We start from the raw sequence: 56,338 nt of genomic DNA on the forward strand, positions 1-56,338 counted from the left end.
TTGCATCCTCCTCTTTACTCACGGCTCCAGCAGGAATGAATCCATACTGCTTGAACATCTTGGTCGCCGCTGGCCGGTCAATCTCTTCGAACGTTCCCCGTCCTGGTTTGGTCGGCATCCGAAGCATCTTCACGTTCTTCTGACCAACCTTTTTCTGGAAGGTTGCCAAAGCAGCAATTTCCTTGGTTGTCAAAGCGCCGCCGAGAACTGCGACACCCTTCTCAACAATCTCGGGGAGTGCCGTGATGTGTTTCAGGACTGCACCTTGGAACGCCAGTAGCAGTTGGCGCTGACGCTCTGTGCGCACAAAATCGCCTTCGGCTTTCGGATCACCCTCTCCGCCTTTAGGATACAGCGCGCTCTTTGGGGTGGTCTTTCGGTAGCGAACGTAGCACATGGCATCGTAACCGTCTAGGAGTTTTCTGCCGGGCCTAAAATCAACGAAGAGCCCACCGGCCTTATCCACATAGTCCATTCGGTACTTGATCATTACCTCGACTCCGCCAACTGAATCGATCAGTTCTTGGAACGCGGTGTAGTCGATTTGAACCGTGCGGTCTACTTTGACGCCAGTGAGAGTTTCAACGGCTTTCTGCTGAAACTCGTTCGCCTTCTCCCGTTTGGCAAGGTTGTGATACGCGTTTACCTTGTGATCTGGACCTCCTTTAAGGCGGACCCGAGTATCGCGAGGAACAGATATGCCCGTAATCGTTTGGTTCTTGAAGTCAAGTCTCGCCAGTAGGATCATGTCGGCGCGACCGGCAGACTTTAGGACTTGTTGGCCGCCTGGAGCCAGATCTTCATCGCATCCGAGGAGGAGAAGATTTACGGCGTCTTGCCGGAACGTTTCTTTGGGGTCCGCAGTCAAGCCTTGGATACTGTCGACCATGACCTTACTTCGGCCAAGCCAGCCGGCAACTGTCCCACCGAAAAGGAAAAGTGCTATCCATAGCACCCAAAGGATGTTGCCCCAGATCGGTTTGCGCTTGCGCAAAGAAGCCCGTTGGCGCACGGGTACTCGTGCGTTGTTTGTTTCACTTGGTTCGATGATCGGTTTCAACGACTAATGCCCTTCCCTAGTTCCCTTCCGCCGCAACTGGGCAGTGAGGAAAACGAACTCTAAAGGTGCTTCCGTGCCCCGGTTCGCTTTCTATTTCTACTTTACCGTCATGGCTATTTGCTAGTTCCAAGACGATTTTGGTCCCCCAGCCACTACCGCCCGCCTTTGACCACTGGCTACGCGCATTTCCGCTCAGGATTCTTCGTGCCACTTCGGGCGGCATACCTGGACCTGAATCCACGACTTCGAACCAGTGCTCGGTCTCCTTGAACGTGTATCGAACCGTCACTGAGCCCAAAAACTCTTCTTCTTCCGCAGCCGCCAGAGTTTCCTCTTCGATCGTTTCGAAAACCGCCTTGATCGAATTCCCGACCAGGTTTTGGACGATCCGAAAAACGTAAAGGTCGTCGTATGCGGACTCGGGGGCGTTGTTCTCAATGTCGTAAATCATCTTAACATGCTTCGACCTGGCTTCGGATTCCAGGTAGGAGGCACCGTTTTCGATGGTTCGCGCCATGCTGCTGACCTGAAAGTTTGGTCGTAGCGACCGACCGGCCGACATGTCGCTGATGAGCCGAGAGTAGCCGACGATTCGATCAACGGATTGCCGAAGATCCCCGACAAGAGGATCCAGTGATTCCAAATTTTCTTGCGCCTCTTCGGGAACGCTAGCTGGTTCGAGCGTACGCTTCAGCTCGCCAATTGCCATTTCGCCAAAGCTCAGCGAAGCGTAGAGCGAAGCAGCCAGGTTTCCGATGTCATGAGACACCTTGCCCATTCCCAGCAAAGTCGATGCTCGCGTCGACTCTTCTTGAAGTCGAAAGTTGAGATACGCCATTGTTGCGACGGAAGCAATTGTATCAAGCACCGCGCCATCCGTATCGTTGAACGCCTCGTCCTGTTTGTTGAGGAGTTGAACGACTCCAATTGGTTGCTCGTCCTCCATCATGAGAGGCGTCGCGACCATGCTTCGAACGACAATTCCGGTCGCCCTCTCAAACGGATTGAGCTCGCTCTCAGGCTTCTCCGGAATCTCTTTGAGAAGCGTTTTCTGGCTCTGAAAAGCTGCCCCGGCCATGCCGAAGTCGTCGGCGATATCCTTCATCGGCAGCAGAGGCTCTACTTCGGCGGGAAGCACGTGTTGGAAAACGAGGCGGTTCGTCGCCGGATCATGGAGGTAAATCGTTCCGCCTTGTGCCCCTACCGCTTCGACGCAGATTTTCAAGACGTCCCGCAGAAGTGTATCGAACTCGCCGTGAGAGGACAGCTTATGCGTCGCCGACTGTACCGCTCGTATCAGCCGACCATTGACATCCATTCCGTCTAGTTTACTTGACAGCCCCAGCTGGAAGAATTTGGAACTTGAACACAGCCGGACTCGAAGGTGAGCTCATCAAGGTATTCCTCTGCTTGAAAATCTTTATCGCAGTGGCAAGGGGCTCCATGCCACCTAGATTCCTTGCCGCAGCTGGAAAATTCTCGCTCTTCAGCCTAAATGCCAATCGGTGTCCCTTTTTGACTAGATGAGCTGCGTCCCACATCATTAACTTTGCGCGATATGTCTTCCCTGCCAATAGAGCTCTCGGCTGATCCATGCCGTTGACATACGCCGCTCGAAGTTTTCCTCCTCGGAAAGCCGGGTATGCCTTATTGTTGGCGTCCATATCCCAGACCTCGGCAAAGAAGTCGGTGTCCTTCGCGTCGCTCTTGAAATCGAACTCGACGGACATCGGACCGGTGATAGTAGTGTCTTCTTTCATCGGCTCTGACTCGAGGTAGATCGGAGCCAAAGCCAGAGTCTTTTTCGATGCAAACATCGAGCCCGCTTGCGATCCGATATCAAGCGTATCGATCTCGAACTTCGTTGTCGAGGGATCATAGATGTACGTCTTACTCGAAGGTTTGGAAACCTTGCTGACCATCTTCCCAGACGCAAAGTCAAATTGGAGAGATTGGGTGGTACTGCCCGACATTGGCCAATCGCTGGTTTCGATCCACTGGTTCTTGCCGGTGACGAAGAACTTCGCCTTGGGCACTTTTTCGATTCCAACTTGCTTCTCCTTGAGCCAGGTGTCGAACCAGCGGAGGTAGAGCGAGTCGAGTTCCAGGATCGCGTGATCACCAAAGTTAACGTCTTGGAGTGACGAGGTCGTGTTGAAGAAGTGATTCCAGGGTCCATAGATGAGCCACTGATTCTTTTTCCCGGCCGACCTACCGAACATCCAGTTACGCTGTGTGCCAATCTCGTCCCCATCGAACCAGCCACTAATATGCAAGACCGGAATCTCGACTTTCCCGATCAAGTTCTCGAAGTCGACAGTCGGCCAGCTCTTGGAGCCTTCCTTTGTCAGCCAGCGGTCGTAAATCTTGCTGTTGAAGCCCAGCAGTTTGTCGTCAATTTTATTGAGCGGCAAGATGTTCAAGGCCCGCAGGTTCTTCATCGTGTCCATGGCTCCTAGAGCGCCGTTGCCGTTTGGATTGTCAACGATTCGCATCCACCACAGATCGCTCATCAGAAGCAGGGTTCCTGCGTCGTAAGGCAAGTTCCACATGGCGCTCCCCGGAGGCGATACTTGCGGAACCATGCATTTGAGCGATGGGTGATTTTCTACTGCGGCGGCCCATTGGACGAACCCACCATAAGATGCACCAATCATTCCGACTCGACCGTTGCACCAAACTTGGTTGTCAATCCAGTCGATGGTGTCATACCCATCCGCTCGCTCTGACTCCATCGGCAGGAACACACCTTTGGAGTCGCCCGTTCCTCGGACGTCTTGGGAGACGAACACATAGCCACGGCTCGCAAAGAAGTTTGCGGTTGGCGACTGCTTGCGACCGTAAGGGGTGCGAGTGAGAATTACCGGATAACGACCCTCGGCCTTCGGCCGGTAGACAGTCGCCTTTGTCGTAACTCCGTCGCGCATCGGGATGTCGACTTCGGCTGTCGTCGTTTCCATCGATGCCTGGCTCAGTTCTGGGTACTTCGCGATCGGATCAACGAACAGCCCACCTGTTCCTTTCAGTTCGAAGCCAATCTTTTGCGAAGGAATGTTCCACCCAAGAAACTCGCCACTTTTATCGAATGCTGCAGAACCTTGAACGGTGACTACCTTCATCGGATATACGCTTGCCTCCATCGATTTCCCGTCACGGGTGATTTGGCGGGAAAGCGGGGAATCAAAGGTGAAACCTGCTTTGCTTAGGCTTTCGAGCATAAACATCTTCTTCAGGGTTAGCTTTGAGATGCCGGACAAATCCAGTTTCTTCAATAGTCCAGGGTGGAAATTGGCAAAAATGGGTAGGGTTGGTTCGATCGGCGCGACCGTCGGGGTGCCACCTCTCTTGGTCGTGAATGTTGCTTTGCCATCCTCGAACCGGATCGACGAAACCTGCACCTCTTTCGTTCCGGCAAGCATCTTCTCATCAAACTCAAACTGGGTGACTTTGTCATCCGAGCTTTGGATGGAGAGCTTCGACGACACATGATAGCCGGCCAAGTCAATCTCAGTGAGCGACTCAGCTTTGCCATTGCCGAACTCTCTGTAAACGCTTGAACCCGACTCTTTTCCGTCGTATCGGAAAATGAACTCCTTGGTCGAAACTTGAACTGAAAGTGCGAAGAGAAGAGGCGACATCTTGCCTCAATGTTACGCGATCTGCCCAATTCAAGTTTCGATGATGATCTAAATAAATCGGATTGGAACTCGTTTTTGCTTCTCGTCCTCTTGGAGCTCTTTTGGCTTGAAGATCATCGGCCGGCTCAATTCGTCTTCCGGAATAACTTCGCCGTTCAAACGCCTCAACATAAAGGCGAGCGGAGTGTCGCCGGGAAAATGCTCTAGTCCCTCAAGCACGATTCTCCGCTCCTCATCTTTCTTGCCCAGTTCTCGAAGAGTCACAGCAAGCCGACGGTAGTTCGTCTGACTAGCCTCGATTTCATCTTCCGACAAATGGCCCCAGTTCTCGTGGGCGATGACGCTTGCCCTTTGCAAGAACGGGAGTGCTTGGGCGAAGTCTCGCTTACCTTCAAACTCTTTGAGATGGCAGAAGGCGATCTGAGAGAGTATATCGATACTCTTCGGGTTGTGCTGGAGTCCTTCGTTAAGATAAACCAGCGCCTTTCGGAATCCCTCTCGGTCCTTTTCCCACAGCATAATGTTTGCCCCGGTCGTCCAGCCAGAGACGAACTGCGGATCCAAGAAAGTCATCAACCGAAACAGAGGGAGCGAGTCCTTGGGAGTGTTATGACTGTGGCCAGTCATGTCCTTGTAGCTTGTGGTTGCTCGTTCAATGTCGCCAAAGATGCCTCGGAAGTCGATCTTCTCTGAGGGGATGACCGTGACGATCTTTGAGTCGTCATGAATCTTTTCCTCTTTTGAGTCGCCGCCAACTCCCTTGCGACCGTTTTTGATTTCCGCATCCGTGAGCGGTCGCATTTCAACTCCGTTATGGAGATACAAATCTGCGTGGAGAAACAGCCAAGACGATGCACTGGTACGGAATTGACCGAGCAAGGACGCCGCAGCGTGAGAATCCTGGGCTTCGAGCCCAACTGGCTTGATCGCAGGGTTGACGCTCTCCTTGATCGAGCTCGTGTTGGCTCCTACAAGAGCGGCGACAAGCACGGAGCATCCAACAACTACAGAGGCGACTTTCACGAGTTAAACCGCCTGCCTTCGGAACTTGGCCCAGCTTAGAGCAAGCGTTGCGCCGGAGTAGGCAAAACCATAGGCGAACAGGAATCCCATGACCCAGAGAGGGACCATTGTCCAACCAATGTAAACGGCTCGCCCGCCAAGGTCGAACAGACCGGTCTGCGGAAGAAGGCTATTGATCACCGCACAAACCGGCTTGACAGCTGGATTCTCGGCGGAAGCCATCACCAGCCCCCGTGCGATCATTGGCGAGCCGAAAGCGAAGATGAACGACATCGTTGCTGCGGCGCTCGGCGTCATATACGTGCTAAGCATCATGGCAAAGGAGCAGACAACAACCAAGCCGAGCATCTTAGCAACCAGGTACTGAACCATGATCAACTCAAACTTAACATGAAAGATCATCAGCGCAAGGGCAGTGAGGGCGGCAAGCAGCAGGAACGAAATCCAAGTTACGATCACTGCACCAATCAGTTTTCCAACCAATAGGTCGAGTCGAGAAATTGGTCTGGCGAGGAGCGGATAAAGCGTTCGGTTTTTGATCTCATCCGGGATCAGTCGCGACGAGGTAAGGACGGCGATGATCGTTGAGAACATTCCGAGTACGGTGACCGCCATGTCCTTTGCAAAGATCTCAAGGCCACTAAATCCGAAGAACCCAAGGGTGCTACTCGCGAGCAGGATCACAAAGCCAAGGATGGCGACTACCCAAAGATCTTTTCGCCGAAGCGACTCCAAAACAACACAGCGCGCCAGAGCGCGATAGGCGGAAAAGTTCATGCTGCTGCCTCCACGGTATCGATGAAATAGTCTTCCAGGGAGCCTTCTTGGCTCACGACGTCGAGAATCTGGCCGCCCTTGTCTTGCAATCGAGTGATTGCTTGAACCAGGCAGTCTTTGGCTTCAAAACGAGCGGTTTTGCTGCCGTCGGTGTTTTCGTTCCAAGCTTCCGTTAGCCCAAGCATGGACACATCACCTCGATAGGTGACATAGAAATTGCGTAGTGTCGCCTTGAGTTCGCTCATATCACGCTCTTCGACAAACTTGCCTTTGTGGATCAGCAGGATTCGGTCGCAGAGCATGTCGACTTCGGCGAGTTCATGACTGCTAAAGAAGAGGGTCGTTCCCTGCTCTTGTCGGCTCTTCAGAAGATTTCGCAGCTCTTTTCTGCCGACCGGGTCGAGGCCACTGGTGACTTCATCGAGTACAAGCAATTCGGGGTTGCCGAGGAGAGACTGTGCGATACCGACTCGCTGCAGCATCCCTTTACTCATGCTTCGATTCAGTTTGTTCTTGGCTTGTGCGATGCCGACGACCTCGAGTAAGTCTTCGATTTCGTTTCTCAGGAGTTTGCCCTTCATTCCCTGGAGCTCGCCGTACATCGTCAGCGTTTCCATCGGAGTCAGGAACGGATAGTACATTGCAACTTCGGGAAGGTAGCCGATTCTTTTTCGGGCTGCTGGAGTGCCAGCGGTTTCGCCGAATACTCTCGCTTGACCGGATTTGGCTTCAACAAATCCCATTAAGGATTTGAGTGTGGAGGACTTGCCAGCACCATTCGGCCCCAAGAAACCGACAATCTCGCCTTGTTTGACTTCAAAAGTCAGACCCTGGACGGCGTCCAGCTTCTCACCTTTTTTCGTCTTATATTGAACGTAAAGGTCGTTCACCTCGATCGCAAAACTCATAGCTCAATTCCTATCTCGGCTTGTCAGCTTTTTTCGACAGGTTTTCATGCAGCGTTTTTGCTGAAAGTCGTCTCAATGGAACTGTTTTGCTATATCCTTACGTTTTGTAATACGCCATGAATCGTCTTAGCTTTGTCCCCGCAACGTTACTCGTCCTTGGTCTCGCTTCGGTGGGCCTCGGCCAAACCCCCCAAATGTCCAAAACCGCACCGAACGAGATTATCGTTCGCACACGTGGCGGCCAGGCTCCCTCGATTCTAAAAATTGCTTTAGGCGCAACCGAGACGATCATTGACCGGCGACTCGGTCTGTCAAAGCTCACAATCTCCAAGTCGAGTGTTCGAGACGGAATTTCGCTGCTCGCTCGTTCGCGCGACGTGGTGTACGCGGAACCACGATACATCCCGGAACTCGACCACGTGCCGAACGACCCTCAGTATCCAAATCAATACGGACACAAGATGGTCAAGTCGGAGCAAGCTTGGGATCTCTTCAAAGGTCGCTCAACGATGGTTGTGGCTGTGCTAGATACTGGACTGCGAACCACCCACGAAGACATCGTTGGCAGGATTGCACCAGGTGGATTTGATTTCGGTGATAACGACGCCGACGTGACCGATACCGACGGACACGGAAGCCACTGTATTGGAATTGTCGGAGCGAATACGAATAACGGAAAAGGCGTTGCAAGCGTTGCATACAACACTCGAATTCTTCCGATGAAGGTATTCGGCAGTAACCCTAGCGGCGACCCAGTTGTGCAAGGCATCATGGCGGCGGCAGATCGAGGCGCAAAGATCATCTCCATGTCGTTTGGCACCTACACCTTCCCGCAGGCTTGGCAGGATGCTGTGAACTACGCTTGGGGCAAAGGTTGCCTTCTGTTTGCAACCGCTGGTAACGACAACATCAATATGAAGCGCTATCCGGGCGCATGCGACAATGTCATCACGATGGGTTCGACTGATCAGAATGATCAGAAGTCTGGCTTCTCCAACTGGGGAGACTGGGTCAAACTTGCTGCACCCGGAACTCAAATTCGGTCGTTCGGCATTGCCTCGGACACAAGCTATGTTGACCTCAGTGGAACCTCAATGGCCTGCCCGTTCGCCGCAAGTGTTGGGGCATTGGTTTGGGGTCGGAATCCTTTCCTCACCAACTCACAAGTTCGTGACATTCTGCTGACCACCGCCGACCCCGTCGGATCGTGGCTCAAAGGTGGACGAGTAAATGCGCTCAAGGCTGTAAACGCGGCGGCTCCGCTCGTTGATTTCAGCTCAACGACGCTGCTGAACCAAGTCGGCGTTGTCGGAACCGTAACTGAGGGAACGATTGTCAATGGCTTCGGTTCGATCAGTGCCGCTGCAGCTTCGACGAATGTCACGGACGCTGGTCGATTCATTCTGCGGTCGCGAGACTCCAACTCGCTCGGCTCAGTTGCCAGTATCGAATCCATTGTGAGAGTGTCTGCTCCGCTGTCTGCGATTCGTTCGGCAAAGGTGGAAATCGTGAGCAATGCGCCACTCCCGGTGACTTCTTTCACCTACGTATATAACTACTCAACCGGCAAATTCGAACTGATTGGATCGACAGGCAACGCTGGTATCGAGAAAGGTCAAAGCCTATCGCTGGACATGACGCGCCTTGGACAGTTCGTGAACAGCTCAGGACACGTCCGCCTCCTCGTTCGCTCCGTCAGCCCTCAGCGGGCTGGAACAGGCTCATGGAACATCGAGTTCAATCGAATTTCAGTGACGGGTGGCTTCGATCCTAACATGGTTCCCTAGCCAATTGTCGTGTCCATAGTTGGGGACCATGCCTGACTATGGACACGATTTCACTTATCGCTCAACGGTGGTCGCGGCAAACGAATTATGTTGTATAGTTCAACTTGATGAAGTTCAAAGTTGCAGTCGCAGCAAGTCTAGCAGGATTCCTGTGTGCAAGTTCATTTGCACAGACTTACGCGCCAGATCGGATCATCGTCCGGACACGTAATGGCGTCATTCCACCCTTGGCCAGAATGGCTCTGAAGGCGACAGAGACCAGGTTTATGCCTGACATGGGGATCTCGATCCTTACGATCGGTGCCGGAACCGTCGAAGACGGAATCGCGATTCTTCGACGCTCGCAGAATGTCATCTACGCGGAAAAGGATCTCAAAGCGGAACTCTTCCACGTTCCAAACGATCCGCTCTACAGCCAACAGTACGGTCACAAGCAAGTCAGAGATGAAGCCGCCTGGGATATCTTTAAAGGTAACCCGAAGATGGTGGTAGCTGTCTTGGACACTGGTCTGATTATGAACCACGAGGACATCGTGGGACGAATCGCTCCGGGCGGATACGATTACTCTGACAACGACTCAGACCCTAGCGACTCCGATGGTCACGGATCACACTGCGGCGGCATCGTTGCCGCAAACACGAACAACGGAATTGGTGTTGCGAGTTCGGCATACAACGCCCGACTTCTGCCACTCAAAGTGTTCCCGAACTCCTTTGCGACGACAGTAGCAGCGGGCATTCGAGGCGCAGCTGATAAAGGAGCCAAGATTCTCTCGCTCTCCCTAGGATTTCCTTCCGAAAGCCAGGTGATGCAAGACGCCATCAACTATGCGTGGGGCAAGGGATGCCTAGTCATTGCTGCAGCTGGAAACGCTGGCAACACGGTGAAAAACTATCCAGCCGCTGCACAGAATGTAATCGCAGTCGCGGCAACTAATCCTTCCGACACCAGGGCAAGTTTCTCCACATACGGAGACTGGGTGCACGTGGCCGCGCCTGGAGAGGACGTTATGTCTTTCGGCATCAGCTCCAATTCGTCTTATGTTAAGAACAGTGGAACCTCGATGGCGTGTCCATTTGTCGCAAGCGTAGCTGCACTTGTCTGGGGTCGAAACCCTGCACTGACCAACGCTCAGGTGAGGGACATCATCTTTAGTACCTGCGATAACGTCGGACCGTTTGTCATCAAGGGTCGCGTCAATGCTCACAAAGCTGTGCTGAAAGCTGTGCCGCTCACCGACTACTCGTCGACTTCACTGCTATCGAGAGTCGGCGTCGTGGGAGGCGTGACTGAAGGAACTAACGTTAACCAATTCAGCTCCGACTTTGCAGCCGCAGCTTCAACGAATGCGACGGACGCAGGACGATTCATCATCCGGTCGACGTTCCTAAGTCGGTTGGGTGGAGTCGCTTCACTCGATACGATTGTTAGAGTAACCACACCTCTTGCGGCGATCAAGAGCGCACGCGTCGAGCTCGTGAGCAACGCGCCGGCTCCAGCGAGCACCTTTGTGTTTGCATACAATTACGCAACCGCTGCATTCGATCAAGTCGGGATTATCGGGAACTCCGGTACGGAGCGAACATCCACGATAGCGCTTGATGTAAACACCCTTGGTCGCTACTTGAACAGCTCGGGGCACGTCCGATTGCTCGTCCGATCGGTAAGCCCAGTGAGGGCGGGTCAGAATCCTTGGAACATTGAGTTCAACAGGGTCTCGGTAACAGGTGGGTACGACTCCACACTGATCCCTTAATCCGACCGGATCACTGGAACGACACAAAGGGCACTCCGTTATGGAGTGCCCTTTGTTTTTCCCGGTAAACTTGCGGTTCAAATGAAGCTCCACGAGTATCAATCGAAGGACTTGTTGGCAAAGTACGGGGTTCCCGTTGCCGCCGGAGATGTCACCTCCGATCCCGCCGAAGTGAAGGCCATCGCCGAAAAGCTCGGCGGAAACGTCGTTGTCAAGGCGCAGGTTTTGATGGGCGGCCGCGGGAAGGCAGGAGGCGTCAAGCTTTTCACGAACGCCAACGAAGCTTCGGTATTCGCCAAGGAACTGATCGGCAAGCGATTGATCAGCATCCAAAACCCAGACGGGATGGTTGTCGAGAAGGTCCTCGTCACGGAGACCATCGATATTGCTCAGGAGTACTACCTCTCCGTTCTTCTTGACCGTTCGCTACAGCGTAACGTGGTGATGATCTCCAAAGAAGGCGGGATGGAGATTGAAGAAGTTGCCGAGCACAATCCAGATGCCATCGTGAAGCTCGTGGTCGATCCTGCTTGGGGACTGTCAGACTTCGAAGTTCGAGCCGCAGTCAAGAAGGCAAACATCCCGAAAGAAGCCGCTGGACAGATGGTTCAGATGATCAAGAAGCTCGTCAAAGTTTACGAAGAGAACGATGCGGATATGATCGAGATCAATCCGTGCGCGCTAGACGCTAACGGCAAGCTGATCGCGGCAGATGCCAAGGTTTCCATCGACGACAACGCCCTGTTCCGACACCCTGGTTACAACGAAACCTCTTCGGATTCCGCCGATCACCCTATCGAAGCCGAAGCAATGCGACGCGGGATCGCCTATGTCAATCTTGGCGGAGAGATCGGAATCATGGCAAACGGCGCTGGACTGACGATGCAGTCCCTCGATGAAATCAATGCCGCTGGCGGTCGACCGGCTAACTTCCTCGACGTCGGAGGCGGAGCAAACGCCGAGCGCGTTAAGACCTGCGTCGAACTCATCATGATGGATCCAAACGTCAAAGGGCTCTTGATCAATATATTCGGCGGAATCACAAAGGTTGACGAAGTCGCAAAGGGCGTTCTCACTGCGTTCGGTGAGATGAACGTATCAATTCCGGTTGTTGCTCGTATCGAAGGCACCAATGTCGAAGAGGGGCGAAAGATTCTTGAAGGTTCACAAGTCATCCCAGCGGCTACTGTGCAAGAAGCCGCGAAGATGATCGTCGAACTTGCTCACGCTTAAACTAACCCGAACACAAAAAAGCCCCGACCAATATTAGTCGGGGCTTTTCTTTGTGTTTGTGCTTCTACTTTGCCGTGACTCGAACGTCGATTCGCCGGTTCTTCTCGCGCCCTGCTTCGGTGGCGTTATCAGCAACCGGATGAGCCTTTCCATAGCCTTCATAGGCTAGGCGATCCGCCGCAACTCCCATCGTCGTCAGCTTTTCGTACGTTGTCTTCGCTCGCTCCGTTGACAACTTCATGTTGAAGTCATCTGCTCCCTGGTTGTCGGTGTAGCCGCCAATCTTAAGCTTGACATTGGGAAACGCTTTCATGACTTCGACAATGTTCTGGAGTTGCTTCTGCGATTCGGGCTTGAGCGAAGCTTTGGCCGTATCAAAATAGAGCCGATCAAAGCTGAACCAGGTTTCTTTATCGACAGGTTTATCCGACTTGATAAACTCCACGAGCTTGTATTCAATTCCGTTGGCCGCTGCGTCAAGCTGAACTCCGCCGTCCAACTCGACTTTAATGTCGCCCGTCTTTGAAGCTTCATCAGTGGGAGCCGGTGGCATGGCAGGTTCCTCGATTTTCGGCTCCGAAACCTTCACCTCTGGGGTGGCAGCACCCGAGTGAGTTTCCTCCGTGACAGGGGGTACTCCGGCGGGTACGGCATCACAGCCCTTCATGAGTAGAACAGTTCCGATGAGGCCAAAGCCGAGGATCGCAGCCACGCCGAACATGCTTCCTTTCGCCGCAGGAGAAGTAACGACCGGGACTTGCCCAGTCACGGCTGCGATTTTATGGTCTTCTTCTGGAGTGATTTCCGCCACCGGGGCAGGAGGAGCAGGAGTTACGCTCGGTGTAGCGGCAACCGAAGCGACAACCGCTTCCTTCACTTGATCGGTATCACCGACTGTTATCCGCTTTGGCGTCTTCTTGACTTGAGGAGCTGGGGCCTCGCCGTCCTGAGTTCCCGCTGCGGCCACCGCCGACGCGCCTGCTAGACCCGCAAGAGCCGCAATTCCAGCCTTAACATCGAAAGGTAGGCCCAACGATCCCGCCTTGTCGGCGATGGAATCTTTACTCGCCTCCAGTAGGCCAGCGAGTCCGGCTGTCGTGACTCCTCCACCCAGGGAGGAAGCCAAAGTTCCCAACAGGGCCGGTGCAGTAAGGTTGAGGGCCTTTCGTGCCTCATGATCTGTCGTCCCCGCCGCCTTGGCTACCGCCGCAACCGACTCCTTCGCTCGGTCACCAAACAAGGTGCTAACAATCGGATGACCCTGTTCAACCAGGCTTACTAACCCACCCGCTGGGTTCCAAATCTTCCCAAAGTCAAACCCATCTCCTACAAATGTCTTGATCAGATCCAGAATATCGCCATCCCCGGCTCTCTGGGTGACTGCGCCAAGCAGTGCGGGGATAACCGCATCTGCAATCTTGTTCGCTTTTTCCCCGTCAACTCCCAGGAAAGGTCCCAGTCGCTCAACCAAATCGTCGGTGAAATGCCCTTTGACCAAATCAATTAAACTCGCCATGACGCGCTAAGCATATCACCCTCCTAGCAAAGTTAACAGCAGCAGACTACAGCCACTCGTCGCGTTTAACCAATAGGAAAGTGAAGGCACTCCCTTCCAGGAGGCTTGCGACCAAAACTCCGGTTGCAAGCGCAGGGTGGTAGACAACTCGGATCAGCTGGTAGCTTAGGAGCCCAACAACGTCGAACACAAGCCCAAAGCTTGCGAACCAAACGATATTGTCTCGAATGAACTGGTTTCGAGTTGTCATGAAGTAGGCAAACGCTACCCAACCAATACCAAGGGTAAGTGTTCCCCAGCTAGGCGAGTTTCCGAGTCCAGTGCCAACCACGATTCGGATTACTCCCATGATCATCACCACTGCCGAACAGGCAAGGAAGATCTTCTCGTTGGCATTCATCGGCTTACCGTCATCAGAAACCGCCTGCGGAAGCCGCACGGTTGGATCCAGGAGCGCCTGGCAGAACTGACACCGCACTGCCGATGCGAAGACAACTTGGTTGCACTTTGGGCACTGCCGAGTTGGCGGAACGTCCGTCTTCACTTTCGGTCCGTTTCGCCAATCAGGTAGATCATCATTGCGTTGGTAATCAGATCGAAGAGGACTCCGATGAATCCCATGAAGCCCCAGAACCCGGTGGCAGTGAGTGCCAAAGCTGGCAATAGATTCATCAAACCAAATATGATCCGTACTCCGCAGACGTAGGTCGTCAAATCTCTAACCCATTGAGCCTTGGTGAGAAGTGCAATTCCGAAAAGCACCTGGAGGGAGTAGATTCCTACTCCAATCCAAGTCAATGCGCCGGCGATGTCACCTTCCTTGATCTTGCTGACGGCAACCAAGACTTGGATGATGTTGATCAACCCCATGACGATGAAGTATATGCAGACGACGTTATATGCCGGGTCAACCCACTTGGGTTTGCCAAAGTAAGTTTGTGTATGTCCATCCTCGTAGGCGAACATTCCCTTTTTGTCTTGCATAGGCCTCGCGACTCCCGATAAGGAAGCCTGACAAAACTGGCACTGACCAAAACCTGCGGGTACTTGCGCCTTGCAACCGGGGCAAATGATAAATCCGTCCATCGTTCTCCATTAATTACCCGTTGGGGGGAGTTACACATTTTAGAGGATGCACGTTTCAAATGGCAACAAAAAAGTCCCCTCGAAAGGGGACTCTTAACACTTATCTTTCACCCAGAGGCTACATCTTGATTTCGATATCAACGCCGCTCGGAAGGTCGAGCCGCATAAGGGCGTCGATCGTCTTGTTGTTCGGCTCGATGATATCGATGAGGCGGTTGTGGGTGCGAAGCTCGAAGTGCTCCATCGACTCCTTGTCGATGTGCGGCCCTCGGATGACGCAGAAGCGTCGGAGGTGAGTCGGGAGAGGCACTGGACCCTTGACTCGTGCGCCTGTGCGCTTCGCGGTTTCTACAATTTTCTCTGCGCTGGTGTCGATCGACCGGTGGTCGTACGAACGCAGTCTGATTCGGACTCGAATTCCTGCCATTTGATAGTTCCTTCACCCACCGTGAAAACATGCATGGCGGCAAAACCAGCACCAACCTCTCGGGGGTCGGAAGAGTATACCTAGGCTTGAGTAGGAAGTCGGAAGTTCCTCGGAACTTCCAACTTTACACAGCCGCTGCAATCGCGTCGCCGAGCTTGCTGGTATTCACCAACTGGCAACCTGGCTCAAAGATATCCGCAGTTCGCAAGCCGCTCTCCAGAACCCTGTTACAAGCATCTTCGATGCGCTTTGCTGCCTCAAGATTCTTGAACGTGTACTGCAACATCATTGCCGCGGACAAAATCGTCGCCACCGGATTCGCTCTTCCTTGTCCAGCAATATCAGGAGCCGAGCCGTGGACAGGCTCGTACAGGCCGAAAGGAAGGTCGCCTTTAGGATCGCTTAGAGAAGCCGAAGGGAGCAAGCCAAGCGAGCCGGTGATCATGGACGCTTCGTCCGACAGAATATCGCCAAACATGTTCTCGGTGAGAATCACGTCAAACTGCCGTGGGTCACGGATCAACTGCATGGCGCAGTTGTCGACAAGCATGTGCGTGACCTTTACGTCTGGATTCTTCGCCGCGAGATCGGTGACGACTTCACGCCACAATCGCGATGTTTCCAAAACGTTCGCCTTGTCCACGCTCACAACTTCCCTTCGCCGCGCCCTCGCAACATCGAAGGCATTGAGCGTGATTCGCTCAATTTCTGCTCTGGAATAAGTGCAGGTATCCACCGCAACGGTCCCATTCTCGCGTCTCTCGCGAGGCTGGCCAAAGTAGATTCCACCGGTCAACTCGCGCACAACGCAAAGGTCGATCATCCCGTGGTCGCCCTTCAGCGGCGATGCAGTGAGCAACGCCTTCATCGTCTTTGCGGGGCGCACATTGGCGTAAAGGTTCAGCTCGGACCGGAGAGCTAACAAAGCTCCAACTTCAGGGCGCAAGGAGGTGGGCTGAATATTGTCCCACTTGGGACCGCCAACGGCACCCATCAGTGCTGCATCGGCTTTGTGGCAAAGCTCGAGCGTCTTCGCAGGCAGTGGATGTCCAGTCTGATCGTAAGCAATTCCCCCAATCAGAGCCTCTTCGAACTCAAAGTCCGATGAAACTGCGCGGACAACCTTGACCGCTTCAGCCACAACTTCGGGTCCGATTCCATCACCAGGCAAAACCGCAACTTTGAACGCCATCGTGCCTGTGATTATGAACGAAAAAGCCGCCCCGACGTTCTCGGGACGGCTTTTGAAAAGTCCGACTTAGTTGTTTCCGCCGCCTAGCGACTTCAGTTCGACTTTGCCAGCGCTGAATACACCATCTCGGAAAATGCCCTCAATCTCTACCGTTCGACTTCCACCAGCCAGGACTTCGTAGAAGCTGGGCTTGTTCATCTCGGCCCCATTTGTGTTCTTGAACCTCGTTGCAGCACTCACGCGAACTAGAACCTGGCCGTTCTCCGGAACTGTGAATCCTTCGTGCTCCCGCACCGTAACCACAAAAGTTCCAGCATCCAGGTTAGGAAGCGACGTACTTCCGTCGGCCTCCGCTCCACCCAATTCTGTCTCGTTCTCGATATGCACACTCTTGGCTGTAATCGTGTTTGATCCTGAATTGTAAGTGCCTTCGACTTCGATAACAGCGTTTGCTCCTGCCGCAACCACCGCCGAGTAAAACTGAGCGGAAGTGAGAGTAGAACCATGATTGCCTCGGAACCTAGTCGTCGTCGGATTCGTGACCACTCCAACCTTCTCACCCTGAGGAGCGAAACCTCGAGTGAATTTTGGCTTAACATCAAATGAGTTAGACGCCTCAACCACGTTCAACGGAGAGCCGATCGCCTTGGCTTCATTCTCAAACTGACTCTCAAGCTTAATTACCCTTGCGGCCACCGTCTTCGTTGTTGGGTTGAAGTCTCCATAGACTTCCGCCTTCAGTCCGTTAGCAAGTGCCGAAGCACCGTCACCAACGATCGAAGTGTTGGCATCTGTCACGACGCTAACCGAGCCACCTGAGCGTAGTCCGAGAACAAACGACTGCGTTGGAGCCGCTCCATTCAAGTCTCGGACAAGGCCCTTAAACTCAAACCGCTCGTGTCGAGCCGGATCATCAAGCCCGGTTCCGGGGTGAACGCCAAGAACAGGAGTTACGATTCCACCTGCGAAAGTCCAGTTGCGAAGGTCAAAGTCAATCGCGACTCGAGTCGCTCCGGGAACCACGAGGGCAGGAGTGAGATTAATTTCCAACTTGCTTCGTCCAGCAACGGAGTCATCCATTCGCGCCGGGAAGTTGCCAGTTGACGAGGTTCCCGAAGGAGTCGCGACAAGCGTAACCGACTTATCCAACACAAACTCGATCTTGTTGTACGTGCCATCAGGCAACACGCCCGGAGCCAACAACAGGAACCGAGAAGCTCCATCGTTGAGCTGCCTCAAGTTGACGGTCGTGCCTTCCGCACTGTCAAATAGAGTTGTGGAGGCGCCAGCAGAATTCTTGATTTGGGCTTTGTAGACCTTCACCCAGACCCCGCTGTAGCCAGCGTGAAGATCATCGGTGATGAACAGCTGGAAGTTTCCGGTACCGGATGTTGCGCTGCCTCCGCCGCACCCCTGGGTTGCAAATAGCACCCCAAGTAGGGCGATCAAAGCCAAGATGTTCTGAATGAGTCTGGTTTTCATGATGTCGTTCTGTGCATTTTACGGTAATCGATTGGTTTCCACTGCTCGATCCGGATTTCTCACTACCAAGGCTTTTTGCCACTAGGGATAAATGCCCACTGCCAGTAAAAGTGCGAGCTTCGTCCATTGGACAAAACTAAGATTTCCTCAAGGTCCTTCCGAACTCCAACCCGTGACCCCGGAGCAGCCGTTCGGACAGAAGGAATATAATGCCGTTATGCTCTCCGCCGCATTAGTGGCCGCGTCTGCGGCGGTGATAGTGTTTGTCGACACCCCTCGCCAGATTTGGCCCGGAACTGGTGTCAACATCCAGTTCACAACTCCGCGAAAAGGAGAGATGGAACTGCTTGCCAAGGGTGGATTCAAGTACACCCGCTCAGTTTTGCCTTGGGCGGAAACTGAAACTGCTCCGGGTAAGTACGATTTCTCCAAGTTCGAGGGACTTCTCCGCGACCTGAAGACTAAGGGAATTCGCCAAATCTTCTGCCTGTCCGGGTCAAACCCTGCTTACCAAGCAGGCGCCCCCACGATGCCCGAAGCAAGGGCAGCCTTCGCCCGCTGGGCCGGACAAGCAGCATTGCAGTTTAAGGGAGAAGAGATTGTCTGGGAGGTGTGGAACGAACCTAATGCAGAGCAGTCCTGGAAGCCGATCCCATCCCCAACCGACTACTCCAGTCTCGCAGTCGAAACAGCCAAAGCAATGCGGTTCATGGACCCCACTTGCCGAATCATCGCCCCGGCCGGAGCTGGAGTTGATACCCAGTTCCTCAATTCATCGCTAACCGAAGAACTACTCAGCCTTGTCGACGGCATTTCGATTCACCCCAACCGAATCGGCGGACCAGAGAGCCTGGTAGGTGAACTTCAGGCCATCCGAGACCTGATCGCTCGACGAGCACCAGCCGGAAGAAAGGAACTCCCGATCATCTGCACTGGCTGGGGGTACAGCACGGCCCGAGGAAAGAACACAGAAGGTCGTCAGGCAATGTACGTCACTCGGATGTGGCTACTGAACTCGGCGTTGAACATCCCGATAACCGTTTACGACTCTTGGCAGGATAACGGTCCCAATCCCGATAATCCTGCTGACCGTCTAGGACTGGTTAGAGAAAACCTTGACCTCAAGCCATCCTTCATCGCGGTAAAGGAAGTCATTGAAAAGTTTCGCGGCTGCACAAATTTCCGCTGGCTTCCGCAGAAAGACCCGTTGGATTGGGTCATCGTCGGAGCAGGTTCAAGCAAACTGGTCCAAGCACGTTGGTATCAGAAAGAAGCAGGTGTCAAGTTCTCGGATCTCTCCATGAAGGAGAAGAGATTCAAGACACTGTACGCAAGTTTAACCGGCGGTCAAACCGTCGCAATTCCCAGGCCAGTAGCCACCGTCACGATTCCAAACAAGCCGATCGCCAGGTCGCTGGATGGATTGGACTTCGCCTTTGCGCCACCGATCGACGAAGACGGCTGGTGCGTTCTTGTCCAAAAGTCAACAACCGAAACCGCCAAACTCGAATTCAAATATCAAAGATCGAACGGTGCCAACGTCACCTGTTACGCAAAGATTGACGGTCCACGAATTGTCGAACCCATCGCGACGACGGAGGAGTCACCAATGGTTTCCGTAGGAGTCAGCGGAAGTGTCAGCGAGTCGTACAAATTACAAAAGACTAGCTTCGATCCGACACGCTGGGAAGTTAAGCGAGAGGGCAAACTAACCGGCGAGCTCTTGGCTGGGCAGCGTGGCGTCTTGCTCAACTACGATGGCGGCGGTAAAGCACTTGTCGTTCCAAAGAGCCGATCTGCCATCCCTGAAGGTGCGAGGGCGCTTGTCGTTTGGGTTCGTCCAGACGGTTCAAGTAACCGACTGAAGTCTGAATATCGAGACTCAGCGGGCGAAGTTATCTCGGTTGATTTGGGTTCCATGGAGGGTCCCACCGACCGAAATGGCTGGCGAGTCTTAAAAATCCCTCTGGGAGGGAAAGGCGTAGAATGGGTTTCACTTCTTGCTGTCGAATCAGAGCGAGAGCGAAGCGGGAGCATCGAAATTGGACCCGGCGCTTACATGTTCTGACACAATGTAAGTTGATGGCAACCGCATCAACTTCTGAACTCAAAGGGCTCTCGGCGTTTCGGGCGTTCCTCGAGATGATCAAGTTTGAGCATTCGATATTCGCGTTGCCATATGCCCTGATAGGCATGATGTGGGCGACTCCTGGCTTTCCAGGGTGGCGAGTTTTCTTACTGATTCTTATTGCTATGGTGAGCTGCCGAACAGCAGCAATGACCTACAATCGAATTGCCGATTGCGATATTGACGCGAGAAACGAGCGAACCGCGAGACGCGCAATCCCGGCTGGGTTGCTCAGCCTTCGAACGACCAACCTCTACTTTTTCGGTTCGATTGTGCTGTTCTTCATTGCCGCCGGATTGCTGAATACCGTCACATTGCTCCTTGCTCCACTCGCGATTTTTATCACGGTCTTCTATTCTCGAACGAAGCGGTTTACCTGGCTCTGCCACTTCTGGCTGGGTATGTCGCTGGGAGTTGCCCCGGCGGCGGCGTGGATTGCTGTCACCGGAAAACTCGCCATCGTTCCGATCTTGCTATTCCTAACCGTCACATTTTGGACCGCGGGGTTTGACATTATTTATGCGCTTCAGGACGAGGAGTTCGACAAAAAGAACGGCCTCTACTCGGTTCCAGCCAAGTTCGGCAAAGTGAGGGCCCTTCAAATTTCGCGAGGCTCGCACGGTGCGAGTTTGTTCTTTCTCGGCTTAGCCCTGAGCATCTATGGAGTCGGATTCGTCGGTGTCCTGGCCGGAATTTTTGCCGCGGGAATGCTGATTTATGAGCAGAGCCTGGTGAAGCCGAACGACCTCAGCAAGGTCAATATGGCGTTTTTCACGCTCAACGGGTGCATTTCGGTAGGCGTCTTCTTGCTTCTGCTCGTAGATCATTTGGTTAAACGATGAACAAGAATCTTCTCGGTCGAACGAATCAAGAGTTCCCTTCGCGGTGGCTAGCCCTTGCTGCTCCCGATGGAGGATTTTCCGAGGAATCACCTTCCGACTTCGTGTCAGCAGCGCGTGACTCTGGTCTGCCGATTGACTTCTCATCTCAGCCAGCCCTGTGGGGCGGGTGCATGCGCGGGGCAGACGAAGTCATTTTGATTCAGCAGGGCACCTACCAAATCGAACGGGCGACCAGCGAGGACCATGCAACTGATCTTGTTCAGGCCCACCTCATCGAGACCCTCTCGGCAATCGGTCGTGATTGCCTTGATTTCTACTTCCTTCGCATCCGTCGAACTCTCGAAGAGTATCAGGTAAACGGCGCACTGGCGGCCCTTGAAGCGGCGAGAGGTGAGGGGCACTTACGATTCATGGGACTGCACTCCACGGGGCACCCCCTGGCAGCCCTCGGACTTTGGCAGTTTCACGATGCGTTTGAAGTTGTGATGATTCAGGATAATGACGACGCCCGAACGACGCTGGAACCGCTCGCTGGGCAGCGGAGAGTTGGGATTGTTGGAGTCGGGCACGGTGAACCACGATTGGTCACAGTGCGCTCCAGTGAAGAAATACGCCAGGTGTCGGGGTGATTCTGTTTAAGACCGCGTTCGCGATTGCGGCGCTGGTCGTTTTGTTCGGTGGAGGATTCGTTGCAGTTCATAAGCCGTTCCGGGCGGGTCCGGCGATTGCAATTCTTGGCGCAGGCGTCCTGCTGTTAGGGGTCGCGTTTACCACCGGCTGGATTCGGTTCGCGTGCCTTGGTACGCTTCTGGTGATGTTGATTGCGTTACCGTTTTTTGGGAGGCGAAAATGAAGGTCGGAGTCGTCGGAGCGGGAGTTTCTGGCCTTCGCGTTGCTCAACTCCTTGAGGAGCAAGGTCATCGGATTTCGGTCTTCGAGGCTCGGGACCGCATTGGCGGACGGGTCTACACGACAGACCTTGGCAATGGCGCTGAATATGAGGCAGGTGGTGAGTGGCTGGATTCGGATCACCATCGTTGCCGTGCGGTGGTCGAAAAGTATTGCGGGGGGTTGGAACCCGCCGACCAGGAACCGGCACTTGCCTGCTACAAGGGTGAGATGCGCGATACAAGCGAGCTTTGGCCGGAGGCGGCGGAGGATGAGGAGCGTTTCGAGCACTCGGCGCGGGCTCTAGCAAGGCAGTTGGAACTGCCGGTTTGGAAGAACGTCGAATTTGCGAAGTACGACAGCCTCAATCTCGACTCTTTCTTAAGGCAGAACTGTCAGTCGGAGCAAGGGCAGTGGTGGCTGCGGGCGAACCTTCGGAGCGACGAGGGTGACGATATCGAGCGAATCGGTTTGCTCGGCTGGCTGGGCGGTTATGTTCACTATATCAACCGTGAGAACTTGAATCGCGGCGAGAGCGAGATGTCAGCGTTCCGGGTTCCGGGCGGGTTTTCGGGTCTGTTGCGTCATATGCGTGATAGTTTGCAGGGGCAGGTTTTTCTGGGGTGTCCATTGCAGAAGGTTGTCCAGGATTCGAGTGGGGTTGAGTTGCAGTTTGCCGATTCAGCCGAGCGGTTTGACCGAGTTGTTTTGACCTTGCCGCCGCCCTGTGCGGAACGAGTGATTTTTGAGCCGGCCCTGCCGGTCGCGAAGCGTTGCGCCCTAGAAGCCTGCGGAATGAGCCGGGCGATCAAGATTGTTTGGCGGTTCTCGCAGGCTTGGTGGCGAGACCGTGGGTTCTGTGGACGGTTACATTGCGACGGTCCGCTGCACCAGCTTTGGGAAGGGACACGGGGGTCGGAGCCGATTCTGACGGCTTACATCTGCGGCGATCGGGCGGTGGAGTGGACGCGTCTCGGCGACCCGGTGAGCGCAGGGCTGTATGAGATCGCGCAGATGTTTCCGGAGGCTCCCGCATTTTTTGTCCAAGGCGAGTTTCACGACTGGATTAACGATCCTTACTCACTCGGAGCATTTAGCCATCATGCACCAGGCTTTGCCTTGGACCACGCCGGGAACATTGGAACTGCCGAGGGACGGATCCACTTTGCCGGGGAGCATACGGCGACTTGGGTGGGGTTCATCGAGGGTGCGTTGGAGAGTGCGGAGCGGGTTGCGGCGGAGATTGGGTGACTTTTTCGCTATTCGCTGTCGGCAGTTCCTGATGAAAGAGTTAGCTATTCACAGCGCCGGTGACGGTCAGTTACTTTTGTTCGAGGGCACCAGGTTACTCTCAAAGCGACGGTCGAAAACCCTGACTCTCCGGTGGCTTCCGAGACGAGTGATTCGTTGGCGACACGAGTGGGCCATCGGTGATGAAGCTACTTGCCTAGAAGTCGTCTTTGAGTCGAACTGGACCCTTTCCCTTCGGTTCGCTGAGTTTCGTATCCAGAGTTCGCAGTTTACATCGGGTGTCCTCTCGGGGTTGAATCTTCTCGACGAGGCTTCGTTCCGCGAATACCTTTCGATGCGTAACTTGACTTTTAGACTTGAGGGAGCTCGGGAGCAATTTGTCGACCAGCACGGCGAAGTGGTGTTGGAACGTGTACCGGTCTGGAAGGATGACGAAACAAAGCAGGGGATCGTTGACAAGTATCTAGTTGCTCCAACGCTTGATTTGAAGCAAGTTCCCGCAATGATCGAAGTTTGTCGCTTCCATTCGATGGAATTCTGGAAAGGATATCGACTAGTTTGAGCGGGCTGACCGAGCGTAGCTCTTTGCAACCAGAGCGGTAACAAGTTGCCGCAGTCCATAATTCTGTTCATGCCAACGCTTCTGACGAACTTCTTATGGTGGGCAGATATGTCGCCTCGGTCGATGTTGATTGACGGAGGGCGAGTGGTGGTCGCTCCGACCACAGACAAGCTGGCAGAAGGCGAGGTTTTGGATTGTGGCGGGCAGGTTTTGTTGCCGAAGTTCATCGACGCGCACTGCCACATTTTGCCGACGGGGTTAGACCTTTTGAAGTTGGATCTTTCGGGGTGTGCGACTCAGGAGGAAGTATTGGAGGCGGTTCGAGATCGGGTTGCTTCTACCGAGGGGTGGGTGCTGGCGGTGCAGTACGACCAGACGAAGTATCCGGGCGGGCGGCACATTACTCGCGCGGAGTTGGATGCCGTTTCTGGTTCGCGGCCGATATTGTTGCGGCACTACAACGGCCACGCGAGTGTTGCGAACTCGGCGGCACTAGCGGCGGCGGGAGTGAACGAGCAGACTCCGGAACCGGCGGGCGGAGAGTTTGGCCGGGGGGCGGATGGGCTATTGAACGGCCTCCTCTTGGAGACGGCGCATGAGTATGTATGGGAACGGACTCCGAAGGTGAGCCGTGAGGAGATGGTGACGGCGATTCTGGCGGCGGGCGAGAAGATGGCGGACCTGGGGATCGGGATGGCGGCGGACATGATGACGGGCCGTTTTAACCTGGAAGACGAGGTGTGGGCTTACCGCGAGGCGGCGCGGCGCGGGTGCCGGATTCGGACTCGGCTCTACGTTCAGTGGCGCGAAGTGTTTGGCCCGAAAGGCGTTGGGCTAGCACGTTTGCGCGAGTTAGAAGCTTCGCTCGACGATCCCGACCGAACGAGGATTTGTGGGATCAAGTTATTTGCAGATGGAGCAATCGGGTCGGCGACGGCGGCGATCTATAGCTCTTACACTGGTCGCGAAGCGAACGGTCCGAAGGTTTCTCGTCACGGGCGGAAGACCGAGGCAGAGGGGACGAGCGGACAGCTCATCTACTCGCCAGAAAAGCTTACGGAAATGACCCGGGTCGCCAGCGACGCGGGATACCAAGTCGCGATTCATGCGATTGGTGACTATGCGACTGACTTGGTGCTGGACGCTTTTGAGGCGACGGGTTGCTCCGTACGGCACCGCCTGGAGCACGCAATGATTCTCAGCGACTCCCAAATCGAGCGGATAAGAAACTTGAACCCATTCGTGACATTCCAACCTGAGTTCTTAATGAGGTTTGGCCATGCGTACCGCCTCCAGCTTGGCGAGGAGCGAACCGCGCTTCTTAAGCGCTCAAGGAGCGTTCTTGATGCAGGAATACGGCTGAGCTACAACTCGGATCGGCCGATTGTGCCAGGGGACCCAATGGACGGAATTCGAACCGCGACCAAACGACCGCAAGGCTTCGAACAAAGCGAGAATGTGAACCTCCATGAGGCGATTCTTGCCTACACGGTGGCTGGCGCCGAGGTCTGCGGCGACACAAACTTGGGTGATTTAACCGAAGGCAAGCTAGCTGACTATCAGCTGATTAGTCTTCACCGCTGGTCCGAACTGCTTTGAGCTCTTGGTAGCGGCGGTCGTCTTCGAGGCACTCAGCTGACCATTTGACTTCGTCGTAAAAACTAGTGATCAGGCCTTTGATGACGGGCCGCATGTCTGGGTTCATTTCGTAGGTGAGCCAGCGTCCGTCTTGGCGGGGTTTGAGGATTGCGGCTTCGCGGAGTTTGAGGAGGCGAAGGTCCACTGTGTGACGATCGAGTTCAAGGATGGCTTGGAGGTCTTGGATCGTCGATGGCGTTCGGTAGGTTACGCGAATAATCCTGATGGCAATGGGGTCTGCAAAGCACTTTCCGAAAGTGAGAATTCGATCCATTTCTTGGTTATACGATATTCGTACGGCTTTTGTCGTTAGTTGCACAATTCTGGAATCTTGGTTCGGGTTTTTGGCTGAGGGTTCAGCGAAGGAAGCTGTAGACTAGAAGAGTGGAAACCAAACCTGACGCTCGTGGCCGTTTTGGCGCGTTTGGGGGGCGATTTGTGCCGGAGACACTGATGCCCGCCCTCGAACAGCTTGATGCTGAGTTCGAGAGAGCATGGCAGGATTCGGCGTTTCGGACAGAGTTTAACGATCTGCTTCGGGAGTATGTTGGTCGTCCAAACCCTTTGACTGAGGCGAAGCGGCTCTCAGAAGATACCGGCCTACACATCACGATCAAGCGGGAAGACCTAAACCACACCGGGGCGCACAAGATCAACAATGCACTTGGCCAGGCTCTGCTGGCGGTTCGGATGGGCAAGAAGCGGATCATCGCCGAGACTGGCGCCGGACAGCACGGAGTCGCGACGGCGACTGTTTGTGCGTTGCTGGGACTCGAATGCGAGGTTTACATGGGTGAGGACGACATCGAGCGGCAGATGCTTAACGTGTTCAGGATGAAGCTGTTAGGGGCAAAAGTGAACCCGGTTTCTTCGGGTACCAAAACCTTGAAGGATGCGTTGAACGAGGCGATGCGCGATTGGGTGACCAACGTCGATTCGACCCACTACATCATCGGAACGGCGGCGGGCCCGCATCCTTACCCGTACATGGTTCGAGAGTTTCAGCGAGTGATCGGAGATGAGGCACGGGCGCAGTATCTTGAAAGATATGGCATGACTCCCGAAGCAGTTGTGGCTTGCGTTGGCGGCGGAAGCAATGCGATTGGATTCTTCGCGGGCTTTTATGGTGACGATTCGACCCGTATGGTTGGTGTCGAGGCCGGGGGGCGTGGATTGTCCTCGGGCGCCCACGCGGCTCCGCTGACGGCGGGTTCACCGGGGGTTTTGCATGGGTCTTATAGCTATTTGATGCAAGATGATGATGGTCAAGTGATCGGAACGCACTCGGTCTCGGCGGGGCTGGATTATCCGGGCGTCGGGGCGGAGCACTCTTATCTGAAGGATTTGGGCCGGGCGGAATACGTTGCAGTGACAGACGAAGACGCACTGGATGCGCTTCAGTGGGTCGCGCATCGCGAAGGACTGATTTGTGCTTTGGAGACGGCGCATGCGTTTGCCGCTCTGCGGATTCCGGGGCTGTTTAAGCCGGGCGAGCGAGTGATTGTCAACATGTCAGGTCGTGGCGACAAGGACATGGTGACGGTGGCTGGGCTGCTGAAACTGTAGTTCCAAACAAGTTCCAAACACGATTTCGCCTGAATCTCCGTAACATATCGTCTATGAGATGGTTCACCACGGAAGAGCTTGATATTCAGAAGCAGAAACAGCTTGGTTTGGTGATTGTGGGTGGGCTGTGCTTTAGCGTTCTGTCGGGGTTTGGGATCTACGCGCTAGAGGCGGGGCGACTGGTGTTTACCGGCAGTGCCTCCAATCCAACTTTTCTTCAGGTGCAGAGCATGACCACGAAGGTGCTGGTTGGGATAGCGATGTCAGGGATCGTCCTTGGGGTCTGTGTTACTCTGGGCGGTTTTGTGTACGGGATCTTGGAGGACAAGAAGAAGAACCTTGGGATTCCCAGAGTTTTGGAGCGGGCACGAATTATTGCTCGGTATGGAGTGGATTTTCAGGGGAACTACGTGAATGATGAGCGGCAGTTTGAGAGCCACGACGACCTGCGGTTTTTTGTCCGGATGAAGAGTCCTGGCGAGGGTTCGCTTGAATATGAGTGCTCTCGGCGGGTGTTCGAGTTTTGTGCTGAGGGGACGGTTGGGGACGCCGAAATTCAGGGGCAGTGGATCCGGGGGTACGTCGCTTATCGGGATATGGTGGAGAGTCCGGTGGGGCAGACAATATAGAAAACAGCCCCAGTACTTCAAACACTGGGGCTGAGATTAACTGCCGTCTTCTTTAGAGGCCTGGCTTGGTGCCGCCTTTGCCCTTTCCGGCTCCAGCGCCGCCCGGTCCACCAGGACCGCCGAATCCGCCTTTCTCGCGCATCTTGGCTCGCATTTCTTTGACCATCTTCTCGTACTCAGCGTATTTTGCGTCGCCCATAGCCTTCTTCATTCCGGCTTGGTAGCCATCCATGACGGCCTTGAACTTGTCTCGCATGGCTGGGTCTGGCTTCGGTCGCTCGCCGCCAGCTGCAGGCTTGGGCATCCCCTTCATCAGGGCTTCCATCTTGGTTTTGGTCTCTTCTTTGACCTTCTTGACGGCGTCCATTTGTGGCTTGGTGAGCTTGAGCTTGGCGAGGATTTCGCTGTCCATTCCCATCATCATTCCTGGACCGCGGCGCATTCCTCCACCCGGACCACCTTGGCCACCTGGGCTGAGCTTTCCGCCACCGCCTTGGCCCTTCCCACCGCCGGGACCTGCACCCTGGGCGAATACGGTTACGGTTAGCGCCGACATGACGGCCAGAGCGACGAAGTTTCGGATTACGTTTTTCATTTGTTCCTCTTTATCTCCCCTGTTGGAAACTTCCCTATTGGAAATTGGATCGATGAGAGCTTCAACGATCCAACAGATTCTTAGTTCAGTGCCGTGGATTCTACTTAGAAACTTTGGGTCTTTCTGACTAATGGGGACGTGTTGGGCAGAAAAAAGCCCCCGCAACGGCATTCATGTCGCGAGGGCAAAGCGTTGACGGTTAGTTTCCGCCGTCCTTCTTATCTTTGGCTTTTTTCGCCAAAGCCTTCATCCCTTTTTCATAGTCTTCGTACTGGACCGGGGTGAGAATCTCCTTCAGACCCTTCTTGTAGTCCTCGACGACTTCTTTGACTTTCCCGCGCAGCGCTGCTTTGTCGTCGCCCTTGGTCTTACCCTTCATCAGGTCCTTGAGTTTGGCTTCGGTCTCGCTCTTCAGCTTCTTGACGCCATCTTTTTGCTCGGCGGTGAGGTTGAGCTTTTCGAGGACTTCAACGTCTTTCTTGAGGAGCATCATCGGATCAGCCTTTCCGGCTTTGCCTTGCTTACCTTTCTTTGCTCCGCCTTGGGCCGGAGGGGTGCTCTGGCTTCCGGTTGTTCCAGCGGCCTGGGCATACGCGGTGACGGTTGCCCCTGCGAACAGGGCGGCGACGATGAGGGTTTTGAGAGACTTCTTCATGTTGTTCACGTTCCCGTTTTTGCCGGGCGATGGTGAGGAGAACGCCTTCACCGGAAGAAGGTTTAGTAGAGTTGCGCGGCTTGGGTCTTTGTGACCAATTCCTTAATGGCGGGGTGGTCAGACTCCAGAAATTGATCCGGAGTTCCAAGGAAGACCAGTTCCCCTTTGTGAAGAAATGCCACTCGGTCGCTTACTCGCCTTACGCTCATAAGATCGTGGCTCACCAAAAGACTCGTGACGCCGAGTTCTCTTCTCAGCTGGGAAATCAGTTCGTCAATTTGGTAGGTAGTGATTGGATCAAGGCCAGTGGTCGGTTCGTCGTAGAGCATGATAGAAGGAGAAAGGGCGATGGCGCGGGCCATTCCGACACGCTTGCGCATTCCTCCACTCAACTCGCTCGGGAGAAGATGCTCATTGCCTTCTAGCCCGACTCGGGAGAGGGAATCCTTCAAGAGCGCTCTCTCGTCTTTAGAATTCAACTTCAGATGGCGACCAACTCCGAAGAGGATGTTCTGTTCAACGTTGAGGTAGTCGAAGAGCGCTGCACTCTGGAATACCATCCCCATCTTGCGACGAGCTGCTTCCGGATCGGAGCGAACCTCAACCGAGTCGACCCGAACCGAACCCGAAGTCGGCTGAATCAGTCCCGCAATGCATCTCAAAAGGGTTGTTTTGCCGCCTCCGCTGCTTCCCATCACTGATACGATCTCACCTTTACTGACCGTAAAAGAGATGTTCTTGAGAACTTGCTTGGTTCCAAAGGACTTCGAAAGCTCGGTCACTTCGATCATAGACCGCGCACCTTTTTGAAATCGCTCGGCGACATTCCGAACCTCTGGGCGAAAGCCCGCGAGAACGTTGCAAGGCTGGAGAACCCGACGGCTACGCCAATCTCCGACACTGATCCCTGCCCCTGCTCGAGCATCATCCTCGCTTTCTCGAGGCGAGTTGCAACGAGGTACTTGTGGAAGGGCTGGCCGACTGACTGTTTGAACAGATAGCGGAAATGAGAGGTGCTCATCCCGACTTTTCCGGCGATGTAGTCGTCAGTGATCTCTTTCGAGTAATTACGATCAACGAGGCTTAAAGCCCGGTCGATAATTTGGGGCTGGACTTCTTCGCTGTAGAGCCATGAGCCAACCACTTTGTCGACCATTTCCCTTGCAGACTCTTTGAGAGCCTCCGCTGTGGAAACTTGATCAAATCTTCGAGCAGCCTCGAGCTGGACTCGGTGAAGCGAACGATCTCCGCCAGCCTCAAGCATTCCGGCAGTGACGATGGCAAGGAACGTGAGGGCTTCGCTTCGGGCCTCCTCCAAATCCGGCGATCGGTCTAGTGCTGCCACGAGCTGATCGACTGCCTGAGTGAACCGAACACGATCTCGCATTCGGACAATGCCACCAAGCTCCGCGAGAGAAACTCCGCCGGAGCCGGTGTGAAAGGGACACTTCCCTTTCGTCAGGGGGACCTCGAAAACGACATCGAAGATAACAAAGTTCGCGTGCTCGCTTGAAGCTTGGAAGATGAGGCGCTCTGAACCGGAAGGAAGCTGAAGCTCAATGACATCAAGCCGAACCCGGGTACCGCCGAGCAGAGCACAGCCGACGGTAGTTAGACGACAGTCGGGAGCCATTTCGAACTCGAGAAGTTCGGTTGCAGAGGCATCGCGGTAGTGGCGACCGGCGACAAGATTCTCCCGCCGCAGTTCACCGTTGGAGCCCAAAACCACTAAGGAAGCCCCGGCAGAACCCTTGCGATCAGAACCAAGCGCAAAGATGCCCACAACACTGACTGAACGAGCACTAAGAGGAACCGGAATTGCCAATGTCGCTGGCGAAGAACCCGACTCCCAACCTGGATCGCGGCTGAGCTCCGCCGCGAGCGGGCGCAAGTGCAGATCGCGAAGCACCCCTGAACGGGGGAACTTCGCGATCTCGTACTCGGCGCCGCTGTCGACGTCCAGCATTACTTAACTGCCGTCGTCGTGTGAGGGAGGTGACCGAAGGCCGACTCGCGCATTCCACTGACCCGCGAACTAATCAACTCAGCATCCTTCTGGAAGTAGATTGGGATGAACGGGGCATCTTGGAGAACGATGTCTTCGGCTTTGCCATACAGTTCTTTACGTTTTGCTTCGTCAAGAATTCCGTCGGCCTCAGCACAGAGCTTGTCGTATTCGGCGTTTTTGTAGTTGACCTTGTTCTCGTTGCCGTAGCTGGCGAGGAGCTGAGAGAGAAAGTTTTCGGCGTCTAGGTAGTCCGCCGACCAACGCATATGGAACGCAGGGAGCTTTCGGCTATTGTGCTCCTTGAGGTAAGAACCCCACTCAACCTTGCGAGGCTGGAACTCGATTCCCAAGTTTTGTTTGAGTTGCTGCTGGATTGCTTGAGCAACCAACTCCACGTCTGGTCGTCCGTCTCGATAGCTGAACTGAACGGCCGGGAAACCCTTTCCGTCGGGGAATCCGGCTTCGGCGAGAAGGGCTTTGGCCTTGGCAAGATCGAACTTGAGGTAGTTCGTGGTCTCTCGGAATCCGAATACGCTTGGAGGGAGAATCGAATCGGCGCGACGGTTGACGCCGCCTAGAATGTCGTTGACTATCTTGTCTCGGTCGAGTGCCATTCCAATGGCTTGGCGAACTCGTCGATCTTTAAGAGCAGGAACGACGTCGGTATTGAGGCCAACGTAATACATCGCAGGGCGGTCAAAGGTCTTGAGCTGAGCTTTGAGGGCAGGATCCTTTTCGATGGCGGCAAGGTCGGCTCGCTCTAGGGTCACCAAATCGGTCTCTCCGGTTTTGAATTTATTGAGACGGCTCTGGGCGTCTTTGATGACGGGTCGCTCGATCTTCTCCAGCGCAGGTGCTCCGCCGTGGTAGTCCTTGTTTGCAGCCAGCACAACGATTTCCTCAGGAGTAAACTTCTCGAACTTGAAGGGACCGGTTCCGATCATCTGTTGAACCGTCGCCATATCCTTCATTCCGTCAGGCAGGGCCTCTTTTGCGTAAACGTACGCACACGCATAGGTTAGCTTTCCGAGGAAGTATGGGCGTGGCTTGTCAATAGTGACTTCGAAGGTGTAATCATCAACGACCTTGGCTCCAGTGATCTCCTTCGATTTCCCGGCTAGCTTGTCTCTCAGGCCAACGATGTCGGACATGTACGTTTCGGCAGTACTTGAGCCGTAGTCACGAGTTCCGACCCTCTCCCAGCACCACTTGAAATCAGCAGCTTTGAGTTCACGACCGTTATGGAACTTCACGCCCTTCTTGATGTGAAACACATATGTTTTGCCCCCATTGGTGATGTCCCACTTCTCAGCCAAGTTCGGCTGAACGGTATTGTCCTCGCCCCATTTGACGAGACCCTCGAAGACTTGCTGGCACACATCGATGGTGTCGCCATCCTGGACCTTGCCTGGATCGAGTGAGGTTGGGTTAGTTGGGAGTGGGTATCGGAAAACTCCAGCCCTCCCTTCTCCGCCGCGCGAGCTGAAACCGCCGCTGCCGCCCGAACCCGAACCGCAACCGACGAGGGCAATCGAAATTGCACCAATGACCAAGAGACCGAATGCTCGCATCTTAACGAGCATTTTACTTGAACTTAGGTGCCGCTGGTTCCGAATGCCAGAGACTCCATGAGATGGCTTCGTGCTTTCAGCGGAGCCTCGCAGATGTTGAGCCAGAATGGCTGAAGGGCATTAAGCGTCTCATCTACAAACTTGAGTCCAGGAGGAGGCTCATCCAGTCCGACAAGCGCATTGAGACCATAAAGAACTTCCGCCCGGACAATGAAACGGTCTGAGTATTCACCGGCTACCTCGCGGCAGATATAGCCGCCTGCCTGGGGCGACACCATCGCTTCGGCTTCCTTCACCTCCACCCCGCTTAAGACACAGGAGGCGAAGCTTGGAAGGAATCCGGTTTCGGCAAGAAGTGCGACTTCCGCCCAAGCCAAAGCGACTTTGGGCTTGGGGTGCTTCTCGATGGCGCCAAGAGCCTTGAAGCAGAGCTCATAGACTTCCTCGATCGGGTCTTCGTAGGGTGCAACATACGAAACAATCTCTGCCCATGCTAACGCGAGCGTGAGCCGCTCGTAGTCCTGTCGCAATCCGCGAAACGCGGCAATTGGCTGGGCTTGCTGGATGAACTTCTGGTGCCGACCATTGGCGAAGGTGAGCTGAGCTACAGAAAGCGGTTCACTCACCGAGCGAAGTCGCGAAGTCGGCTTGCGGGCGCCCTTTGCCACCAAGTCGATCTTGCCAAGTTCCCGCGTAAAGCAAACGAGACGCCGGTCAGATTCACCGGCGTCTCGTCGTCTCAGCACAATGGCTTCGACCGTGTGCTCCATTACATTCCGATATGCAGGATTCGTTTCATCAAGAACTCGTCCCAGATGAAGTACATCCGGTCGATAACCAGCGAGAACCGCATCATAACCGTGCTTCCGAAGATCGCGCCAAAGCCGATCATCAGCAGGTACCGACCCGCCACGTTGAAGTTCTTCAGGGCCTTGTTCTTCACTTCAAAGCTAAACAGGAAGTAGCTGAGAACCGAAAGCAGCGTGAAAACAAACAGCGCGTTGGAGATCGCCTGCGACCAAGTGATCGTTACTGCCGCGAGCTCCGCAGGAGCGTCCGAGCGAACGATGAACTTATCGAAGGACGTTGGGATGACTGGAAGCATTCCCTGCTTCATTTGCGGGCCGTACACGGTCCAGAACGATTGGATTTGCTGACCAGACCAAATTCCAAGAAGGATTCCCATGGGGATCTTCGCCATCCAGTTGTGCTTCTTTGTGAAGACCATGTATCCCATGGCTCCGATTGGCACTAGCAAGATGTACGCCCAGCGACCTGGCTCGGTGACGGCCCCAGTTGTTTCAACAACACCTGTGAGCTTGTCCCACCAGATTTCGCGGAGCGACTCGGTCCACACCGCCACCGCAGACCACCCGGCTGCAAGGCCGAGGAAGATGTGCTCGAACACACGGTAGAACTTGTTCTCTTTGTAGAGAACGCTTAGGAGACCGATGGTCGCCAGAACGCCGGCTCCGGCGGCGATTGTCCTGTAGATTTCTAACTGCTCTGGCTTCATGCGTTCCCCTTTTGCTTCTTTCGAGCCGAGATCATTTCGTAGTTACCGATTCCAATCATGATGATCATGAGCAGAAGCGCAACGTGGAGGGTCGGATAGTACTTGGTGCCTTGCCCGACGCTGACGCCAGGCAGTGGAGCGATTTCTCCTTTGACCAACTCGGACGATACTGCGGTGACGCCGTTGGGATCTTTGACATTAACTCCCTTCTCCATCATCTGCTCCATATCGAAGACACCTTTGAGTCCACCGATGAAGCCCTTGATTTGCTTGGAGTTGTAGAAGACCTGGGTTTCGGGAACCATGACGCCGGTGACCGCGAACATGAGTGGAACGTTTTTCGCGCTTATGAACTGGACGTGGAAGTCAGTGGTCTTGGAGGCGGTGCAGTCGATGACGAGATCGAAGTCGCTGACGCTCTTGATCTTCTCCAGCACCGGGCTTTTGAATATCTGCTCCTGAACACCTTTGGTGTCGTTTTCTCTTCTCGAACCGAAGGCGGTTCGGATGTCCTGCGCAACGGCATTGATCGCAACATCAGAGTTTGGATAGTAGCCAGCGCTCACCCACTGGGTCCAGCGTTGGTACTTTTCTTCTTTGTTCGCTGTCCGCTCGGCGTTCACTTCGGCGATGACGTCAAGTGCTGCCCGAGGAGCTTGAGGGTCGGCGGTACTCCAGATGACGAACTTGACATTTTTTCGCATCAGGGTCCGCAGAATCGCTTTCATGTGACCCTTGCTTTCGCCCCGGGTTGAACCCGTCCAGTCGCTTCCGAGCAGGACAACGTCACCCTCTTTCAAAGCGGACAGAGTTTTGTAGAAGTCAACCGAAGGATCGCTTGGCTTATTCGGGATCGGAATCTTAAAGAACAGCGGAATCGAGCAGCACGCAATGAGCAGCGCATAGATGACGAACTTAGGAATGCCGCCTTTTTTCATGCCTTACCTCCTTTTTCGAGGCCGAGCCAGATTCGGAGGGCCATCGAGATGGTCCCAAGTCCGATTCCGAACTTGATTCCGGTGATCGCCGGAGTTTGGAAGGTGTTTTTGAGCCACCCTGCAACCTCCGTGATCTTGAAATTCATCAAGAAATCTGCGGATGCTGTCTTCTCTGTTCCTGCCATGGCCACTACTTTGTCGTCCCAGGCTCCGGCAACAACTCCCATCAAGGAGAGGATCACCAGTAGAGCAGTTCCGAGAAGGATGGTCGCTTCTACCGAGCGAGCTCGGAAGGCTCGGTAGGCCGCCGAGAGAATGAAGAACGCGATGATTGAGAACATCGCTGCATCCATCTGTTGAAGGAGTCCGTCGAACAAGAAGTCACGGATCATATTGACCGTATGCCAATTAGCGGGATCGTCGAAGTCGACCGCCTTCTGGTTTTGGCGAACCATGAAGTCCGCATAACCGAAGGTGATCATGCTGAACATCGCGACCAAAAGGATTACGCTGAATGCCCAGTCCTTCTTCTTCCGTGCGATGTTCATGAGGTGAATCCTCAGCAAGCTAAAGATTCCTAGCCCAAGTAGGAACGCAGCGATGATCTGGACGAAGCTTGAGACAACTCCAAATGATTGCTGGAGGAACGAGCCGACTGACTCAACTCCATTTGCCGGAATCTCCGTTTTGGGGTCGAAGTTGATTGGCTTTGGCCAGTAGGTGTACGCGACCATGAAGCCGCCACTCAGGAAGGTCACGAGCCAGACTAGCGGACGGCGAGCCTGGATCGGGGTTTGCATCACCGCGAGGAAGAGGATGATCCCGAGGATCAGTCCGCCTCCGATGAACATTTTCAGGTCGCCCTGGGGGTTACGTGCCCATATTGTGTCGTTCATTTCGTTTCGGCCTCCTTGCCTGGTTCGGGCGGGGCCTTCTCGCGCTTCATGTCGAGGTCTTTCGGTGGCTTGTCAGCCTTGATCAGTCGCGAGACAGAGAAGGTGGCCTTCTGCTCGTCGGCAAGGGCACCGAGTTGCTTTGCAAGCTCTTCCGGGTTGCTCTTCTGGGCGTTATAAATTTCTTCAGTTTTAGCCGCCAGAGATCGTTGTTGGAATGATGCGTTGACGCAGCCCAAAGCGATGAAGCCGATCGCGACCATCTTTGACCAGTCCTGCCCAACGAGCGAGCCAACCATAATGGGGTCCCGAGTGAGATAAGCCGATGCAGCGTAGAACTCATCGCCAATGAGAACGTAGTCGCAAGCGGCGATGAAGAACGGAGTTTGGGTGGCTTCAGTAGATGAAGCGACTTGAATCGCGCCAATCGAGTTCGCGGTTTCGGCGAAGATCAGCGACTCAGCGTAGAATTCGCCCAGGAAAAAGGCGGCGGCAGTTTGCTCGCGGTGGATGATTCCAGAGACACCGGCCGCGAAGGCGAACTGGCGATCGGAGATGAAGCGGACGGAATCTGGATCGAATCTCTCGGGGTAGCCCTCGGATTGGTAGGTGTCGCGGATGACTTCTTGCGCCAAGGTGAACATCGACGCCGAGTAGGCGCACATGATGATCGGGTTACTGAACCGGGCGGCAGTTTTGGCGACGTGGGCACAGATGTTGATCGCCTGAACCGCGGTTGCGTTGACTGGATCAGATAAGCCGGGAACCATGAGAACCGGGCGTCCCATTTCTGTAGCGCGACCGACGGCCTCATCAATCGCGTTGAGACCCGAGATGCGGCGGATGAAAAGGCTTTGCCCTTTCCCGGCCCGCTTCACGTTGAACACGATGAATACGATAATCATCAGGGTGAAGAGCAGTCCAAACCACCCTACGTCCCAATAGTTCGCACCCAGTAGCTGGCTATCCAGCGACCAGGCTCCTAACTGTTTTTCTGGCATGAAGTCTCCAATAACTGCGGCTCACTATCCGGAATTTCTTCCAGGATACAGATGAGACGTTCGACATTATCCCGCTTTCTCAGCAAATTACTATATTGATTCACGAAATCGAAGCCTAAAAATGGAACCAACATCGGTGCGCTCACCATCGTCAGGTGGGCCATAACGTTGGAAATTGGCTTGTGCATCTCGAAAAAGAGGATCGCGGGGGCTTCGAGTTTGCGCTTACGAATCTCTCCTGCAGCTTTCTGCAGAAGTTCCTCGGTTTGCTCCTCGCTGAGCTCATCCTCCCAAAAATCGAACATCTTTGCCTGTATGAGAACGGATGATTTCCATAACCTGTTCCCGGTCGACAGTGTCGTCGAAGACCAATCGGACTCCTCGCGTCGCGTCGAGCCTAGATTCTGACTCAAACGGGGACAGTTGTACCGCGTTTTCTTCAACTTTCACGCTTTTCACCTTATCCCAGGTGATCGTGCTGAATCCGGCGGTCGCTCCGACTTCGGAGACTTCGCACTTTTTGCCGACCGTGTATTCAAATATGATGGGCGCTAAGAACCCCATCGCAAGCACCGCGAGAAGAGGGACGCGCATGATGAAGCCGGCGAGTACCGCTCCGAAAGCGACCGCAATGATCACTGCGGTGCGCTGTGGCGTCACTTCCGTAGATTTCACTTTCCATTTGGTCGTCATTCGACATTAGTTTAGCGGCTGCTTACAACCGGGTTGAGATTGATATGGCAGGACGTGCTGGTAACAGCGCAAGTCCTCCCTGCGCTGAATTGGCGAGGGCAATGTGAGGGCCCAGCAGGCCAACAACACGCCACCAAGAAAAACTGCCCCGCCCACTCGCTTTCGGAATGTCCTCTCGGACGCGACCAGCTTCACCGCCTCTTCAGCCTTTGGGAACACATAGCTCATCAGAGGGACAAACCAGAGCGCCAGGTACCCAAGGCCAATGGGAAAGATGAGGCATCCACCCTGAGCATCCCAGTTCCATGTCAGCATTGAGAGGCAAAACGTGCAAACCAACGCTCCTACAATTGCCACCAGGATCGCGGCCCTCATCATTATCCATTCTATGCTATTTGCGCATCTGATCGCGCCTCGATGCCTCGTAGAATCATATGATGGTGCTCTGCGCTGCTCTACTGCTTTACCCCGCCAAAACACTGTTTCGCGATGACTTTTACACTTACACCGAACGCGAGTGGGCTTATGCAGATTGGAAGCTGGGGCGGACGCAGTTTGGGTTGAAACCGGAGTGCCGGAATGGAGTGATGATCCTTAGGCACGAGACTTACAATCCGAAGGCTCCCGGAGAGACGTTCCTTGGAACCGAGCTTTACACCAAGCCGAACTTCACGCTTGAAACCGGGCTTCAGATCACGGCGAAGGTTCGGGTTAAGAATCCACCGCCGGGGATGGTGGCTTCGATTTTCACTTACTCGACCGACAAGCTCGGGTCGGACGAGATTGACTTTGAATTCCTCACCACCCAGACCAACAAAGCCAAAGGCGACCACCCCGTCCTCGTCACCAACTGGAACGATTGGGACGAAAAGAAGGAGCTTTATGGGAACAAGATCAATCACTCGCCGGAGACGGTGACTCCGAAAGGGTTGAACACGGCGGATTGGAACATGTACACCATCCGCTGGTACCCGGATCACACGGATTGGCTGGTAAACGGAACCCTGGTTCGCACGAGCAAGGACGCCGTTCCCAACGCACCAACGCCCATCCGATTCAATTTCTGGGCAGCGGCGAAGTCGTGGACGGAGGCGTACTCGGCGGAGTATCAACCGACTGCCGATCCGTCCAAGAACCAGGTTTGTACCTACGAGATCGACTATGTTGAGGTCAAGCGGCTTCCGTAGAGAGCACTTTTGACTCGAGGAGCCAGGCCAACATCATGCCAACTGGAGGTCCAACCAGATACACCCAAAGGGTTCCGTAAGTCGCCGAACCACCGACGAGATCCGGCCCGAGGGAACGAGCAGAGTTCATCGAGCCTCCGGTGATGTTTCCACCCATCATGACGAGCAACACCACTGTGAGCCCGATCACCAACGGAGCAAACGAGTTCTCTTTGCGGATCACCGCGAAGATGACAGCCATGAGAATGGCCGAAAGGACGGTCTCGGTGCCAACGTTTCGAATTGCCTGATCCGGGGCCGCCGGGACGTGAGTTCCGAATGCCCCACCAAAGAGGAGCAGACCCAGCAGTCTGGCGGCTAGGCCGCCGAGAAATTGAGCCGCCATGTAAGGAATCGCATCCTTCTTGTCATGCTTGCCACTTAGAGTGAGCGCAAGCGTTACGGCCGGATTGAACTGGGCACCCGAGGTCGGGCCAAAGATGTAGATCATCGCTGTCACCGCGAGTCCGGAGACCCAGGCGGCGATGGCGAGATCGGTCTTTGCTGCCGACGCCATGACGGGAGCAAAGACGATTCCAAACGTCCCGAGGAACTCGGCAACGAGCTTTCTGTTCAACCCATCTCCTCCAGGAGTTTCACCATGTGTCCTCGAATCTGGTCACGGATCACGCGAACAGTCTCGATCCCCTGTCCGGCGGGGTCATCGAGACCCCAATCTTCGGTGAGGATGAACTTGGCGGGACATGCGGCGGCATCGACGCCGCAACCCATTGAGATGATTTTGTCCGCACCATCGACCATGTCTTGGGTCATCAGCTTCGGATGCTGCCCTTCCATGCTGATTCCGAGTTCCGCCATGGCTTCGACGGCCATTGGGTTGAGCTGCTTTCCACCGACAGTTCCGGCGGATTCGCCCTTGATGTCAAGACCCCGAGCTTTGGCCTCATGATTCACGAAGGCCTCAGCCATTTGAGAACGACCTGCGTTATGGACGCAGAGGAAGATGACGGTCTTCATTTGCAGCACTCCGTTCCGCAGCAGGCTCCCTCTTTCGGCTTAGATGCGCGGATGAAGGCTCCCATGATCCGACCATCGAGGTTCGACTTTTCGTCGGCGGAAAGGGCGCTGACCTCTGGCGAAGTGCAGGTCGTGGCCTCAAGGTCGGCGAAGGTGTAGCGGCGAGTCGGTTCGATCGATGCATTCTCAAATCCAGCGTTCGCGAGCTTTCCGAGATACTCGCTGTACTCCATAGCTCCGGCGACGCAGCCAATGAAAGCCTCCATGTCAGCCCGAACTGCAGGAGGAAGTTCGCCCTCAACGACAACGTCGGAAACAGCGAAGCGTCCACCGGGCTTGAGGACGCGGAATGCTTCGCGAAGGACGGCGTCTTTGTCGCTTGACAGGTTGATGACGCAGTTCGAGATGATGACGTCGACCGAGTTGTTTGGAAGGGGGATCGATTCGATGTGACCTTTGAGGAACGAGACGTTGGTGATTCCGCTTTCCGCCTTGTTTCGCTCGGCAAGAGCGAGCATTTCGTCGGTCATATCCAGACCGAAAGCAAACCCAGTTGGCCCGACTCGGCGAGCAGAAAGGAGAACATCGATCCCTCCCCCAGAGCCGAGGTCGAGGACGGTCTCGCCTTCGCTGAGCGAGGCGAGGGCAGTGGGGTTTCCACAGCCAAGCGAAGCGAGGAGAGCCGCTTCCGGGATGTCGCCTGCTTCGGATTCACTGTAGAGGTTGCCGGTGATGACATCTCCGCCGCAGCAGCTATCGTTGCCGCCTCCGGTGTTTCCGCCGCAGCAGGCGGCACCCTGGCCGTTGAGGACGGTGAGCGCGGCGGCGCCGTACTTCTCGCGAACGATTTCGCGTACGTCTTCTCGGTCGATGAGTCTTGTGTTTTCGTTCATTGTGTTAGCAACAGTTGGTTTGGTCGTTGGGTTGGGCGAGTGTTTTCAAATAGTTGGAGAGGGCGAGGAGGGCGTCGGGTTTAAGGGTGCAGAGCATTCGCTTCCCTTTTCGTTCGATTTGGATAAGACCCGCGTCTTCGAGCTCGTGAAGGTGGTGGGAGATCGTGGAGCTGATCTTCTCTTCGCCGGTGATGTGGCAACAGATTTCTCCGGCGGTTGGACCTTCGACTCCACCCTCATCATCCACCGAGGCCCTTCCGCAGCACATAGAGGAGAGGAACTCCACAATGTGAAGCCGGGTTGGGTCACCAAGGGCTCGGAATGCTAGACGGTTCGTTTCGACATCCATCGAAATGATTCTACGCCATTATTTCGATGAAATGCGAAATGTTTTCAGTTTTTTGTTTCGGCGAGGGCAAGAAACTCTTCGACTTCTCCCGCAACGAGAATTGGCAGCAGAGGAGTCAACTCATCAATGGGCCAATCCCACCAAGCGACGGTCAGCAACCTCTCGACTTGATTGGAGGCGAATCGTTCTCGGATGAGTTTCGCGGGGTTTCCGCCGTAGATCGAGTAAGCCGGGACATCAGACGTCACCACGGAGCGCGCGGCAATGATAGCACCATCGCCAATAGTGACCCCTGGCATGATGAGCGCCTCGTAACCGATCCAAACATCGTTGCCCACGACCGTATCTCCCTTGAACGGAAAAACTGCGCGCTCGGAAAGCGCGGGTTCCCAGCCGTCACCGAAGATGTAGAACGGGTAGGTCGAGGTTCCGCTCATGATGTGGTTTGCACCGTTCATGATGAATTTCACACCTCGGGCGAGAGCACAGAATTTTCCGATGATGAGCTTGTCGCCGACGAACGGAAAGTGATAGAGAATGTTTTTCTCGAACTCGGCTGCCCCTTCGGGGTCGTCGTAATAGGTGTAGTCTCCGACGATCACGTTTGGGTTCGAAATCGCGTTTTTGATGAAGCAGACCTGCTCAAAACCCGGAACGGGGTGAAGCTCGGTCGGGTTGGGTCCGTTCATTCGGTTGGACTAGGATACTTGGAGTGGACCGTTGGCTTTTAGATTTTGGTTATCCGAACCTTAACTTGCGGAGCTTGGGGATCGCTCTAAAAGCCATGTCGTCACTGCGAAACTGCGGAACTGAGCAACTTCTAACGTCCGCACCAGCCGGGTAAACTTCCCCGCAGAAATGTCAGTCCTCGTCGACAAAAACACCAAAGTCATCGTTTGCGGAATCACTGGGAAAGAGGGTGGATTCCACACCGAACAGATGATCAACTACGGAACCAATATCGTCGGCGGAGTGACCCCCGGAAAAGGCGGTCAGGAGTTCCTGGGCAAGCCGGTTTTCAATACGGTCAAAGAAGCCGTAGAGGCTACGGGTGCGGATGCGTCGATCATTTTTGTTCCACCCCCCTTTGCGGCTGACTCCGTTCTGGAGTGCGAAGCGGCGGGGATGCCATTCGTGACCTTGATCACGGAGGGAATCCCAATCTCGGACATGACGATGGTTGTCAATCGGCTTAAGGCTAACGGCGTCACCCGGTTGCTCGGCGGAAACTGCGCGGGAATCATCACTCCGGGCGAGTGCAAGATGGGCATCATGCCTGGGCACATCTTTATGCCGGGCAACGTCGGAATGGTGAGCCGATCAGGAACGCTTACCTATGAGATTGTATGGGAAATGACCCGGGCCGGATTTGGTCAAACCACCTGCGTCGGAATCGGCGGAGACCCACTTCCAGGAACTCGGTTCATCGAAGTCATGGAAATGTTCCACAACGACCCCAAGACCGAAGCAGTCGTCTTCGTCGGCGAAATCGGCGGCTCGGACGAGGAAATGGCTTGCGAATGGGTGAAGGCTAACATGAAGAAGCCGGTTGTTGGATTCATCTCGGGTAGAACCGCACCTCCTGGAAAGCGAATGGGCCACGCAGGAGCGATCATCAGCGGAAAGACTGGGACTCCACAGTCCAAGGTTGACGCGCTTCTGGATTGCGGAGCTTTGGTCGCTGACCGCACCAGCGACGTACCTGCTCTGCTCAAGCAAGCAATGGGCGGCTAGCCGCCAGTATAGGTACTGCTACTTCAAAACCTGAACTATCTCGCGGAGGTAGTAGCCACCCTCATTGCTGAGGTAAATCACTGATCGGCCGAGGGCCTCCGTTTCAATGAGTTGGATGGCACCCTGGGTCATTAGCAGTTTCCCACGGCTCTTCTCCGTTGATTCCGCAACGATATCGATGAGCGGATTCTGAGCCAAGTTGGAGTCGCCCTTTGATCGCACCACCTCGTTGAACACGAATTTCGGCTTCATCCCTGGTTCGGTCTGGCCGACCGACGGAATCTCGGAGATCGGCAAAGCCGCTCCCGTCGCAAAGCTCAACCGATAATTGCCGAGCAACTTGTAGTCGGGAGCGCCATCTTGTAAAGTGATAATCGGGTCTCCGTCAGATGTTCGACTGCCGTAGGCGCCGCCTTGATAGGCCATCTTTTCCAACCGTTGAGTCTTCTGGCCACTGTTTGTAACGAATGAGATTTCGGTCGGACACCCTTCGCCACAAGAGAACACAAACGCTTTTTGGTCTGTACGCGACCCACAGACCGAAACGCTTCTTCCGACTATTCGATCCTTGATGACCTTCGCACCTTGACCGACCGGGCAGTAGACAACCTTCCAAATGAGGTTATCACCGGATGATTTTCCGACCACCAAACTGCAGATCACTCCTCCGTTGGGGCCGACTGGATCGATATCCATCACCACTTCGCCAAGTTGAATTTCGAACAGTGTGGACTTAACCCCCGACTGGATATCGAAGCGGCCAACTAGACGCCGTGAGGTTTGTTGACCACGTGCGACTCGCTCGCGCTCTACCACATATGAATCTTCTACGAACTCCTCGATGAACACAACAGAGTTTCCGGCAGGGCTATATTTGACTTTGCTAAGATATTGTCCCAGCTTGATCGATGGCCCCACAACATACGTTCGATCCCCGACCGCAATTGATCGATAGAAATCCGCCTGGGCGAAACAAACCGCAATTGCTCCGCCAACCGCTACTGAAACGAGCCAACGCAAAGAAGTGATCATTTCCAGGTTTCTACAGAGCCTGCGCCCGCAAAATTGCTGATCGTTACGTTGGCGGCTCGAAACTATGATCTACTTTCCGGCACGTTTACAGTGGTACATCAGGTGGGCATGCACAAAGGCAAGAGTCTCATTCAGGTTCAACGGGCCCCCAACTGGATGAACAAAGCAAACCCAAGAGTCTTGAACACCCTCATCGATCCGTTTCTCTAACTTGGCTTGAAGTTTTCGGAGTTTTGCAGCCGCCGCTTCAAAATCCGCATTCTCTGGGCAAGCGGGAAGAGCTCCCCGGGCCGGAACTGGTATTGCGCTTAACATGAGGAAGTTGACGATCCGCCTTCGCAAGGCCAGTCCGACATGACGCCTTGGCATTTCAACTTGTGAGCGCAAGCCGAGCAGAACACCTGTATGCACCTGAGAAAGGTGATCCAGAACCTGTACCGGAGTCCATCCTTCTGCGGGACCTTTTGCACTCGCCAAATGCTCAATCGTCTGTTCTACGAGCAGGCCAACGTCGGTAATCGTAGCCAACTACCGGTTCCGTCGCATGTAATTGCTGACCATTCCGTCGGGCTTAGGCAAAAATGCTTCTTGCATCTGCTGCGCGGAAAACGCACTCGGAGTGGAGCCGGTTCTTGCGTATTCGAAGACCGCCGCGGTGTAAATCCCCTGCAGGCAGCTGCTCAGGATGGCAATTCCTAACCAAACCACAACCGCGAGCCCGATCGCCGCTACGATCACCCAAACACTTTGAGTGAAGCATGCCGCAATGATCATCGGAATCGGCAGGAGCGACAAGAATCCCATTGCATAGGAGATCCCAACGTTTCCAATGAGCGTCTCGCCCCAAGCCTTCTTGATCGTTTCAAACGACGAATTGATCGCCGAAACCGGCCCAATGCCCTCAAGTGCGAGAGAAGGCACAACAAAGAACGTGACAATGTTCCACGCCCCACCCAGCAAGGCGACGATGATCTGCCCAACGATCCCAACTCGTTCCGAAATCGCCTTGAGAATTGTTCCTACGGTTGCCGCGATCAAGCTCCACCCCAGGATCGGACCCAAGCGACTCTTCGCAACACTAATCCCTTCGCCAACCGAAGTCTTCTCTCCCCGAAGAGCTTTAGAAGCACAGTGAATCAGCGCGACGTTGAAGAACACCACAACGAAGTAGCTCACAAGGTAGTAGCAGAACGAGACAATGTAATACCAAATGGGAATCTGCTCTCGCGTCTTCGCGCCTGACTCAAACATGCCCGATTGATATGCACTGAACGCGATGGGAGCCAGGAAGCTTAACGACACAAAAAGAGTCGCAATTCCCGAAATGATCGGAAACAAAGCCAGGGTCGGCTGATTCCGCATGACTCCGAACGTTTGCTTGGCAAGCGCCCAGCTTCGATTGAACCTCTCGAACATACGCGCATTATACGCTCACGCGTCCCTGTGAGGTTTCAGTACACTTCAGCATATGCACGAGCGGTATTTTGATAACGCTGCCACAACTCCCGTGGACCCTCGTGTCGTTGAGGCGATGCTGCCCTGGTTTCACGAGTTTCCGGGAAATGCGAGTTCGTTGCATCAGTACGGTGCGAAGGCGATGGACGCGGTCGAGAAAGCTCGGGCTCAGGTCGCACGGTTGATCGGGGCCGAGGATCCTTCGCAGATTACGTTTACGAGCGGGGCGACGGAGGCGAATAACTGGGTGCTGCATGCACTGAAAGATCAGATTGAAGTGAGTGTCGTTGAGCACAGTTCGATTCGAGATACTGCCGAGAAACTCGGAATTCCGTTCTTCTACCCACCGGCAAAAGTAGCTCGGCCAGTGTCCGGGGTGGGGGTTCCACCTCGGCAGCCACTTCTGCGAGCTCAGATGCTGGTGAACAACGAAACGGGAACCATTTTCGACGAGTGGAATCGGGTTCCGGGAGCCTATCTGGTTGATGCGACACAAGCAGTTGGAAAGATTCCCTTTGAGGTGGGTGAACTCGAGTATGTTACGGGCTCGGCTCACAAGTTTTATGGCCCCAAGGGAGTCGGATTCCTGTATCAAAAGTTCCCTGGCTCGATCTCCCCATTCATCACCGGTGGTGGTCAAGAACGGGGCGAGCGATCTGGAACACTAAACGTCCCCGCGATTGTGGGAATGGGCACTGCTGCCGAGATAGCGAATGAAGAGATCTTTCGTCGGAGGGAGCAGGTGGAAAACCTGAATGAGGTCTTTTGGAACGTCTTTGATTGGGATTGGGATTCAACCAATCCGTTGAAGAGATACCTTGAGAATGGTGGAAACCGCCGCTCCCCCTACATCCTCTCCCTCTCATTCGCAGGAATCGAGGGGGAAACGCTCCTTATTGAGCTCGATCAAGCAGGGTTCTGCTGCTCGGCCGGAGCGGCGTGTAGCAGCCAAAACACCGAACCTTCACCAGTATTGCGCGCCTTCGGAGTTCCCGATGAATATATCCGTGGAACTATCCGAATCAGCTTTTCTCACCACAACACCGAGGAATCCACCGCCCAGCTCGCCCGCGAGATTAGGCGAATTGTGACGAAGTTGCGCAATCTACGCTGATTCAACGTAGAACTGAGAGGATGCTGAAACCTTTCGCTCGCTAAAAGACGTCTAAGTTTTTTGCTGTCCCCCAAGATAGCGTTTCGTTGTACTGATTTCCCGGTAAACTCAAAAGGTTTTCCAGAACATTGACAACTGGCACGCGTCTCGCTTGACAAAATATCAGTGGAGTGATACACCTAAAGGGCTCACAACACGAAAAGACCAACCATGCAAGGTTCGACGAGCCGGAGCATACCGAAAAGGTCAAACACGGAGTAACTAAAAGATAAATGGCTATTGAAAACGGCATCCCAACCCAACCGAAGCGCGGACGTGCAATTACTGTCCGAACACCCGGTCGGACCAACGGCTTCATGGAACCTAACATGACGTCGCTGGAGGATCCGTCCGCCGAGATCGAAGACGATGACGCTTCTGATGAGGAGCTTGAAGAGCTTGAGGCGGAGGCCGCCGCGGTACCGGACGACTCTGAAGAACTCGAAATGTGGATGCGACAGACCCGTCGCGCCCAACTTCTGACCCCTGAACAGGAAGTTCACCTCGCCGTGCTCGTTATGGCCAAGGAGCTTCTGGAGAAGGGCAAAGAGAAAGAGCTGCTCAAACTTCTTCAACGCAAGGACATCACTCACCCCGTTGGTAAGCCGACTGAGCTGAACCAGTTCATCAAGACCCGCGTTATCAACGAGGGTATTGAGGCGAAGAGGCACCTGATCGAGTCGAATCTTCGACTGGTTGTATCCATCGCCAAGAAGTACAACGCTCGAGGAATTCCTTTGGCTGACCTCATTCAAGAGGGCAACCTTGGTCTCATCCGGGCCGTTGAGAAGTTTGACTGGTCCAAAGGCTTCCGATTCTCGACCTACGCTACCTGGTGGATTCGCCGAGCGATTGCTCGCGCCATCATCAACCAAGGTCGAACCATCCGAATTCCGGTTTACGTCGCTGAGTTGATCAACAAGGTCGTCAAGACCGCTTCACGCTTGCAGCAAGAGCTCCAGCGCGAAGCAACTGAAGAGGAGATCAGCCGCGAGGTTGGACTCTCGGTTGACCGTGTTCGAGAGATGATGCGCGTTGCAGTCGAACCGATTTCTCTCGAAACTCCGGTTGGTGAAAAAGACAACTCGTCCATCGGTGACTTCGTGCAGAGCACGAACATGCCGACCCCGGGTGACGTCACCTGGTCGCTAATCCGACGTGAAGAGATCGACGGAATCCTCGGACGCCTGACCTCCAGAGAGCGAGATGTTGTTCGACTCCGGTTTGGACTTGACGATGGCCGTGCCCGGACGCTTGAGGAAGTCGGAACAGAGCTCAACGTCACCCGAGAGCGAGTCCGTCAAATCGAACTCCGAGCGATGAAGAAACTCCGCCACATCGGTGCCGAGCTCACCTCGCAAGGCTTCACCATCACACCTTCTCCGCACCACAACTAAGGTTGGACCGTTAAGGTTAAAGACCCCGAACCATGTTCGGGGTCTTTTCTTTATGGTCCAAAGATTGTTTGCAGTTGCTACTAGGCTTCTAACAACCGCAGGCGCAGTTTATCAATCATAACTTCCGCATGGCAGTCTCGCCACGAGTCATCTTCGGCCGACCGAATTAGCTCGATGGCCGGTATCGTGGGTCGGCGGATCGGAATCGAAGCTTGAAGTAAAGCGGCTCCTCTATTCACGCGAAGTGCGCACCCACACAGCTTTTGGCCCGTAGATACCGACACGATATCATTTTCAGACTTTCCGAGGAAGCAGTACGGACCGGTCGAGCGCTCGGCAAAACCAGCATCTGCGCCGAGAGCTGCATCGAAGCCTAAGTCTTGAAGCGCGAGGACCAACGGGTACACCATCTTCCGGTAGACAGCCCTGACTCCAACGGAACCTATGAGAGGAACCGACACTCCTACCGTCAGGTCGTGACCGTGCAGTACGGCGGCCCCACCCGTCTCCCGAATCGTCCAATTGTCAACGGAGGCATTAACCAGCGTCTCCTCTGGCTTCTGAAACCGTCCGAGAGTCACCCAGGTTTGGTCCCATTCGTAGATTCTTGCGGAAGGCTCGCCGCGCAGAGCGCCTTCAAAAAGCTCATGGTCCCGAGCCATTTGGGTTGCGGCGGTCCGGTCCGGATCGATGTAAACCTTCACTACAGTAAATCTGGCCGCCTCTCGCGAGTCCGCCTTTCTCCTTCAACCCGCCGCCACTCATCGATCTTTTTGTGATCACCACTCCGAAGAACCTCGGGTACTTCCCTTCCGCGCCAAACCGGCGGCTTGGTGTAGTTCGGAGCACTGAGGCCCTGCCCAGAGAATGAGTCTTCTTCGAGAGACTCGGCCGCCCCCAGCACTCCTGGCAAGAGACGGGTGATGGCATCGGCCATAACCAGGGCTGGCAATTCGCCGTTGGTCAGGACATAGTCGCCGACGGAAAACACATGGGTCGCGTACGCCTCTTCTGCTCGATGGTCGATGCCTTCATAGTGACCACAGACGAAAACGATCTGCTCGTATTGTGCAATTTCTTTGGCATTTTCTTGCTTAAATGGAATTCCGGATGGCTCCGTAAAGATGATTGCGATGCTCTGCTTGTGCAGATCCACGACAGAAGAAGGTCCAACGATTTTTCCGACTTCATTAGTCTTAAAATAGTAGTGAAAACGGCGCCTGTCTGAACTCTCAGGAGCCTCCACCTCAACTGTCTCACCAGCCCAGGCCTCCGCCGAAATCGGGATCAACTCTTCTATCGCCAGAGCAACAGGCTCGGCTTTAATCAGCATCCCTGGATGTCCGCCGTACGGGGTGTCATCAACTTTCTTGTGCTGGTCGTAACAGTAATCCCGGGGCGAAACCGCCCGAAACTCGACTAACCCAGCTGAAGCTGCTCGACCCAGAATCGAATGCTCCAATGCCCCGCGAACCATGTCGGGGAAGAGCGTCACAAAGTCGATTCGAGGCACAATGAGAGGGTACCTGTCTGCCATGTTGCAACTTGAATTCCGAAAGAACGAGACCGGCGCGATGCTGGTTTACACCAGGCCGGACGGCACTTCGACCTGGAGCAAGTCCGGCGAGTTCTTTGTTCTTCACGACCTGGTCCACCTCGCTGTCGAATCGGCCTTCGGCTTCAAAGAAGCGTTCTTTGGGCTAATCGCCCAAGGTCGTACGATTCTGTCGTTCGAGGATAAGGTGCCTGGTTCGCACGAACATCAACAGCTCCCCGACGAAGCGTATCTCGCCGAACTTATTGTCGGGCATCTCGACAACATGCGTCACAGCCCCGAGCCGCACGACTATCCGCTGGACAACCAGATTCGGCGAAGCGCGTCCGAGGCCAATCTCGCACTTTCTGAAGGCTACGAGCGCAAGCTCCACACAGCCGTTATCGTGATGAGTGATCTCCATCAGGAATGGCGATCCTTGCCGGTCGGGCAGGCACTCAAAAAATCCTTCCCGCTCCCGATTGCAGTCCCCTAAAGCGGTATTCTGATACCACTTATGTCGAACATCCCGGCAGATCTGAAATACACCGAATCGCACGAGTGGGTGCGTGTTGAAGGCGACGTAGCCACTATCGGAATCACCGACCACGCCCAGTCAGAACTCGGCGATGTGGTGTACGTCGATCTCCCGACCGTGGGCAAAACCCTGGCTATCGGCGAGACCTTTGGTAGCGTAGAAAGTGTCAAGACGGTTTCCGATCTGTACGCCCCGGTGGCTGGCGAAGTCATCGAGGTTAACGGCGAACTGGCAAGTGCTTCTGAGCTTGTGAACACCGATCCTTACGGACAGGGATTCATGATCAAGGTTCGCCTCTCGGGCGAAGTTCCGGGCACGCTGCTGGACGCCGCTGGGTATGGAGCAGTCGCTCACTAAGCCCTAATGCCTTATATCCCGCACACCGAAGCTGATGTCGCCGAAATGCTCGCCGTCATCGGCGTTTCTTCGATTGACGACCTGTTCTGCGAAATTCCGGCGAACCTTCAGCTTCAGCCGGGTTCTCTGGACATCCCGAAGGCGCTTGACGAGCCGAAGCTATACGCTCACTTGCTCGAGATCGCCTCGAAAAACGTCGATCTGAGCAAAGTCACCTGCTTCCTGGGTGCAGGAATCTATGATCGCTACATTCCGGCTTCCGTCGGAGCAGTCATCTCACGGGGCGAGTTTTTAACCGCCTACACTCCGTACCAGCCAGAAGCTTCGCAGGGTTATCTCCAAGCAATCTACGAGTTCCAGACGATGGTCGCTGAGCTATATGGCTGCGACATCGCTAATGCTTCGATGTACGACGGCGCAACTTCGATGGCGGAGGCGGCGATCATGTCGACCAGCCTCAACAAGCGGCAGAAAGTCGTCGTCAGTGCGGGTGTTCATCCTCACTACCGACAAGTTTTGGACACGTACTGCTGGTCCATGGATATAGAGGTACAGACCGCTCCGTCAACTAAAGGAGTCACCGTTCCCTTTGTCGATGACAAAGAAGCCGCCTGCTACATCGTCCAGTACCCCAACTTCTTTGGCTCAATCGAAGATCTCGCCGCCGTCCGAGAAGCATGCGACAAGAACGGCTCGACAATGATCGTCGTTACTGACCCGGTCGCCTGCGCCCTTCTCAAGCCGCCCGGACACTTCGGCGCAGATATCGTGGTCGGCGAAGGCCAACCCATGGGAGTTCCAATGGGACTCGGTGGACCTGGTGTCGGACTCTTTGCCTGTAAGAAAGAACTCATTCGCTTCATCCCGGGCCGAATCGTTGGAAAAACCAAGGAAGTCCACGGTGACAAACCCGGCTACGTCATGACCCTCCGAACCCGTGAGCAAGATATTCGCCGCGAGAAGGCCACGTCGAACATTTGTACCAACGAGGCTCTGATGGCTCTTGCCAACACGGTTTACATGATCGCCCTTGGCAAAAACGGCATGCGCTCCGTAGCGGAATCGAGCGTCAGAAACGCGCAGTACATGATCTCCGAACTCGAGAAAATCGGCATTGGGGCCATGACCAACAAGGTCTTCTGCGAGTTCGTAGTTGGCCTTCCGAAGGACGCCGAGTGGGTCTGCTCGGCGATGCTGAGCAAAGGAATCCTTGCCGGACTCCCGCTGGGCAAGTATTACGACGGTCCGCCCAATACGCTCCTGATCTGCACGACTGAACTCCGAACGAAGGACCAGATCGACACCTACGTTTCTGCCCTCAAAGAGGTGCTTGCCTAATGCGACAAACCACCGTTCCCGAGCCAAAACTCATCTTCGAAAAGTCCCGCGCTGGTCGCGTTGGCTGCAACCTTCCCAAGTGCGATACACCTTCAGTTGACCTCGGCAAAATCCTCGGCGAAACCCGCGAAGACCTTCACCTGCCCGAAGTCGGAGAGCTCGACATGCTCCGGCACTTTACCAACCTTTCGCACATCAACTACGGCATCGAGACCGGCTTCTACCCGCTGGGTAGCTGCACAATGAAGTACAACCCGAAGATCAACGAGATGACCGCACGGATGACGGGCTTCGCCAATCTTCACCCGCTTCAGCCGGTCGAAACCATTCCAGGTGCTTTGGAGATTTTACACGGCGTGCAGAGCATCCTCTGCCAAGTGACAGGCTTTGATTACATCACTTTGCAACCACTCGCTGGTGCTCACGGCGAGATGACTTGTCTCATGCTCGTTCGCGCCTACTTCGAGTCGCGCGGCGAAGGACAGAAGCGCAAGATTGTCCTTGTTCCAGACTCGGCTCACGGCACCAACCCGGCTTCCGCCGCTCGTTGCGGTTACGATGTCAAGTCGATTCCAACCGACGCTGAGGGCAACACAAACCTTGCGGTCCTGACTCAAGTTCTTGAGGAAATCGGCGACCAGGTCGCCGCGTTGATGCTGACCAATCCTTCAACGCTTGGGCTTTTCGAGCCAAACATCGAAAAGATTTGTAAGATGATTCACGATGCAGGCGGGCAGGTCTTCTGCGACGGAGCCAACATGAACGCAATGGTTGGTACCACCCGACCAGGCGATCACGGCTTCGACTGCATGCACCTCAATCTCCACAAGACCTTTAGCACCCCGCACGGCGGCGGGGGTCCAGGATGCGGAGCGATTGGCCTGCAAAAGCACCTCGAACCGTTCCTTCCCAAACCGGTGATCCGAACCGAAAACGGCAAAATCATCGCCGATGAAGACCGGCCAAAGTCCATAGGACGAGTCGCTGGCTTCTACGGTCAGTTCCTCATGGAAGTCCGGGCGTACACCTATCTGATGGCGTACGGCAAGGAGAACATGCACCGGATTTCGAAGTTCGCGGTTCTAAATGCCAACTACGTTCGGGCTCGGCTCAAAGATGTTCTTCCCCCCGCACACGACCGCCCTTGCATGCACGAGTGCATTCTTACCGCCGAGAAGTACAAAAAGGAGAAGGGCGTGCGCGCACTGGACATCTCGAAGCGCCTTATCGACTACGGCTTCCACCCCGCCACCAACTACTTCCCGCTCATCGTTCCCGAGTGCTTCATGATAGAGCCGACCGAGACCGAGAACAAGGAAACCTTGGACGAGTTCTGCGACGCGCTAATCGCGATCTGCCATGAAGCTGAAACCGAACCGGAACTCCTGCACAATGCGCCTTCGACAAAGATTGTTGGACGCCTAGACGAGACTCTGGCCGTCAAACAGCTAGACGTCCGCTGGATTCCGGGCGCCGAGAACAAGGAATACACGCGGCTCCGGCAAGCAATCCAGTAATTTAGATTCCCGTGTCCTACGCGGCTGAGCCACGTAGGGCACGGGAATCTAGATTCGTGCAGGTCGAGCCATAAGGACGATAATCCTGTGACCCTCCAAAGAAGGTTCCTCCCAAGATCGGCCGAGTGCTAGCGCGGAGCGACTTCAGTAGGAGTTGGAGGCGCGTCAACAGCAGTCTCCAAGATCCTGGTAGGTGGGGGTCCTGAAGGTTGCTGCTGCAACAGCATAAATCCAATGATTAGAATCGAGATGGCAAAAGAAAGCGCCATCACGAAAAGCGCCCTCCGACGTTGAAGTTGCTGAGCGGGAGTCAGAGGAGCAGACCCAGCCCAGAGCCCGCTGCGTCCACGCATCTCTTGTAAAGCCATCGCGACATCTTGAACCGAGTATCCGCTTGCCTCGGCAACGTCTCCCACGGTAGTACTCCCCGTTGCCATCGCGCCATCCGCCGTGGCAAGACGAGCCAAAAGATCATGCAGCTCGTCGTCACGCACCTTGAGAGTTTCCAATCGCTCTTCAGATCGTTCCATTGCGCATCTCTGTCACTGTATTACCCCGGAGTGAACTAGAAAGTTGCGTAGCGAACAGCTTACTGTCTTACTTTGCATTAGCCCAATCTCTCGCCGCCACCTAGGACTATTCGGATAAGTGCCCCGGATCGCCAGTTGTTGGTGGAGCCAGATCGGTCGTCGAAGGCTTGCCTAACCACTTCCTCAACTGAGGGCGCAGGGCATCTGCCCAAACCTGGTACCCCATTACAGAGGGGTGCAAACCATCCGGAAACATCTTCGGAAGGTCGGTGAAGCCCTTGTTAGCATCAAGGAACGTAGCTCGAGACGCCCGTGCAACCAGTTTCAGCTCTTGGTTTACCGGGACCACGAGAGTTCCCGAAGCATCTGTTCGAGGGAAGATCGCCGTAAGCACTAACCGCGCCTTTGGCGCGCGCAATTTACATTCGGCGAGAATCGCCGATACTCGCCCAGCAACAATCTTTGATGCGTCGACGCTGCCCCCCAAACCCGGAAGATCATTCGTCCCGGCCAACAGAACGATCACCTTCGGATTTACACCATCAAGCTCGCCATTCCGAACCCGCCACAGGATGTTCAGCGTCGTATCGCCCCCCCAGCCGAAGTCACCCGCGTTCCATCCCCAGAAGTTAGCCTTCCAGTTGGCGTAAAGGTCCGCATACTTCTCATCCGAGCAGCCCCAGCGCCGCGTGATCGAATCTCCTAGGAAGTACAGGTCGATTCGACCTGACTTGGCCTTAGCGAGTAACTGCTCATGGGCAATCCGGGATTTCCGATCCGTCCGCTCAACCGCCAATACTGGCTGTAGAGCTTGAAAAGCGAGGATCATCGACTGACTCGAATCTCGTTCTGTTCGCCGATCGGCGACATCTTTTTGATGAACTCGACAAAAGCATCGAGGTCAATTAATCCGGTGTCGAGCTTCTTCACCGACTTCAAAGTCGTTAGCGAGTCTCCTCCGCCGGCCATGAAGTTGTTCACCGTGACCTTATAGGTCTTCGCCGGATCAACCGCGACGCCGTCAATCGTCAATTCACGAGCCGACCCGCCCGCTACTTTATACCGAAAATTCTTTGAAGGAATCAGCGACCCCTTCGAGTCGTTGAGCAACGCTACCAACTCAGCTCCAGTCAGGTCTGCAATGGTCAGCGTGTTTCGGAATGGACAAACCGAGTTCAGCATTGCAAACGTGAGCTTGCCCGCCTCAAGATTCGACCGGACTCCGCCGGGGTTAACCAGAGCCGCCACTGCGCCCAGCTTTGACGTCGCGTCCAAATACGAATCCACTACCAAGTATCCGACCTTTACCCGATCAGTCAGGGCAACCGCGGATGTTCCAATTTGGGTGTTCCCCATTGCCTCAATCGGCTTTCGGAAAGCGTCGATGAGCGAAGCGATCTCCGGGTCTTCGGGGATCGACTCGTCCACGACAATCGGCTCCGGATTCAAAATCTTGGTCAATCGACCGGCCGCATCAAACTGGGCCTTGAACCGGCCAAAGACCTTCCCCCACTCCCAAGCCTGAACCACCGGAACTGTGGCACCCGTCGTGTCCTTGACAATCGTTGGATACGATCCACCCGAAGGACGCCAACCGTCCAAAGGCGGGGTTCCGAGCGGTGTGTGGCTGTGGCCACCAACGATCAGATCAACGTCGTGTAGCCCTCGCGCCAAAGCCTGATCCTCTTCATAACCAATGTGCGAGATGACGATAATCTTGTTGACACCCTGTTTGGTCAATTCGTCCACCGCTCGCTGAACCGATGGTAAGTGTGCGGATGCTTTCAGTTCGTTTCCGAGCGTCGTCAAGTTTTCGAGATCAGAAGTCGTTACACCGACAATCCCGATTTTCTGCTTGTCAACCATGACAATCGCTGAAGGTTTAATCAGCGGAGCCAGAACCGGGAAGTGGGAGAAGTCAATGTTGCAAGACAGGACAGGAAACTTTGCTCGTTTCACGTACTGCGCCAGTACGTCGGCCCCCTTATCAAACTCATGATTGCCAGCGCACTGGGCGTCGTAGTTCATCGCATTCATGAACGCCAGATCGGCTAGGCCGTCGTACATATTGAAGTACAGCGTGCCTTGAAAACAGTCACCCGCATTGAGCAAGAGCACGTTTTTCTCCTTGGCCCTTGTTTGCTTGATAATCGTCGCTTGCCGCGCATAGCCACCATAAGTCTTGCCCTTAATCGCGGTGGGCTCCATGTGGCTATGGAGGTCGTTGGAGTGGAGAATTGTCACCGTCAACGGCTTTTGTGCGATGCTGTGTGAGGCAGCGAATAGTCCAAGCAAAATTGCGGTGAAGCGCATGTTCATATTGTATCCGAGGAGGGTAGAACCTTACGGTGCTCCATCGAATCTGTGGTCTCTCTCTTCTCGCGTTAGCGGGCTGCGCTTTGGGTCAGGTCCAAGGCTGGTCGGGGCAGTTGAACCTCAACCTTACAGAAGCTCAGTCGGCACTGAATTCTTCTTCGGTTTTTGTTAACCTTCGTGCAGTGAACAAGCTCAAGATGGGTAATCAGCTTGAGTACTCGCTTTTTTACGGGCTGAGTCGGCAGACCAATGCGACCACGGGGCAGTTCGATACGACCGAGGATCGCTGGAGTGTCGGAGCGCATTACGACACTCCTTCCAGCCGACGCAAGTTTGGGTTTATTGATCAGCGTTTCGACCGCAATGCGGTCGTTCAACTCGGCTCGCGGTCGGTGACAACCATTGGTTACGGCTACTTCGCGGTCCGAACCGAGAACCCCTTCAAGACCGGCCGCGTCGACGCTGTCGGAGATGCTGAGTGGAAGATAACGGCAGGTTTAAGCTATCTAACTGAAACATATCTCAACGACCTTGGGTCACGAAATGCTCCCGGCCTGCAGTTCGCATCTTCGTTCAGAAAGGTATTCAAGAAAGGTGTCTCGGTGAATCACTATGCGGAGTTTTATCCTGCGTTTGACCGTTTTGATGACTTCTTCCTGACCAGCAACCTGAACCTCGGGATTCCGATCTCACAGCGCATCTCGCTGGCCGTAGCGTGGATCGCCGACTAC

At 54.6% G+C, this 56,338-nt stretch carries 60 protein-coding genes (2 of these 60 running past the window's edge); 21 read left to right on the forward strand and 39 right to left on the reverse strand.

Going from position 1 to position 56,338, the window contains the following annotated elements; genetic code table 11:
- From WCK51_10550 to WCK51_10575, 6 genes are all read right to left on the reverse strand, one after another.
- Nucleotides 1–955, reverse strand: partial view of an LCP family protein gene (locus WCK51_10550; GenBank protein ID MEI7577323.1) — the 5' portion only. Its footprint begins 8 nt before the window's first position; only the first 955 of its 963 coding nucleotides appear in the window; its start codon is at nt 953–955; its stop codon lies off the left edge, out of view.
- 121 nt (nt 956–1,076) lie between these two features.
- Nucleotides 1,077–2,378, reverse strand: a complete 1,302-nt coding sequence (locus tag WCK51_10555) for an ATP-binding protein (protein ID MEI7577324.1) — start codon at nt 2,376–2,378, stop codon at nt 1,077–1,079.
- A gap of 10 nt (nt 2,379–2,388) precedes the next feature.
- Complete coding sequence (locus tag WCK51_10560; GenBank protein MEI7577325.1) at nt 2,389–4,698, reverse strand: CocE/NonD family hydrolase; 2,310 nt, start codon at nt 4,696–4,698, stop codon at nt 2,389–2,391.
- Nucleotides 4,699–4,746: 48 nt separating this feature from the next.
- Entirely contained in the window at nt 4,747–5,721 is a 975-nt protein-coding gene (locus tag WCK51_10565) for a tetratricopeptide repeat protein (protein MEI7577326.1), read from the reverse strand.
- A gap of 3 nt (nt 5,722–5,724) precedes the next feature.
- Entirely contained in the window at nt 5,725–6,498 is a 774-nt protein-coding gene (locus tag WCK51_10570) for an ABC transporter permease subunit (protein MEI7577327.1), read from the reverse strand.
- Nucleotides 6,495–7,406 (reverse strand): ABC transporter ATP-binding protein, encoded by a 912-nt coding sequence (locus WCK51_10575; GenBank protein MEI7577328.1) that lies wholly within the window; start codon nt 7,404–7,406, stop codon nt 6,495–6,497. Before WCK51_10575 ends, WCK51_10570 begins: the two co-directional genes overlap by 4 nt.
- A gap of 116 nt (nt 7,407–7,522) precedes the next feature.
- Here WCK51_10575 and WCK51_10580 point away from each other — a divergent pair, with 116 nt between their 5' ends.
- From WCK51_10580 to sucC, 3 genes are all read left to right on the forward strand, one after another.
- On the forward strand, nt 7,523–9,193 hold the full coding sequence (locus WCK51_10580) for a S8 family serine peptidase (GenBank protein ID MEI7577329.1): 1,671 nt from the start codon (nt 7,523–7,525) through the stop codon (nt 9,191–9,193).
- A 107-nt stretch (nt 9,194–9,300) separates the two neighbouring features.
- The gene (locus tag WCK51_10585; GenBank protein MEI7577330.1) at nt 9,301–10,950 is read left to right on the forward strand and encodes a S8 family serine peptidase; all 1,650 of its coding nucleotides are present in this window, start codon (nt 9,301–9,303) and stop codon (nt 10,948–10,950) included.
- An 81-nt stretch (nt 10,951–11,031) separates the two neighbouring features.
- Nucleotides 11,032–12,183 carry an ADP-forming succinate--CoA ligase subunit beta gene (sucC, locus tag WCK51_10590; GenBank protein MEI7577331.1) on the forward strand — a complete coding sequence of 384 codons (1,152 nt, stop codon included), beginning with the start codon at nt 11,032–11,034 and terminating at the stop codon, nt 12,181–12,183.
- Nucleotides 12,184–12,247: 64 nt separating this feature from the next.
- Here sucC and WCK51_10595 read toward each other — a convergent pair whose 3' ends face one another.
- From WCK51_10595 to WCK51_10620, 6 genes are all read right to left on the reverse strand, one after another.
- A complete protein-coding gene (locus tag WCK51_10595) occupies nt 12,248–13,699 on the reverse strand; it encodes an OmpA family protein (GenBank protein MEI7577332.1) in 1,452 nt (483 codons plus the stop codon).
- Nucleotides 13,700–13,745: 46 nt separating this feature from the next.
- Entirely contained in the window at nt 13,746–14,243 is a 498-nt protein-coding gene (locus WCK51_10600; GenBank protein ID MEI7577333.1) for a hypothetical protein, read from the reverse strand.
- Nucleotides 14,240–14,683, reverse strand: a complete 444-nt coding sequence (locus WCK51_10605; protein ID MEI7577334.1) for a hypothetical protein — start codon at nt 14,681–14,683, stop codon at nt 14,240–14,242. Before WCK51_10605 ends, WCK51_10600 begins: the two co-directional genes overlap by 4 nt.
- A 220-nt stretch (nt 14,684–14,903) precedes the next feature.
- A complete protein-coding gene (gene rpsJ / locus WCK51_10610) occupies nt 14,904–15,212 on the reverse strand; it encodes a 30S ribosomal protein S10 (protein ID MEI7577335.1) in 309 nt (102 codons plus the stop codon).
- A 124-nt stretch (nt 15,213–15,336) separates the two neighbouring features.
- Nucleotides 15,337–16,404, reverse strand: a complete 1,068-nt coding sequence (gene leuB, locus WCK51_10615) for a 3-isopropylmalate dehydrogenase (protein MEI7577336.1) — start codon at nt 16,402–16,404, stop codon at nt 15,337–15,339.
- Between the two features lie 66 nt (nt 16,405–16,470).
- Complete coding sequence (locus WCK51_10620; protein MEI7577337.1) at nt 16,471–17,886, reverse strand: DUF4382 domain-containing protein; 1,416 nt, start codon at nt 17,884–17,886, stop codon at nt 16,471–16,473.
- 217 nt (nt 17,887–18,103) lie between these two features.
- Here WCK51_10620 and WCK51_10625 point away from each other — a divergent pair, with 217 nt between their 5' ends.
- The 7 genes from WCK51_10625 to WCK51_10655 all read left to right on the forward strand — a co-directional run bounded on the left by WCK51_10625 (nt 18,104) and on the right by WCK51_10655 (nt 25,156).
- Nucleotides 18,104–19,954 (forward strand): hypothetical protein, encoded by a 1,851-nt coding sequence (locus WCK51_10625; GenBank protein ID MEI7577338.1) that lies wholly within the window; start codon nt 18,104–18,106, stop codon nt 19,952–19,954.
- A 14-nt stretch (nt 19,955–19,968) separates the two neighbouring features.
- Entirely contained in the window at nt 19,969–20,856 is an 888-nt protein-coding gene (locus WCK51_10630; GenBank protein MEI7577339.1) for a UbiA-like polyprenyltransferase, read from the forward strand.
- Nucleotides 20,853–21,485 (forward strand): hypothetical protein, encoded by a 633-nt coding sequence (locus WCK51_10635; GenBank protein MEI7577340.1) that lies wholly within the window; start codon nt 20,853–20,855, stop codon nt 21,483–21,485. The genes WCK51_10630 and WCK51_10635 overlap by 4 nt, the downstream gene beginning before the upstream one ends.
- The gene (locus tag WCK51_10640; GenBank protein ID MEI7577341.1) at nt 21,482–21,709 is read left to right on the forward strand and encodes a hypothetical protein; all 228 of its coding nucleotides are present in this window, start codon (nt 21,482–21,484) and stop codon (nt 21,707–21,709) included. Before WCK51_10635 ends, WCK51_10640 begins: the two co-directional genes overlap by 4 nt.
- Complete coding sequence (locus tag WCK51_10645) at nt 21,706–22,995, forward strand: NAD(P)/FAD-dependent oxidoreductase (GenBank protein MEI7577342.1); 1,290 nt, start codon at nt 21,706–21,708, stop codon at nt 22,993–22,995. Before WCK51_10640 ends, WCK51_10645 begins: the two co-directional genes overlap by 4 nt.
- Nucleotides 22,996–23,143: 148 nt before the next feature.
- Complete coding sequence (locus tag WCK51_10650; protein MEI7577343.1) at nt 23,144–23,557, forward strand: hypothetical protein; 414 nt, start codon at nt 23,144–23,146, stop codon at nt 23,555–23,557.
- Nucleotides 23,558–23,626: 69 nt separating this feature from the next.
- Nucleotides 23,627–25,156: an amidohydrolase gene (locus WCK51_10655; protein ID MEI7577344.1), complete on the forward strand. Its 1,530-nt coding sequence runs from the start codon at nt 23,627–23,629 to the stop codon at nt 25,154–25,156.
- On the opposite strand, the gene WCK51_10660 is transcribed toward WCK51_10655, so the two are convergent.
- Entirely contained in the window at nt 25,125–25,469 is a 345-nt protein-coding gene (locus tag WCK51_10660) for a hypothetical protein (GenBank protein ID MEI7577345.1), read from the reverse strand. The two genes, WCK51_10655 and WCK51_10660, sit on opposite strands and share 32 nt — an antisense overlap.
- A gap of 110 nt (nt 25,470–25,579) precedes the next feature.
- Here WCK51_10660 and trpB point away from each other — a divergent pair, with 110 nt between their 5' ends.
- Nucleotides 25,580–26,761: a tryptophan synthase subunit beta gene (gene trpB / locus WCK51_10665; GenBank protein MEI7577346.1), complete on the forward strand. Its 1,182-nt coding sequence runs from the start codon at nt 25,580–25,582 to the stop codon at nt 26,759–26,761.
- 53 nt (nt 26,762–26,814) lie between these two features.
- On the forward strand, nt 26,815–27,390 hold the full coding sequence (locus WCK51_10670) for a hypothetical protein (protein ID MEI7577347.1): 576 nt from the start codon (nt 26,815–26,817) through the stop codon (nt 27,388–27,390).
- 52 nt (nt 27,391–27,442) lie between these two features.
- On the opposite strand, the gene WCK51_10675 is transcribed toward WCK51_10670, so the two are convergent.
- The 13 genes from WCK51_10675 to WCK51_10735 form a co-directional block, all read right to left on the reverse strand.
- Nucleotides 27,443–27,985, reverse strand: a complete 543-nt coding sequence (locus WCK51_10675; GenBank protein ID MEI7577348.1) for a hypothetical protein — start codon at nt 27,983–27,985, stop codon at nt 27,443–27,445.
- Nucleotides 27,986–28,184: 199 nt separating this feature from the next.
- The gene (locus tag WCK51_10680; protein ID MEI7577349.1) at nt 28,185–28,691 is read right to left on the reverse strand and encodes a hypothetical protein; all 507 of its coding nucleotides are present in this window, start codon (nt 28,689–28,691) and stop codon (nt 28,185–28,187) included.
- Between the two features lie 11 nt (nt 28,692–28,702).
- A complete protein-coding gene (locus WCK51_10685; GenBank protein MEI7577350.1) occupies nt 28,703–29,431 on the reverse strand; it encodes an ATP-binding cassette domain-containing protein in 729 nt (242 codons plus the stop codon).
- Nucleotides 29,428–30,606: an AraC family transcriptional regulator gene (locus tag WCK51_10690; protein ID MEI7577351.1), complete on the reverse strand. Its 1,179-nt coding sequence runs from the start codon at nt 30,604–30,606 to the stop codon at nt 29,428–29,430. Before WCK51_10690 ends, WCK51_10685 begins: the two co-directional genes overlap by 4 nt.
- A complete protein-coding gene (locus WCK51_10695) occupies nt 30,606–32,219 on the reverse strand; it encodes an ABC transporter substrate-binding protein (protein MEI7577352.1) in 1,614 nt (537 codons plus the stop codon). The genes WCK51_10690 and WCK51_10695 overlap by 1 nt, the downstream gene beginning before the upstream one ends.
- Nucleotides 32,220–32,242: 23 nt before the next feature.
- On the reverse strand, nt 32,243–32,989 hold the full coding sequence (gene recO / locus WCK51_10700) for a DNA repair protein RecO (GenBank protein MEI7577353.1): 747 nt from the start codon (nt 32,987–32,989) through the stop codon (nt 32,243–32,245).
- Nucleotides 32,989–33,735: a hypothetical protein gene (locus WCK51_10705; protein ID MEI7577354.1), complete on the reverse strand. Its 747-nt coding sequence runs from the start codon at nt 33,733–33,735 to the stop codon at nt 32,989–32,991. Before WCK51_10705 ends, recO begins: the two co-directional genes overlap by 1 nt.
- Nucleotides 33,732–34,673, reverse strand: a complete 942-nt coding sequence (locus WCK51_10710; protein ID MEI7577355.1) for a hypothetical protein — start codon at nt 34,671–34,673, stop codon at nt 33,732–33,734. Before WCK51_10710 ends, WCK51_10705 begins: the two co-directional genes overlap by 4 nt.
- Nucleotides 34,670–35,569: a hypothetical protein gene (locus tag WCK51_10715; GenBank protein MEI7577356.1), complete on the reverse strand. Its 900-nt coding sequence runs from the start codon at nt 35,567–35,569 to the stop codon at nt 34,670–34,672. The genes WCK51_10710 and WCK51_10715 overlap by 4 nt, the downstream gene beginning before the upstream one ends.
- Nucleotides 35,566–36,567, reverse strand: a complete 1,002-nt coding sequence (locus WCK51_10720) for a DUF6754 domain-containing protein (GenBank protein MEI7577357.1) — start codon at nt 36,565–36,567, stop codon at nt 35,566–35,568. Before WCK51_10720 ends, WCK51_10715 begins: the two co-directional genes overlap by 4 nt.
- The gene (locus WCK51_10725; GenBank protein MEI7577358.1) at nt 36,549–36,872 is read right to left on the reverse strand and encodes a hypothetical protein; all 324 of its coding nucleotides are present in this window, start codon (nt 36,870–36,872) and stop codon (nt 36,549–36,551) included. Before WCK51_10725 ends, WCK51_10720 begins: the two co-directional genes overlap by 19 nt.
- Nucleotides 36,850–37,260, reverse strand: coding sequence for a hypothetical protein (locus WCK51_10730; GenBank protein ID MEI7577359.1), 411 nt, complete (start codon nt 37,258–37,260; stop codon nt 36,850–36,852). Before WCK51_10730 ends, WCK51_10725 begins: the two co-directional genes overlap by 23 nt.
- A gap of 6 nt (nt 37,261–37,266) precedes the next feature.
- The gene (locus WCK51_10735; GenBank protein MEI7577360.1) at nt 37,267–37,635 is read right to left on the reverse strand and encodes a hypothetical protein; all 369 of its coding nucleotides are present in this window, start codon (nt 37,633–37,635) and stop codon (nt 37,267–37,269) included.
- A 62-nt stretch (nt 37,636–37,697) separates the two neighbouring features.
- Between WCK51_10735 and WCK51_10740 the strand changes: the two genes are divergently transcribed.
- Nucleotides 37,698–38,447, forward strand: coding sequence for a glycoside hydrolase family 16 protein (locus WCK51_10740; protein ID MEI7577361.1), 750 nt, complete (start codon nt 37,698–37,700; stop codon nt 38,445–38,447).
- Here the strand turns inward: WCK51_10740 and WCK51_10745 are convergent.
- From WCK51_10745 to WCK51_10765, 5 genes are read right to left on the reverse strand one after another with little or no spacing between them, the layout of a single operon-like run.
- Entirely contained in the window at nt 38,431–39,063 is a 633-nt protein-coding gene (locus WCK51_10745; protein MEI7577362.1) for an aquaporin, read from the reverse strand. The two genes, WCK51_10740 and WCK51_10745, sit on opposite strands and share 17 nt — an antisense overlap.
- The gene (locus tag WCK51_10750) at nt 39,060–39,464 is read right to left on the reverse strand and encodes an arsenate reductase ArsC (GenBank protein ID MEI7577363.1); all 405 of its coding nucleotides are present in this window, start codon (nt 39,462–39,464) and stop codon (nt 39,060–39,062) included. The genes WCK51_10745 and WCK51_10750 overlap by 4 nt, the downstream gene beginning before the upstream one ends.
- Nucleotides 39,461–40,357: an arsenite methyltransferase gene (locus WCK51_10755; protein ID MEI7577364.1), complete on the reverse strand. Its 897-nt coding sequence runs from the start codon at nt 40,355–40,357 to the stop codon at nt 39,461–39,463. The genes WCK51_10750 and WCK51_10755 overlap by 4 nt, the downstream gene beginning before the upstream one ends.
- A 4-nt stretch (nt 40,358–40,361) precedes the next feature.
- Nucleotides 40,362–40,706: a metalloregulator ArsR/SmtB family transcription factor gene (locus WCK51_10760; GenBank protein MEI7577365.1), complete on the reverse strand. Its 345-nt coding sequence runs from the start codon at nt 40,704–40,706 to the stop codon at nt 40,362–40,364.
- Nucleotides 40,707–40,750: 44 nt separating this feature from the next.
- Entirely contained in the window at nt 40,751–41,395 is a 645-nt protein-coding gene (locus WCK51_10765) for a Vat family streptogramin A O-acetyltransferase (protein MEI7577366.1), read from the reverse strand.
- A gap of 169 nt (nt 41,396–41,564) precedes the next feature.
- Here WCK51_10765 and sucD point away from each other — a divergent pair, with 169 nt between their 5' ends.
- The gene (gene sucD, locus WCK51_10770) at nt 41,565–42,440 is read left to right on the forward strand and encodes a succinate--CoA ligase subunit alpha (GenBank protein ID MEI7577367.1); all 876 of its coding nucleotides are present in this window, start codon (nt 41,565–41,567) and stop codon (nt 42,438–42,440) included.
- A gap of 18 nt (nt 42,441–42,458) precedes the next feature.
- On the opposite strand, the gene WCK51_10775 is transcribed toward sucD, so the two are convergent.
- The 3 genes from WCK51_10775 to WCK51_10785 all read right to left on the reverse strand — a co-directional run bounded on the left by WCK51_10775 (nt 42,459) and on the right by WCK51_10785 (nt 44,888).
- A complete protein-coding gene (locus WCK51_10775) occupies nt 42,459–43,472 on the reverse strand; it encodes a hypothetical protein (protein MEI7577368.1) in 1,014 nt (337 codons plus the stop codon).
- A 69-nt stretch (nt 43,473–43,541) separates the two neighbouring features.
- A complete protein-coding gene (locus tag WCK51_10780) occupies nt 43,542–44,000 on the reverse strand; it encodes a DinB family protein (protein MEI7577369.1) in 459 nt (152 codons plus the stop codon).
- On the reverse strand, nt 44,001–44,888 hold the full coding sequence (locus tag WCK51_10785) for a DUF6159 family protein (GenBank protein ID MEI7577370.1): 888 nt from the start codon (nt 44,886–44,888) through the stop codon (nt 44,001–44,003).
- Nucleotides 44,889–44,940: 52 nt separating this feature from the next.
- On the opposite strand from WCK51_10785, the gene WCK51_10790 reads away from it, so the two are divergent.
- Nucleotides 44,941–46,041 (forward strand): cysteine desulfurase family protein, encoded by a 1,101-nt coding sequence (locus tag WCK51_10790; GenBank protein MEI7577371.1) that lies wholly within the window; start codon nt 44,941–44,943, stop codon nt 46,039–46,041.
- A gap of 272 nt (nt 46,042–46,313) precedes the next feature.
- On the forward strand, nt 46,314–47,477 hold the full coding sequence (locus WCK51_10795) for a sigma-70 family RNA polymerase sigma factor (GenBank protein ID MEI7577372.1): 1,164 nt from the start codon (nt 46,314–46,316) through the stop codon (nt 47,475–47,477).
- Between the two features lie 80 nt (nt 47,478–47,557).
- Here the strand turns inward: WCK51_10795 and WCK51_10800 are convergent, their stop codons facing one another.
- Together WCK51_10800 and trmD are read right to left on the reverse strand one after the other, a co-directional pair.
- Nucleotides 47,558–48,181, reverse strand: coding sequence for a hypothetical protein (locus WCK51_10800; protein MEI7577373.1), 624 nt, complete (start codon nt 48,179–48,181; stop codon nt 47,558–47,560).
- Nucleotides 48,181–49,014, reverse strand: coding sequence for a tRNA (guanosine(37)-N1)-methyltransferase TrmD (gene trmD / locus WCK51_10805; protein ID MEI7577374.1), 834 nt, complete (start codon nt 49,012–49,014; stop codon nt 48,181–48,183). Before trmD ends, WCK51_10800 begins: the two co-directional genes overlap by 1 nt.
- Here trmD and WCK51_10810 point away from each other — a divergent pair.
- The 4 genes from WCK51_10810 to gcvPB are packed head-to-tail and all read left to right on the forward strand — an operon-like array spanning nt 49,013 to nt 52,761.
- Nucleotides 49,013–49,507, forward strand: a complete 495-nt coding sequence (locus WCK51_10810) for a hypothetical protein (protein ID MEI7577375.1) — start codon at nt 49,013–49,015, stop codon at nt 49,505–49,507. The genes trmD and WCK51_10810 overlap by 2 nt on opposite strands.
- Nucleotides 49,508–49,528: 21 nt before the next feature.
- Nucleotides 49,529–49,906 (forward strand): glycine cleavage system protein GcvH, encoded by a 378-nt coding sequence (gene gcvH, locus WCK51_10815; GenBank protein MEI7577376.1) that lies wholly within the window; start codon nt 49,529–49,531, stop codon nt 49,904–49,906.
- Nucleotides 49,907–49,912: 6 nt separating this feature from the next.
- The gene (gene gcvPA / locus WCK51_10820; GenBank protein MEI7577377.1) at nt 49,913–51,244 is read left to right on the forward strand and encodes an aminomethyl-transferring glycine dehydrogenase subunit GcvPA; all 1,332 of its coding nucleotides are present in this window, start codon (nt 49,913–49,915) and stop codon (nt 51,242–51,244) included.
- Complete coding sequence (gene gcvPB, locus WCK51_10825) at nt 51,244–52,761, forward strand: aminomethyl-transferring glycine dehydrogenase subunit GcvPB (GenBank protein MEI7577378.1); 1,518 nt, start codon at nt 51,244–51,246, stop codon at nt 52,759–52,761. The genes gcvPA and gcvPB overlap by 1 nt, the downstream gene beginning before the upstream one ends.
- Nucleotides 52,762–52,889: 128 nt before the next feature.
- Here gcvPB and WCK51_10830 read toward each other — a convergent pair whose 3' ends face one another.
- The 3 genes from WCK51_10830 to WCK51_10840 form a co-directional block, all read right to left on the reverse strand.
- The gene (locus WCK51_10830; GenBank protein ID MEI7577379.1) at nt 52,890–53,291 is read right to left on the reverse strand and encodes a hypothetical protein; all 402 of its coding nucleotides are present in this window, start codon (nt 53,289–53,291) and stop codon (nt 52,890–52,892) included.
- Between the two features lie 106 nt (nt 53,292–53,397).
- On the reverse strand, nt 53,398–54,120 hold the full coding sequence (locus tag WCK51_10835; GenBank protein MEI7577380.1) for a GDSL-type esterase/lipase family protein: 723 nt from the start codon (nt 54,118–54,120) through the stop codon (nt 53,398–53,400).
- Nucleotides 54,117–55,604 (reverse strand): bifunctional metallophosphatase/5'-nucleotidase, encoded by a 1,488-nt coding sequence (locus WCK51_10840; protein MEI7577381.1) that lies wholly within the window; start codon nt 55,602–55,604, stop codon nt 54,117–54,119. Before WCK51_10840 ends, WCK51_10835 begins: the two co-directional genes overlap by 4 nt.
- Nucleotides 55,605–55,639: 35 nt before the next feature.
- Here WCK51_10840 and WCK51_10845 point away from each other — a divergent pair, with 35 nt between their 5' ends.
- Nucleotides 55,640–56,338, forward strand: partial view of a DUF481 domain-containing protein gene (locus WCK51_10845; GenBank protein ID MEI7577382.1) — the 5' portion only. Its footprint extends 72 nt past the window's final position; only the first 699 of its 771 coding nucleotides appear in the window; it begins with the start codon at nt 55,640–55,642; the stop codon falls past the right edge of the window.

It is taken from the genome of Armatimonadota bacterium (assembly GCA_037138755.1).
GTDB lineage: Bacteria > Armatimonadota > Fimbriimonadia > Fimbriimonadales > Fimbriimonadaceae > Fimbriimonas.

Bases quoted from the DNA above. Each gene is read 5' to 3' on its own strand.
- WCK51_10555 (MEI7577324.1), bottom strand. From the start codon at position 2,378: ATGGATGTCAATGGTCGGCTGATACGAGCGGTACAGTCGGCGACGCAT.
- WCK51_10560 (MEI7577325.1), bottom strand. From the start codon at position 4,698: ATGTCGCCTCTTCTCTTCGCACTTTCAGTTCAAGTTTCGACCAAGGAG.
- WCK51_10570 (MEI7577327.1), bottom strand. From the start codon at position 6,498: ATGAACTTTTCCGCCTATCGCGCTCTGGCGCGCTGTGTTGTTTTGGAG.
- WCK51_10575 (MEI7577328.1), bottom strand. From the start codon at position 7,406: ATGAGTTTTGCGATCGAGGTGAACGACCTTTACGTTCAATATAAGACG.
- WCK51_10580 (MEI7577329.1), top strand. From the start codon at position 7,523: ATGAATCGTCTTAGCTTTGTCCCCGCAACGTTACTCGTCCTTGGTCTC.
- WCK51_10585 (MEI7577330.1), top strand. From the start codon at position 9,301: ATGAAGTTCAAAGTTGCAGTCGCAGCAAGTCTAGCAGGATTCCTGTGT.
- sucC (MEI7577331.1), top strand. From the start codon at position 11,032: ATGAAGCTCCACGAGTATCAATCGAAGGACTTGTTGGCAAAGTACGGG.
- WCK51_10595 (MEI7577332.1), bottom strand. From the start codon at position 13,699: ATGGCGAGTTTAATTGATTTGGTCAAAGGGCATTTCACCGACGATTTG.
- WCK51_10605 (MEI7577334.1), bottom strand. From the start codon at position 14,683: ATGCAAGACAAAAAGGGAATGTTCGCCTACGAGGATGGACATACACAA.
- rpsJ (MEI7577335.1), bottom strand. From the start codon at position 15,212: ATGGCAGGAATTCGAGTCCGAATCAGACTGCGTTCGTACGACCACCGG.
- leuB (MEI7577336.1), bottom strand. From the start codon at position 16,404: ATGGCGTTCAAAGTTGCGGTTTTGCCTGGTGATGGAATCGGACCCGAA.
- WCK51_10620 (MEI7577337.1), bottom strand. From the start codon at position 17,886: ATGAAAACCAGACTCATTCAGAACATCTTGGCTTTGATCGCCCTACTT.
- WCK51_10625 (MEI7577338.1), top strand. From the start codon at position 18,104: ATGCTCTCCGCCGCATTAGTGGCCGCGTCTGCGGCGGTGATAGTGTTT.
- WCK51_10630 (MEI7577339.1), top strand. From the start codon at position 19,969: ATGGCAACCGCATCAACTTCTGAACTCAAAGGGCTCTCGGCGTTTCGG.
- WCK51_10635 (MEI7577340.1), top strand. From the start codon at position 20,853: ATGAACAAGAATCTTCTCGGTCGAACGAATCAAGAGTTCCCTTCGCGG.
- WCK51_10645 (MEI7577342.1), top strand. From the start codon at position 21,706: ATGAAGGTCGGAGTCGTCGGAGCGGGAGTTTCTGGCCTTCGCGTTGCT.
- WCK51_10655 (MEI7577344.1), top strand. From the start codon at position 23,627: ATGCCAACGCTTCTGACGAACTTCTTATGGTGGGCAGATATGTCGCCT.
- WCK51_10660 (MEI7577345.1), bottom strand. From the start codon at position 25,469: ATGGATCGAATTCTCACTTTCGGAAAGTGCTTTGCAGACCCCATTGCC.
- WCK51_10670 (MEI7577347.1), top strand. From the start codon at position 26,815: ATGAGATGGTTCACCACGGAAGAGCTTGATATTCAGAAGCAGAAACAG.
- WCK51_10675 (MEI7577348.1), bottom strand. From the start codon at position 27,985: ATGAAAAACGTAATCCGAAACTTCGTCGCTCTGGCCGTCATGTCGGCG.
- WCK51_10685 (MEI7577350.1), bottom strand. From the start codon at position 29,431: ATGATCGAAGTGACCGAGCTTTCGAAGTCCTTTGGAACCAAGCAAGTT.
- WCK51_10690 (MEI7577351.1), bottom strand. From the start codon at position 30,606: ATGCTGGACGTCGACAGCGGCGCCGAGTACGAGATCGCGAAGTTCCCC.
- WCK51_10695 (MEI7577352.1), bottom strand. From the start codon at position 32,219: ATGCGAGCATTCGGTCTCTTGGTCATTGGTGCAATTTCGATTGCCCTC.
- recO (MEI7577353.1), bottom strand. From the start codon at position 32,989: ATGGAGCACACGGTCGAAGCCATTGTGCTGAGACGACGAGACGCCGGT.
- WCK51_10705 (MEI7577354.1), bottom strand. From the start codon at position 33,735: ATGAAGCCAGAGCAGTTAGAAATCTACAGGACAATCGCCGCCGGAGCC.
- WCK51_10710 (MEI7577355.1), bottom strand. From the start codon at position 34,673: ATGAAAAAAGGCGGCATTCCTAAGTTCGTCATCTATGCGCTGCTCATT.
- WCK51_10715 (MEI7577356.1), bottom strand. From the start codon at position 35,569: ATGAACGACACAATATGGGCACGTAACCCCCAGGGCGACCTGAAAATG.
- WCK51_10720 (MEI7577357.1), bottom strand. From the start codon at position 36,567: ATGCCAGAAAAACAGTTAGGAGCCTGGTCGCTGGATAGCCAGCTACTG.
- WCK51_10725 (MEI7577358.1), bottom strand. From the start codon at position 36,872: ATGTTCGATTTTTGGGAGGATGAGCTCAGCGAGGAGCAAACCGAGGAA.
- WCK51_10730 (MEI7577359.1), bottom strand. From the start codon at position 37,260: ATGACGACCAAATGGAAAGTGAAATCTACGGAAGTGACGCCACAGCGC.
- WCK51_10735 (MEI7577360.1), bottom strand. From the start codon at position 37,635: ATGAGGGCCGCGATCCTGGTGGCAATTGTAGGAGCGTTGGTTTGCACG.
- WCK51_10740 (MEI7577361.1), top strand. From the start codon at position 37,698: ATGGTGCTCTGCGCTGCTCTACTGCTTTACCCCGCCAAAACACTGTTT.
- WCK51_10750 (MEI7577363.1), bottom strand. From the start codon at position 39,464: ATGAAGACCGTCATCTTCCTCTGCGTCCATAACGCAGGTCGTTCTCAA.
- WCK51_10755 (MEI7577364.1), bottom strand. From the start codon at position 40,357: ATGAACGAAAACACAAGACTCATCGACCGAGAAGACGTACGCGAAATC.
- WCK51_10760 (MEI7577365.1), bottom strand. From the start codon at position 40,706: ATGGATGTCGAAACGAACCGTCTAGCATTCCGAGCCCTTGGTGACCCA.
- WCK51_10765 (MEI7577366.1), bottom strand. From the start codon at position 41,395: ATGAACGGACCCAACCCGACCGAGCTTCACCCCGTTCCGGGTTTTGAG.
- sucD (MEI7577367.1), top strand. From the start codon at position 41,565: ATGTCAGTCCTCGTCGACAAAAACACCAAAGTCATCGTTTGCGGAATC.
- WCK51_10775 (MEI7577368.1), bottom strand. From the start codon at position 43,472: ATGATCACTTCTTTGCGTTGGCTCGTTTCAGTAGCGGTTGGCGGAGCA.
- WCK51_10785 (MEI7577370.1), bottom strand. From the start codon at position 44,888: ATGTTCGAGAGGTTCAATCGAAGCTGGGCGCTTGCCAAGCAAACGTTC.
- WCK51_10790 (MEI7577371.1), top strand. From the start codon at position 44,941: ATGCACGAGCGGTATTTTGATAACGCTGCCACAACTCCCGTGGACCCT.
- WCK51_10795 (MEI7577372.1), top strand. From the start codon at position 46,314: ATGGCTATTGAAAACGGCATCCCAACCCAACCGAAGCGCGGACGTGCA.
- WCK51_10810 (MEI7577375.1), top strand. From the start codon at position 49,013: ATGTTGCAACTTGAATTCCGAAAGAACGAGACCGGCGCGATGCTGGTT.
- trmD (MEI7577374.1), bottom strand. From the start codon at position 49,014: ATGGCAGACAGGTACCCTCTCATTGTGCCTCGAATCGACTTTGTGACG.
- gcvH (MEI7577376.1), top strand. From the start codon at position 49,529: ATGTCGAACATCCCGGCAGATCTGAAATACACCGAATCGCACGAGTGG.
- gcvPA (MEI7577377.1), top strand. From the start codon at position 49,913: ATGCCTTATATCCCGCACACCGAAGCTGATGTCGCCGAAATGCTCGCC.
- gcvPB (MEI7577378.1), top strand. From the start codon at position 51,244: ATGCGACAAACCACCGTTCCCGAGCCAAAACTCATCTTCGAAAAGTCC.
- WCK51_10830 (MEI7577379.1), bottom strand. From the start codon at position 53,291: ATGGAACGATCTGAAGAGCGATTGGAAACTCTCAAGGTGCGTGACGAC.
- WCK51_10835 (MEI7577380.1), bottom strand. From the start codon at position 54,120: ATGATCCTCGCTTTTCAAGCTCTACAGCCAGTATTGGCGGTTGAGCGG.
- WCK51_10840 (MEI7577381.1), bottom strand. From the start codon at position 55,604: ATGCGCTTCACCGCAATTTTGCTTGGACTATTCGCTGCCTCACACAGC.